This window comes from Halalkalibacter kiskunsagensis (assembly GCF_037027555.1).
Lineage (GTDB): Bacteria > Bacillota > Bacilli > Bacillales > Bacillaceae_D > Halalkalibacter > Halalkalibacter kiskunsagensis.
In genome coordinates this window covers 1-43,641 of the sequence record NZ_JAXBLX010000038.1, presented here as the reverse complement: position 1 = coordinate 43,641, position 43,641 = coordinate 1, and the positions used below count along the sequence as shown (strand labels likewise).

Genomic DNA, 43,641 nt, shown 5'->3' with positions numbered 1-43,641 from the left:
AGCTAATCGAGCTTCTTCAAGATGTCCTAAAAGAAAGTAACAAAAAGATTCAAAAGTTAATTCAATGTCAACTACAATAATGGATTGCAGGCTTACCTAACTACATCAAGGTCTACCTGCCTATTTCAGTGTGCGAAAGTTGAGTTAGTAATTATAACAAAAATCTAAAAAAGTTATTGACGAAGAATGTTACGAAACTGTAATATAATAAATGTAAGCGTTAACATAAATACAGGGGAATATTCCGCTTGATAAAGGACAGTGAAGTCAAATGTCAACGATGAAAGATGTCGCAAAAATAGCAGGGGTATCCATTATTACAGTTTCTAGGGTTATTAATAGTCCTGAGAAAGTGAAAGAATCAACTAGAAAAAGAATTCAACAAGTGATGACAGAGTTAGGTTTTCAGCCTAATCATACAGCAAAAGCATTAGTAACAAATAAAACAAGAACGATTCATCTTCTTCATCCAGATGTATTTGACACTTCTGACCCATACATAACGAAGCTAATTGGTGGAATTAGTTGTGAATTAAGTGAGAATCATTATTCATTTTTATTTAGAAAAGATTGGGAATTCCCTTATAAATGTGATGGTGTTATTGCGATGGGGCTTGGAAGAGAGGAGGATCAGCTTTTAAAGGATAAGATTGATGTGCCTTGTGTATTATTCGGTAGGACAACTGATATCGATTGGGTTAATGTCGACGATGTAAGTGGCGCTTATAAAATGGTCACATACATGATCAGTCAAGGTCATAAAGAAATAGGGATGTTAGTTCTTGATTCAAAAGAGCCGTTTGCTTCTGAACGACTTGAAGGTTATAGGGGGGCTTTAGAAGAAAACGGAATACCGTTTGATCCAAATCTTATTCAATATGTATCTGCTTTAGAGAAAGATGGATATAAAAAAACGTTGGAATTGTTAGAGTGCACTGATATTTCAGCATTATTTTGCTCAACAGACCTCCTAGCACTTGGAGCGATTCGAGCAGCTAGAGAATTAAACAAGAAAGTACCCGATGAACTTTCAATTGGGGGTTATGATGGGGTTTGGCTTGACCAAATAGCAGAACCGCAACTAACAACGATCAAGCAACCTGTATTTGAAATTGGCAAAAATCTTGCTAGATTACTAATTGCTAAAATTGAAAATCCTAATAAGTCAGTTGAGAATATTTTATACGATCCTGAATTAATTATTCGTAAATCAATTAGTAATAAAAATATAAGTAAGCATCATCAAAATTAGTAACGTTACCAACACTTAAAGATAGGATGTAATCGGCTCTGTCATTCTTTCTTACACAATGATGTTAACGTTATCACTGAACTGTAGGTGAAAATGTTAACGTTAACATAAAATTATTGTTGAGTAATGTTAACGTTAACATGAAACTAAATTTTTTGATCTACATCAGTAAATGATTTATGGCAAATTCGGTAGATAAAATAAGAGACTAAACTAAAACTGATTAAAATCGTAAGAGGATAGAAGAAAAACAACAGCATAGCAGCTCCGACAAACAGTACACATAACAGACTTACTTGGAGCTTACTTACTGAAAGCAAAAATGCATTTCTTAAAACCCCTGTTAAGGGTAACTTGTAATGAACAAGAACGGGAAATAAAAATAAGCTAGTTAAAACAAAAAAGATACAAAAAATAAGTAATAGAGGAAACATCATAGATTTTAAAGCTGTCGATTCGATCGTTGGTAGCATTCTAATATTCAGAATAATCAAATAGGACAAAATGACCCATATAACTCCAATCACAAAACTTTGTTTGAAATTTTCTTTGAAGTAGAGAAAGAAAGGCTTAAACACATTTGATGAATCTTCCTTCCTTATCCACTGGCGGACAACAGCAAACATAGCAGCTGTAGCAGGGAAAATTGTAATAATTGGAATGCACATGATCAACCAAAGGATGTTTAAGAGAAAAAAACTTGTAAGCTTTTCCAAAACTAAAATAAAACGACTTTGAAAGAGGTTCATGTTGTTATCACCTAAATTTCTAAATTTTTATTATAGAAAACTATCATATCATGATTGGGCTTAATTGATAATTGATTTCTTTGAAAGGGGTGATGCCTACCTAATAGTGCTTCAATTTATTATGTAGGGAGTTTGTGAGGTTTGTGAGAGTTTTACACTAAAAACGGAAGCGTTTACAAGGGGGATTTTTAACATGGGTAGAAACGTAAAAAAGTTATTATTTACAACATTTACATTTGTCTTAATTCTTGCTTTAACTGCGTGTAGTGGATCTAATTCTTCGTCATCATCATCTTCAGATGGGGAAACTAGTGGGGACGTTGAACTAACCGTTTGGATATGGCCAGGAATGGGTGTTGAAGAGTTAATTGAACAATATCAAGAAGAAAATGATGTAAAAATTAACATTCAACTTGCAGATTTTAATGATACTCACACAAACTTAACAACAGCTCTAGCAGCTGGTAGTGGTGCTCCTGACGTTGCGGCTATTGAGGTTAAAGGTATCGATAAAATGAAAGCAACACCTCAACATTTTTATAATTTGTATGAGCTAGGTGCTGAGGAAGTTCAAGGAGACTATTTAGATTGGAAGTGGCAACAAGCAGAAACAATTGATGGTGAGACGTTATTAGGATTACCAACAGACATTGGTCCACAAGCGATGGTTTATCGCCGTGACATTTTTGAAGAAGCTGGTTTACCAACTGAGCGTGAAGAAGTGGAGAAATTAATTCAAACGTGGGATGACTACGTTAAAGTCGGAGAGCAAGTGAAAGTAAATACAGGGAAATATATGCTCGATGCTGCAACTGGAATGTTTGCTGTCATCAAAGGTCAAGGTCAAGAAAAATACTTTGATGCTGATGGAAATGTGATTGTTGCAGATAACCCGCAAATTGAAAAAGGTTGGAATTATGCAATTGAAATGATTGAAAAAGATCTTGTTACACCATTTGATCAATGGTCAACTGAGTGGGGAACAGGAATCACTAATGGTGACTTCGCTACAATGTTAGCTCCAGCATGGATGATGAACAGAATTCAAGAATCAGCTCCAGATTCTGCAGGAGATTGGGATATCGCAGCTCTTCCTGAAGGTTCAGGTAACTGGGGTGGATCCTTCTTTACGATTCCAAAAGAATCAAAACATCCAGAAGAAGCTTATGCATTTATTAAGTGGTTATTAGCTCCAGAACAACAATTGAAAACATTTGAAATTTATGGTAACTTCCCGTCAACGCCTGGAATCTATGATTCTGAGGCAATGCAAAATTATACAAACGACTATTTTAATGGTGCACCTGTTGGAAAAATTTATGCTGAGGCAGCACAACAAGTACAACATGTAATTGAAGGTCCGGATTCAATTCAAATTGAGGAAATTTTAAATAATGCAGTTAACCGTGTTAGAGATGGTCAGGAGGAACCTACGTCAAGCTGGCAGACAGCAATGGGTCAACTTGAAAGAGAGTTAGGACGTTAATAAAACAACTGAGGGTGACTCAGAACAAAGTGATACTTTTGCTTTGAGTCATCCCTTATTTACTAAGTTGTAGGAGGGTAGCTTCATGGAGCCAAATGTTAAGATTGAAAATCAGAAAAGTCCGATAGAAGTTCCAAAGCCTAAAAAAACATTAAAACAAAGTACAAAAGATCATATATCTGGATACCTATATATTTCTCCGTTCTTTGTACTATTTGGGATTTTTGGTGTATTTCCAATTATCTTCACTGCCTACATTTCATTTCACAAATGGAATATTTTAGGTACTAGAGAGTTTGTGGGCTTATCAAACTACCAAAATCTATTGAGTGATCCTCTTTTTTGGAAGGCATTAGGAAACACGATGAGCATTTGGATATTATCTACAATCCCTCAACTAGCGATGGCTCTCATTTTAGCGTTTGTTTTAAATCAAGCTTTCTTAAAAGGGAAGCAATTCTTCCGATTAGCAATCTTTTTACCTAATATCACATCTGTAGTAGCAGTTTCAATCGTATTCGGAGCGATTTTTGGCCAACATTATGGGATTATTAACTATTTACTTTCCTTTTTAGGAGTAGATCCTATTAACTGGAGGACTTCTTATCTTGGTGCGCATGTTGCCATAGCGTCGATGGTTATTTGGAGATGGGTTGGTTACAATGCCATTATCTATTTAGCGGCACTTCAAAGTATTCCAAATGATTTATATGAAGCGGCAACGATAGATGGGGCAAATAAGGCACAACAATTCCTTTACATTACCATCCCAATGATTCGCCCTATGATTATTTTTACGATTATTCTATCAACAATTGGCGGAATGCAAATCTTTGCAGAACCACAAACGTTTTTAGGTAATGGCGGTGGAGCGATGAACCAGGGTCTCACCTTAACGCTTTATTTATATGAAGAGGCATTTGTCAGAAACTCATTTGGTTATGCGTCTTCTGTTGCGTGGTTATTATTTATCATTATCGTTATCTTTTCTTTAATCAACCTTTACTTCTCTAATAAAATTAAATCGGCATAGTAAGGAGTGAATAGAATGAAAGAGGTAGGAACCAAGCCATTGAATCTAAGTCGAATACTAATATATTTTACTCTCGTACTGTTTACATTCCTTGCGGTTTTTCCGTTTTATTGGATGTATGTAATTGGATCAAACACGACAGCGGCGATTAACCAGTTCCCACCAGCTATGCTTCCAGGGACTAACTTTATTGAGAATATGAATAAAGTATTCTCGAATATTCAGTTCTTTCAAGCACTATTGAACTCGTTTATTGTAGCATCAGCGATTACAGTTTCTGTTTTATTTTTCTGTTCATTGGCAGGTTTTGCCTTTGCCAAGTTGCATTTTAAAGGCAAGAATGCACTTTTTATCTTTGTTATTGCAACAATGATGGTTCCGGTTCAATTAGGCTTAATCCCATCCTATATGATTATTGCTAAGTTGGGATGGATTAATAGTTTGAATGCCATTATTGTTCCGGCAGCGGTTAACGCTTTTGGGGTGTTTTGGATGAGGCAATATATTTCCTCGACAATTCCGAATGAATTGATTGATGCGGGGCGAATTGACGGGTGTTCCAATTTTCGTCTGTATTGGACCGTAGTTCTCCCGGTCGTAAAACCAGCACTAGCAACTCTTGGTTTAATCACGTTTATGAATGTTTGGAATGATTATTTATGGCCATTAGTTGTATTAAAAGATAGTAGTGTTCATACAATTCAAGTAGCTTTAAGAACATTAAATGGAGCATATACTCAAGATTTTGGAATGATTTTAAATGGGACATTCCTAGCAACATTACCACTACTTGTTGTTTTCTTACTTTTCAGTAAACAAGTAATTGCAGGATTAACAGAAGGATCTGTTAAACACTAGGAGGTTCATATGGAAAAAATAAGGGTTGGAATCATTGGCTGCGGAAACATAAGTGATATTTATTTTGAAAACTGTCGTTCATATGAAAATATCGAAGTCGTTGCGTGTAGTGACCTTGATATTGGAAAAGCTCAAGAAAAGGCGAACACCTATAACACGATGGTATTAACATTAGAAGAATTGTATGAAAGTAACGAGGTTGACCTAGTGCTCAATTTAACGATTCCTAGTGCACATACTGAAGTTTCTTTAAAAGCTCTTCAAGCTGGGAAGCATGTTTATCTTGAAAAACCATTATCAATCTCTCTTAAAGATGGTCAGAAAATATTAGATCTTGCAAACGAAAAGGGATTGTTAGTTGGAACGGCACCTGATACCTTTTTAGGTGGAGGAATCCAAACGTGTAAAACGCTGATTGACTCAGGAGAAATTGGAAAGCCAATTGCAGCAACAGCTTTTATGATGTCTCATGGACCTGAAAGTTGGCATCCAAACCCTGGATTTTTTTACCAAGAGGGAGCTGGACCGTTATTTGATATGGGACCTTATTATTTAACAGTTTTAATTAATTTAATTGGTCCTGTTCGTCGCGTGACTGGTTCGGCACAAGTGACGTTTCCTGAGCGAACTGCTACAAGTGAAGCAAGAAATGGTGAAACAATTAAAGTTAATACACCGACTCATGTAACAGGAATTTTCGATTTTGTGAATGGGGCGGTTGGAACGTTAATTACTAGTTTTGATGTTTGGGGATCCTCCTTGTCATGGATTGAAATTTACGGAACTGAGGGTTCATTACGGGTGCCAGATCCAAACACGTTTGGAGGCCCGGTTTTTGTTAAGAAGCAAGGAGATCAAGTTTGGCGTGAAGTGAGCTTAACTCATGGTAACACTGAAAATAGTCGAGGCATTGGATTACATGACATGGCAGCTGCAATCATAACGGGAGAAGCTCATCGGGCATCTGGTGAAATGGCCTATCATGTTTTAGAAATCATGCATGGAATTTTAACTTCTTCAAAGACTGATCAGCATTATCATTTGACAAGTACTTGTCACGTTCCAAAGATAATGCCTGTTACAAATGAAATAGGAAGACTATAAAGGGGCGAAGGGGGTTTACTCAAATGATAACGTTGCCATTAGGTGTTCAGCTTTACACAGTACGTGAAGAAACAGAGAAAGATTTTATAGGGACGTTGAAAAAGGTAAAAGAAATTGGATATGAGGGCGTTGAGTTTGCTGGATTTGGAGGATATTCTGCTGAAGCATTGAAAGCAACGCTAGAGGAATTAGGGTTAAAAGGTTTCTCGAGTCATGTTCCATTAGACCAATTGGAAGACGATCTAGCCAATGTGATTGAATACCATGTAGTCTTAGGTGTAAAAAATATTGTCTGTCCTTTCATACCTGAAGAATATTGGGACTCTAAAGATAAATATCTACAACTAGCAACTCTATTTAATAAAGTAGGAGAGCAGTGCAAGGAAGCCGGGATTCAATTCAGTTATCATCATCATGCTTTTGAATTCAAACAATTTGAAGGTGAATATGCGTTAGACATTCTTTTAGCGAATACAGATCCTGAGCTTGTTCAGTTGGAATGTGATGTGTTCTGGGTTCAATATGCTGATATTACTCCAACAGAATATTTGAAAAAATATGAAGGACGTTGTCCAATGGTTCATGTAAAGGATATGAAGTTAAAACCAGAGAAGACATTTGCTGAAGTAGGAACTGGAGTAATTGATATTGATGCTGTTGTAAAAACAGCTGAAGAGATTGGTGCGAAATGGCTTATCGTTGAACAAGACAAATGTGAAGGTTCAGCAATTGAAAGTATCGAGCTAAGCTATAACAATTTAATGAAGTAAAAATATCTATCTAGAAGGGAATCTTTACATAGCATCTCTTTTGTTTAAGAGTTGTTGAGTAAGTACATCACATCTTATGATTATTGATTTCTTGTACAAAATTGAAGGACTAACTTGAGAAGAAGGTAACTCGTTAAGATTAAAATTTGACGAGTACCTTCTTCTTATTATTTGTAGGAGGATTCGCTGATAAATGTTAAGCCATGGCATTTCAATCGGTGCACCATTACTTAAAACTACAATAATATTGCTTTGTACTTCGGCAACCGCTTCGATTAATTGGCGATGATTTTCTGGGATTTTCAGGTGCTCACGGTCATACCCTTCTGATTCCATAGGTGGTAGCTTATACATTAAACCTCTTCGGTCACATAACGTGACTATTATTACATCAGGTGGTAAGATTATTAATATTCTGAATAAATCATGGGGAGATTTATGTGACTAATTATAAGAAAGATATTCTTTTCTTGAAAGGGCTTACCTTTCTTCATTTCGGTGGCAAAGCAATCATCCTTCCATTTTTACCTTTGTTTTTACTTGCAAGAGGATTTAGTATGGTAGAAATAGGAACGATTATGGGGGTAGCGCCACTTGTTAGTATTGTAGCACAACCAGTAGTGGGCTTTATAAGTGATAAATATAAAACAGTGAAAAAAATATTAATTATTTTATATTTTGGTGTAGCTGCTACCAGTTTTGGGGTCTTTTTTCATGAATCTTTTTGGGTGGTGTTTATTTCCTTTTTGTTATTGCATTTTGCTTTGTCTCCAGCGACTCCACTAATTGATAGTATGACATTGAAGACGTTAGGTTCTCATAAACATGAATACGGCAAAATTCGTTTATGGGGATCCATTGGTTTTTTCTGTCTTGCCTTACTATCCGGTCCTATTCTCGAGTGGATTGGTATTGAACAATTATACCTTCCTTTTTTAGGAATGACTGCTTTAACTATTTTTGCATTAGCATTTCTTAAAGATGGTACAGCTTCAACGACTCCGGTAAATATAAGGTCAGTAGGTGAGGTTTTAAAGAACCGTGTATTTATCACTTTTTTATTATTATGCTTAATGGTCATTATCCCACATCGCATTAATGATATGATGATCGTTATCCATTTAGAGAGTCTTGGGGCAACAACATTTTGGGTGGGCCTTGCATGGGCATTAGCTGCAGTAAGTGAGGTTCCAGTATTTTATTACCTTGCTAGAAAAATAAAAAATTACAATGAAGTGTTTTTATTAGCTATAGTTGCATTATTGTATACGTTACGATGGATGTTGTACGGTATTATCAGTTCACCATACATACTATCACTTTTACAAATTTCTCAAGGTGTTACATTTGGACTTTTCTGGTTAATTGCTATGCAGATGGCTGTTAGATCTGTTCCAGAGCACCTGCGAAGTACAGGCCAAGCACTATTAACCTCTGTATGCTTTGGAATAGGTGGTGCAATAGGGGGGACAGGTGGTGGTTGGGTGTTAGAGCATTTAGGATCACAGTCTCTGTATCAGATGATGGCTGGAATGACGTTTATTGCTACTTTGCTAATTTTTCTCTTTTATCGATATTCTCAAGGGAAAAGTGTAGTTCACCATGAACAAAAAAAGGATAAAGTTAATCATTGAATTATCATCGTTAGTTCTAGCAGAAAGAATAAAAAGAAGATTGACTCTTTAACATATAGAGTTGGATAGATTTTAATAATTTGTTTTCGGATCAGGACTATTAAAAAGAGAAAATAAATATATTAAAATGAAATAGAACTTGTATATGTTATGATAGGTTGCAAGTAGGTAGTAGGTTGATATAAAAATGATACCGCTTTAAATGGCGGAGGAGGAACCTTGCTATGTCATTACAGATTGGAATAGTGGGTACAGGAAATTTTAGTAAACTTCATGCAGGGATTTTAGAAAAAATGGAAGATGTAAGAATCCAGGCGGTATGTGGAACAAGCAAAGAAAAAGCGGAAAAATTTGCTTCTCAGTTTAATCATGCACATGCCTATGAAGATGTGCAAATAATGCTTGATTCAGAGAAATTAGATGCTGTATATATATGTGTTCCGCCTATGACACATGGGAAAATTGAAATGGAAGTAATTGAAAGATATATTCCACTTTTTGTGGAGAAGCCTCTTGGGATAAACCTAGATCTTCCGACTGAGATTGTACGTGCGATAGAAGATAAATCGTTAATTACTTCTGTTGGATACCATTTTAGGTACAAGAAGTCTTCCCAACAGTTAAAAGAAATGTTAGAGAATCAAAAAATAGGAATGGCGATAGGACAATGGATGGGAGGTATGCCAATGGTTCCTTGGTGGCGAAACCAACAAGGGTCTGGAGGACAATTTAATGAACAAACAACTCACCTTGTAGATTTACTACGTTTTACAGCGGGTGAAGTGGAAGAAGTGTTTGCGATGTTTGGGAATCAAGTGATGCATGAAAAAGTTGATTCTGTAACTGTTGCTGATATTGGAACGGTCAGTTTGAAATTAAGAAATGGATCTATTGCTACTTTATCTAACACTTGTATTATGCCAAAGGATACGTATCGATGCGGGTTAACGTTCTATACTGATCAATCTATTATCGATTGGCAATTTGATGGATTACAAGTGAAGATGAATGGCGAACAATCGGAAATAAAAGATCAAACAAACCCTTACGAGGTTGAAAATGAAGCATTTATTCATGCAATTCGTACAAAAGATACATCACGGATCCTTTCAAATTACGAAAATGCATATAAGACGCAAGAAGTTACAAGTGCAGCGTTTCAATCAGCAGCAACCGGCAAGCCTATTAAACTAAATGCCTAAAAATTTTTCTTGTTTAGTTACACCATATTTAAAAAGTAAGACTTCTAACGCTTTTCGTAAAAAGGTATATCCCATAAGTATTAACTATCCACCTCTGCACTTACATGATGATATTTGTTGTATAATTGAAAAAAGATGCCAAGTAAGGTACATGTTGGAGGTAAAACAATGGACTATCTCATGTTTTGTGATTATTGTGGAATGCCAAAGCCGATAGGGGAGCATATCATGAGGGAGTACTTTTGGATTGCAAGCCATGTATATTGTAATAACTGTGACAAGCCAAATGAGATTCCAAAAGAGTTGCAGGAAATAGCTCGACAAATGAGTCGAGATTACTATGAAAAGAACGAGTAAATGGATACGCTAGCTTAATAATTTAGTATCTTCCATGATGGTAATGCTTCCAGTTATTATTGCTTTTCGTGCTTGTTAAATGAAAAGTCTGCCATGGGCGGTAAAAAGGTGATGGAAGTGCAAGATGTCAAAAATAATAATTGACGAATTTATTCTGATCACTTATGATTAAGTAATAAAAGTGAATATGAATATTTCTCCTAAAGGGGAGTAGCTTTTACAGCAAAGTCGTCATCCCAGAGTGTCAAAACTCTCGGCTTTGTTGGCAACGTTATGTTGTTAGCAAGACCTTTACTATTTTGGTAAAGGTCTTTATTTGTGTAAAAAAACCTTTGCCGAATTCGGTAAAGGTTTTTTTGTTTAGAAAAGAGGAATATATAACAATATGTTGGTGAAGTAAGTCAATTAGAGGGTACTTTATCACATCGTCAGTAGCTGTTTACCGAAACGGTTTGCCAGATGTTCTGAATGGAAAATCACATTCTATGTTGTTCTTAATTTATGTGCATTTGGTCATAATTTATGTGAAGGAAGGAAGATGAACATATGAGTTGGGAATTCGTAGCAGGTAAAATAAAGACAATAGAAGTCGTATCAAACAACGAAAATGAACTTGTTACAGTAAAGGGAATTCCTGATCGTTTCCAGTGTATTGGTGTGGGGACAGATGCTGCGGTAGTTCGTTCAGTTGACGCTCCTGATTATGCTTTTAAAGTATACAGCAATGACAAATTAGAAAAATTAGAAGTGGAAAAGCAAGTATATGAAAAGCTTGGTCAGTCGGATTTTTTTCCTAATTATTATGGGAGCGGTTCTACTAATCTTGTTTTAAGCTTTGAAAAGGGACTCACTTTATATGATTGTTTATTAAAAGGAATTCATATACCAAAACAAGCCATAGAAGACGTTGATAAAGCAATAGTCTACGCGCTCAGTAGGGGACTAAACCCACGAGATATACATTTAAAAAATATCCTTCTCCATGAAGGAAGAGCGAAATTACTTGATGTCTCTGAATATTTGAAACAAGGAAATGATTGTAGATGGGATTATTTGAAACAAGGCTATCAGGAAAATTATCACGTAATAGATGGAAAAGTGGTCCCCTTTTGGATAGTTGAAACTGTAAGGAAATGGTATAACCAAACACAGCCTGATACATTTAACTTTCCAGACTTTGTACGAAAACTCACGAAATTGTTTCGAGTGGGAGCTTAGTAGATAAGTGTAGGTTAGTAAGAAACAACAACTAGCTTGAGCGATTCAAGCTAGTTGTTATATCTGATATTACAAATTTTTACCTCATTGAATCAAGATTTATTTTTGATTCCTTTTTCTACTATATAATCAGCCGTACGCATGGCGACAGCAATCGTCGTTAGCGTTGGGTTTGCCCCTCCCATAAATGGTAAGATACTGTTATCAGCGACAAACAGATTAGACATACCATGCACTTGACCATATTCGTTTGTTACGGATGTCGCTGGATTATTCCCCATGCGGCAAGTGCCTGCAGCATGATAGTCGCTCCCAGGGGGGAGAAGACAAGGACTCGTTTCAATTGTTAACTCCAAGGTATTAATTGCATGAAACATATCATTTACCATTTGTTGAATGATAGATAAATCTTGTTCACTGTAAGAAAAATGAACATTCAGTTTTGGAACACCGTACCAATCCACGTTATCTCGTTCAAGGACGACGCGGTTATCGCGGTTAGGCTCAACAATTCCAAAGCCCCAAAAACCGATATCCAATTCTTTCATGAAAGGCTTCGTTTCATAGGAGTAAAATTCATAAGGAAAGGGTCCTTGAACGCTTATTTGATATGGCCGTTTTTCTGTGCTAGGGATCTGAATGTTTGCAAGCCCCAAAACCTCACCGAATTCTTCGCGCGAGACAAGACATCTAGAGGTAACAAAAGAATGACTAATTAAATATTTGCCGATTGCCTCTCCAGGAATGTTAGAATGAAGCAGAAGACGAGGAGTTTCAAATGTACTCCCAGAAACGACAACGTTTTTCCCGTGAATTGTATATGACTTTCGGTCCGGAGTCATCACCTTTATGCCAGTGACTTTGTTGTTTTCGTGTAGAAGCTTCACAACATTGGCATTAACGGCAAAGTCAACCCCGTTCCAGTTAAGCGCCCAAGCCATAAATTCAAGAGAACTAAAAAAGACATTTGAATGTATATGTCCATAATAACTAGAGCTTAAGTCAATTGCTCGAGGAAGGTTTGTCGCATCATGGTACCCTCCCTCTCTCAGTCTTTTTAAAAGGGTTTCTTGAAGGTTAGAGCCCTTCGTAAACTCAGTAGTTACATTCATAACCCGTTCAGCGATATTGTAGTATTCGATGAGATCATCAAAAGTAATCGGCCATTCCTTAAAATCACTCGGGTGAAAACGAGGGCTTACCGTTCCCCAACGCAGAGTCTGGCCTCCTAAACCGAAAAGCTGTTTAGCACCGGGAAATTCAGGCCATTCCGTTTCTTTTTGAACATTGAATGCAGGGTTTTGTAAAAATCGCCCGGCTGTTTTGGCAGTCGGTAAATTAGCGACATGAGTAGGAATAATTAAATCACCTCTTTCCAAAACAGCAATTCGTTTCCCTTGATTTCGCCACTGTTCAGCCAGCCTCCAGAGACTCGATCCTCCACCTGCTCCGCTTCCAACGATAATAACATCATAGTTTGTTTCTTCCATTTCTTCTAAAGAAGTAAGAGGGAACCAGTGGTCTGAATAATCTATTTCTGGACTAGGAGGGCAATCTTCATAAGTTGGAACAATTTCCTCATTGTCATTTGTTATTTGACGGGTTTTTTTTAATATTACCTGTTTAGGAGAAGAGGGAACTTTTACTTTCTGACCGGAAATATCTGCATCTGGATGAGAAAGGTGTGGATTATGGATTCTTAGCTTATTCAAATCGACGTTTTGATTATAGGCCAAATTCCGTAATGTTGTTCCTTTTTCAGCGATTATTATCTTCAGTGCTACCACCTCATTCGTTGAACGTTTATGTAAGTATATGATGACAACACGATGAATTTGACAACAATTTCATATCGTAGGACATTATCTGTTATTAATGAGTGTATAAAAAGGTGATAATCTTCTTTTGGAAAAACTTCAATTACGCATAATTCATATGCCAATCCTAATTCCTTCTAAATTTTGTAAACGTTCATATAATTGGCTATAGATTAAAAGTTAGAGTTGAGAAAAATCTTCTAAAGATGAAAAGGGAGGACGATATGTTTAAAATAACAATTGGATCAAAAACGTTCGAAATGAAGACAATCAATGTGACGGTGTGGAATGAATATATCCACGAACAAACAGATCCAGCTGTAGCGGAAAGATACCCTAAAGGGATCCATAATACCATTGCTGAAGGTTTGCAGCCGTATAACTTCAATATCCGAACAGCAACACTTGAACAACCAGAGCATGGTTTGACAAAAGAAGTACTAGATCAAACTGATGTACTAATCTGGTGGGGGCACTTAGCTCACGAAGAAGTGGCTGATGAGATTGTTGAAAGAATGTATGAAAGAGTACTTAATGGCATGGGGTTAATCGTGTTACACTCTGGCCATTTCTCGAAAATTTTTAAAAAGTTAATGGGCACAACCTGTGACTTAAAATGGAGAATAGCAGATGAGAAGTCTAGGTTATGGGTAGTTGATCCCGCTCATCCGATAACAGAAGGCATTGGAGAATACATCGAACTTGAGGAAGAAGAAATGTACGGAGAATTTTTTGATATTCCTGCTCCTGAACAGCTTATCTTTATTAGTTGGTTCAAAGGTGGTGAAGTGTTTCGCAGCGGCTGTGCCTATCATCGTAGGCAAGGGAAAATCTTTTACTTCCAACCCGGCGATGAGAGGTATCCTACTTATCACAATCATGAGATTATAAAAGTGATCGCGAATGCCGTGATATGGGCTGCATCACCGCATGGGGCAGCACCGACTTTTGGAAATGCAGAGCCTCTAGAAGATATAAACTAAAAATTCAAATAGGATGACAACGGAATAGCAGCTTCCTTTGTCATCCTATTTCTAATCTAATGTTGAATCTTAAGGCACTTTCATTCTTTTCTAGTAGGGAAATTTGTACTCAATTTTTTATACATTCTCATTTTTTATAATATAATCAGCAGTTCGCATAGCTACAGCTACGGTCGTTAGTGTAGGATTGGCCCCACCCATGAATGGTAAGATACTGTTATCAGCGACAAACAGATTTGACATCCCGTGCACTTGACCAAACTCATTTGTAACAGATGTAGCTGGATCAATGCCCATGCGGCAAGTACCCGCAGCGTGATAATCGGTCCCCGGAGGCAAGAGACATGGACTCGTTTCGAAAGTTAATTGCATACTATTAATGGCGTAAAGCATATCACCCACCATTTGTTGAATAATAGCATAGTCTTGTTCGCTGTAAGAGAAACGAACATTCAGAGTTGGAACCCCATACCAATCCACGTTAGCGGGATCAAGGATGACACGGTTATCACGATTTGGCTCCACAGTTCCGAACCCTAACAGGCTAACCTCTAGTTCTTTCATCAAAGGCTTCGTTTCATAGGCATAAAATTCATAAGGATGAGGTCCTGTAACTGCTATTTGGTATGGCCGCTTATCAGTACTAGGAAGCAGAATGTTCACGAGCCCTAATACCTCTTCAAATTCCTCTCGTGAGACAAGATTAGAGGAAGAAACAAAAGAATGAGTAATTAAATATCGACCGATCGCCTCTCCTGCAATCCCAGAATGAAGCAGTAGGCGGGGGGTTTCAAATGTACTCCCAGAAACGACAACGATTTTTCCATGAATTATATATGATTGTCGGTCCGGAGTCATTACCTGCACTCCAGTTACTTTGTTGTTTTCATGTAGAAGCTTCACCGCATTGGCATTAACGGCAAAATCAACCCCATTCCAGTTAAGCGCCCAAGCCATAAATTCAAGGGAGCTAAAAAAGACATTTGATTGTATATGTCCGAAATAGCTAACGCTTAAGTCAAACGTTCGAGGAATGTTTGTCGCATCATGATAACCGCTCTTTCTCAGCCTTTTTAAGAGAGATTCTTGAAGGTTAGAGCCCTTCGTGTATGCTGTATTCACTTTCATGACCTGTTCAGCAATGTTGTAGTATTCAATGAGATCATCAAGTGTAAAAGGCCATTCGTTGAAATCACTACGATGAAAACGTGGACTCATGCCTCCCCAAAGCAGCGTTTGGCCTCCTAAACCGAAAAGTTGTTTAGCTCCTGGAAATTCAGGCCATTCCGTGTCTCTTCGAATATTGAATGCAGGGTTTCGCAGAAATCTCGCTGCGGTTTTAGCAGTCGGTAAATTGGCTACATGAGTCGGTACGAGTAAATCACCTCTTTCTAAAACAGCAATTCGTTTCCCTTGATTTCGCCACTGTTCACTCAATCTCCAAAGAGTGGCTCCTCCGCCTGCTCCGCTTCCAACGATGATCACATCATAGTTTATTTTTTCCATATCTTCTAAAGAAGTTAGTGGGAACCAGTGATCTGAATAATCGATTTCTGGACTAGGAGGGCAATCTTCATAAGTTGGAACAATTTCCTCATTGTCATTTGTTATTTGACGGTTTCTCTTTAAGATTACCTGTCTAGGAGAAGAAGGAATTTTTACTTTCTGACCAGAAATGTCTTCATCTGGATGGGAAAGATGTGGATTATGAATTCTAAGTTTATTCAAATTGATATTATGATGATGGGCCATTTGTCGCAATGTTGTTCCTTTTTCGGAGATTACGATCTTCATTGTTACCACCTCATTCGTTGATCATTTAAGTAAGTATATGGTGATAACACGAAGAATTTGACAACTATTTCATACCATAACGTGCTTCAGTTATTAGTGAGTATGCAAAAAGGTGATTCCTCTATTGGGAAACGTTTGATCTTATTATTATTTGGGGAATTTCACCTGTGCAGAAAGGACTATTATCCATCAGTTGGTTTATTATTCTGATTTTTAAAAGTTGCGCAGTTCTTTCATTTTGGTTAGCAATAGTAGCTTGTCATTGCTCTTTTTCGTCAGTTAACTGGGCAATAATATTGTCCTTTTGTACAATTGCATCCTCTAATTTTGAGATTCTCATGCTTAGTTCAGTAATCTGTATATCCCGTAGAGTGATTTCATTTGCTAGTCCAGTTAATTGGGTATCGCGCAATGTAATTAAATTGTTTCGTTCTACAAGCTGCTGATCTCGTAAAATAATTGTGTTGTTTCGCTCAGTTATTTGGTTATCCCGTAAAGCAAGTAAATTGTTTCGTTCAGTAAGTTGTATTTCCCGTAAAGCAAGTAAAATATTACGTTCAGTTATTTGCATATCCCGTAAAGCAAGTAAATTGTTCCGTTCAGCAAGTTGTATATCCCGTAAAGCAAGTAAATTATTCCGTTCAGCGATTTCTAAATCACGTAATGCAATAATTATATCTTTTTCTTTTATTTGCAAATCACGTAATGCAATAGTTATATTTTTTTCTCTTATTTCCAAATCACGCAATGCAATAGTTATATTTTTTTCTCTTATTTCTAAATCACGGATAGCTATCTGGATTTCAAGTTCTCGTATTTGAGCCTCAAGCTCGCGTATTCGAATCTCGAGTTCCTTGTTTTGGGATTCAAGTTCCGTATTCCGATCTCCAAGCTCTGTATTTTGAGATTCAAGTTCCGCATTCTGTTCTTCGAGATCCTGTATTCGAGCTTCTTTTTCTTCAAGTTTCTTTTTCGTTTCAAAATATTTTCTTCTACATAAGTTTAGAATTTTGTTGCATTCGGTAAGTTCATTCTCAATATTCTCTTTACTCTCTTTACTCTCTTTACTCTCTTTACTTTTGCTCAGATAGCGCTTTAATTTCTTTTCAATTTTTATAGTAAAGAGAGGGGATGAACCATGTTTCTTTAAAGGTAGAAAGTAACCACCATTATTTTTTTTATTTCTTTTGAATTTATCCATACCACATAACCCAATCCCTTTTAAAATAGTAGTAGTTTTATTACGGTTCCTGTCCCCAAAAGGTAAAAGGTGATTTCTAGAATTCCTTCCTAGGCTTCACTTCGTATAGATTTAAATTCTAGCTCATTTAATGAGCCCACTCGTTAAATGGGATAGTCTCTTCTTATTAGGAGGTATATGTTCTATTTAATAATTATATACGACGGGCCTTATTTAGATGTTATCTATATTCTAACTGATAAATATGAGAAATTGAGCATTAATTTGTAATATTACTTATAGAATGTTAGGCACTGAAAAAGTCCATCGAGGAAGTGGCAATGGCTTCGCACGTTGCGCGCCCGCGATCCACTCATAGCGAACTTTAAAAGAAGGCAACGGATAGCTCATAGAATGTTAGGGTCATTTTTTCCTAGCATTCTTTTTTTTTGCTTTTTATGTACAGTTGGATGGAAACGCATTATCTTTATGAAACAAAATAAAACAAAATATATACAAACATAAACGGACATGTTATATTATTTTCAGAAGAAAATAAAGGTTGCTTCGGAGGTAATTATGGTACAGAATCTATGGAATGAAGAAAAAGCAAATACATTAACTGCAGGACTTAGTGAACTTGTCTATCGTTCTAATTTAATAGGAACAGATCGCGCTGTTTGTAACTGGGGTGGCGGTAACACATCTATGAAAACGGTTGAAAAAAATTTCCGTGGCCGTGATATTGAAGTAATGTGGGTAAAAGGAAGTGGATCTGATTTAGCAACAATGCAAGCAAAGAACTTCACAGGCTTAAATCTTGAAGATATTCGTCCACTTATTGAGCGTGATGAAATGCCAGATGAAGAAATGGTTGAATACTTGTCTCATTGTATGATTGATAGCAAACATCCTCGTGCTTCGATTGAGACATTGCTTCATGCATTCTTACCTTTTAAACATGTTGATCATACGCATCCAGATGCAATTATTAGCATTTGTTGTGCGGATAATGGAAAAGAAGTTGCAAAAGAAATCTTTGGAGATCGTTTTGTTTGGGTCCCTTATGTTCGTCCAGGATTCACTCTTTCAAAAATGATCGCAGATGGAGTTCAGAATAATCCAAATGCTGATCTTGTTTTAATGGAGAAACATGGTTTAGTTGTTTGGGGAGAAACAGCAAAGGAAAGCTATGACAAAACCATTTCTGTTATTAATGAGGCAGAAGAATACATCAATACACGAATTGATGTAAACGCTACATTCGGTGGTAAGAAATATGACTCACTTTCTGAAGAAGATCAAAAGAAAACTTTAGCGAAAGTAATGCCGGTCATCCGCGGTGCTGTAAGTGATGAAAAGAAAATGCTTTTAACATACGATAACGCAGAGGATGTATTAGAATTTGTGAATAGCCTTGATGCAGCTGAGCTTTCTCAAGTTGGTGCAGCTTGTCCAGATCACTTAGTTCACACAAAGATGAAACCTTTATACATTGATTGGGATCCTTCTACAAAAAATACTGATCAATTAGTTGAAGCAATTAAAACAGGTGTTGAAAGCTTTAAAGAAGAGTACAAAGCTTATTTCGAACGTAACAAAAATGAAGGTGACGTTATGTTTGAACCAGCACCACGTGTCATTTTAATTCCTGGTATCGGAATGGTGAATTCAGGGAAAAACGTAACAATGGCAAATGTGAGTGGGGCTCTATATCACCGTGCGATTGCGGTAATGAAAGGTTCAACAGCTCTTGGAAGCTTCGTTTCATTAAATGAAAATGAATCTTACAATATTGAGTACTGGCCACTTGAGCTTTACAAACTATCTCTAGCACCACCTGAAGCTGAGTTTTCTAGAAAGGTAGCTTTCGTAACAGGTGGAGCTGGTGGGATTGGTAGCGAAACGTGCCGTCAATTTGTAGCGGAAGGTGCGCATGTTGTCCTTGCTGATCTTAACCTTGAAAGAGCAGAAAAAGTAGCTGCTGAAATTAACGAACAGTACGGTGAGAATCGTGCGATTGCAGTGAAGATGGACGTTACAAGTGAAGAGCAAGTTCAAGCAGCTTTTGAGCAAACTGCTCTAGCTTATGGCGGCGTTGACATCATTGTTAATAATGCTGGTCTAGCAACTTCAAGTCCATTTGATGAAACAACATTAAAAGAATGGAATCTAAACATGAATGTACTTGGAACAGGTTATTTCCTCGTTGCCCGCGCGGCCTTTAAACAAATGAAAGATCAAGCGATTGGTGGAAGTATGGTCTTTATCGGGTCTAAAAACTCCATCTATGCAGGAAAGAATGCATCTGCCTACAGTTCGGTCAAAGCACTTGAAACGCACTTGGCAAGATGTATTGCAGCAGAAGGTGGCGAATTTGGAATTCGTGTGAACTCAGTTCTTCCTGATGCGGTTCTTCAAGGTTCAGCAATTTGGGGTTCAAGCTGGAGAGAAGAGCGTGCGGCAGCTTATGGAATTGAGCCAGATCAATTGGAAGAGCACTATCGTAAGCGTACGACGCTTTTAGCAAATATCTATCCAAAAGATATCGCTGAGTCCATTTTATTCTTCTCATCGTCAAAAGCGGAGAAGACAACAGGTTGTATGATTACAGTTGACGGCGGTGTACCTGCTGCCTTTACTAGGTAATTTCTAAATATTAAGTAGGCTTTTGACCCCCGTGCTTATAATTTAGTTAGGGGTCAATGCTTTCATTATGGTAGCAAACGCTTACGTTCATGGAGGTGCCGTATGAAGAAGAAGTATTGTCTTTCTGTTGATATTGGAGCTTCAAGTGGAAGGCTTATTCTTGGAGATTTGCATGAAGATCAATTAAATTTAGAGGAAATTCATCGTTTTGATAACAGCATCATCGAGAAAAACGGTTACTTTTGCTGGGACATCGATGCGTTGTTTTTTGAGATAAAAACAGGTATTCAAAAGTGTAATCAAATTGGAATTCAACCTGTAAGCATAGGGATTGATACATGGGCTGTTGATTTTGTCTTACTCGATGAACGTGACCAACCTTTAACAGATTCAGTTAGTTACCGCGATCCTCGTACGGATGGGATTATGGAAGAGGTATTGGAAATCTTTATGAAGGAACGGTTGTATTTAGAAACAGGCATTCAGTTTCAAAAGTTCAATACGATCTATCAACTTTATGCATTAAAGAAGCAGAATCCGGAAGTGTTAGAAAAAGCAAAGTCATTTCTTATGATTCCTGATTATCTACATTTTTTATTAACTGGCAGAAAAGCAAACGAATATACGAATGCTACATCAACGCAACTAATCAATGCTTTTACAAAAAAATGGGATAAAGAAATCATCAACACATTAGGTTTGAATGTTGAGATGTTTGAAGAAATCAAAATGCCAAAGGAAACGCTCGGTAGCTTGAGGGAAGAATTAGTTGAAGAGTTTGGCTTTGATATGGACGTCATCTTACCAGCTACTCATGATACGGGTTCGGCAGTACTTGCAGTTCCTGAATTAGAAGATACGATTTACATTAGTTCAGGAACATGGTCATTAATTGGTGTCGAAAACCACTTTCCAATCTGTGTAACGAAAGCTCTTGATTATAATTTTACAAATGAAGGCGGGATGGATTATCAGTTTCGTTTCTTAAAAAACATCATGGGTCTTTGGATGATTCAAGAGGTAAGGCGAAATTATGATAATCAGTATTCGTTTGCAGAACTTGTGGATCTGTCTCGAGCAGTGTCTGGTTTTGAGTCAACTGTGAACGTGGATGATCAACGTTTTTTAAAACCAGATAATATGATCGAAGAAATTCAAAACTATTGCAAAGAAACTAGTCAAACAGTACCTGAACAGCCTGGTGAAATCGCAAAATGTGTGTTTGAATCTCTTGCGAATAGTTACAAGAAAGCCGTTGCTGAAATAGAAAATATTTTCGAAAAAGAATTTAGTACGGTCAATGTGATTGGTGGCGGTTGTCAAAATGAGTTGTTGAATCAATTAATTGCTGATGTCACGAAAAAAGAGGTGTATGCAGGTCCGGTTGAGGCAACCGCTATTGGAAATCTCGTTGTGCAATTTATTGCAATAGGTGAAATTGAGAATATTGATAAGGCAAGAGGCATTATCAAAAAATCTTTTGAAGTGAAAAAATACACTTATTCCTGAAATGGAATTTAGTTAGGAGTAACATTTAATCCAGTTTTGTTATAGATTTAAGGAGAAATGCTGTGTTGAAACATATAAAAATGCAGTTAACTTACATGTCAGTCAAGACTTTATTATTCTGTTAGAGAAAGAGATTTATTCACGAGTCGATCAAGGTTTACTAAATGATATCGATGAACAAGATGATGTAATTATAAATAGTATCTGATTAGGAGGCGTAATATGAGTGTGAAAAGTCAGTTTGACCTAGCAAAAAAAGAATATGAGCAGTGGGGTATCAATGTAGAAGAAGTTTTTGAAATATTAAAAAATGTTCCCATCTCTGTGCATTGTTGGCAAGGGGATGATATAGGTGGATTTGAAGTGAATAAAGTTGAATTATCTGGTGGCATTGATGTAACAGGGAACTATCCTGGGAAAGCAACAACACCTGAGGAATTACGCATGGATCTTGAAAAGGCTCTTTCGCTTATTCCTGGAAAGCATCGTATTAATTTACATGCCATTTATGCTGAAACGGACGGAGAAGTGGTAGAAAGGGATCAGTTAGAGCCGAAACACTTTGAAAAGTGGGTAGCATGGGCAAAAGAACATGGCCTTGGTTTAGATTTTAATCCAACGTTATTTTCCCACGAAAAATCGGCAGATGGACTGACATTATCGCATCCTGACCCTGAGATTCGTAAATTCTGGATTGATCACTGTATTGCGAGTAGAAGAATTGGTGAATACTTTGGTAGAGAACTCGGAACTCCTTGTTTAACAAACATTTGGATTCCAGATGGCTACAAAGATGTTCCAAGTGACAGGTTGACACCAAGAAAGCGTTTAAAAGAATCGCTTGATGAGATCTTTGCAGTAGAAGTTGATGAAGCATTAAATATTGATGCAGTAGAAAGCAAACTGTTTGGGATCGGTTCAGAATCATTCGTAGTTGGTTCGCATGAGTTTTACTTAAGCTACGCATTAAAAAATAACAAGCTTTGCTTGCTTGATACAGGACATTACCATCCTACTGAAATGGTTTCTAATAAAATTTCAGCGATGCTACTCTTTAGTGAAAAGGTAGCTTTACATGTTTCAAGACCTGTTCGTTGGGATAGTGATCATGTTGTTACATTCGATGACGAGTTAAAAGAAATTGCCCTAGAGATCGTTCGTAATAATGCACTCGATCAAGTGATGATCGGTCTTGATTTCTTTGATGCGAGTATTAATCGAATTGCCGCTTGGACAATTGGTACACGTAATATGGTTAAGGCATTACTATTTGCAATGCTCATGCCAAATGAGCAACTAAAAGAATTGCAAGAAAAGGGTGATTTTACAAAGAGACTTGCGCTAATTGAAGAATTTAAAACGTATCCATTTGGTGCGATCTGGAATTATTACTGTGAACAAATGAATGTACCAGTAAAAGAGCAATGGATAGAAGATGTGGAACAATATGAAGAAACTGTACTTTCAAGAAGAAAATAAGTAATTTGCACAGTCAGGCTTAGAATGAATCAAACAGCCTGGCTGTCTTTTTACAATTATCACTATCAATACTACATTTATTTATCAGAGAGTGTTAAAATGACAGATAAACAAAAAGAAACAAAAATACAATTACTTTTAATAGGTTTATTACAAGAGGTGACGAAATGCTTGTAGCGGAACGACATGAAAAAATTACATCGCTCGTCAATGAGAAAGGAAGCATTCGTGTTTCTGAATTAAGTCAAATTTTCAAAGTAACGGAGGAGACCATTCGTCGTGATTTAGAGAAGCTAGAGAATGAAGGGAAACTCCAGAGAAGTCATGGCGGTGCTGTTAGCATAAAGGAAAATGAAATCGAATCTCCCTATTTCGAAAGAGAAATCAGAAATGTAAAAGAAAAGATGGCAGTAGCAGATGAAGCCGTGAAGTATGTAGCGATAAATGATCGAATTATTTTAGATGCAAGTACAACGGCTTGGTATATGGCAAAGAGATTACCAGATATTCCTTTAACGGTGTTAACCAATTCCATGAAAGTGGCAATGGAATTAGCGAATAGAGAAAAAGTGACTGTTATTACGGTTGGAGGAACAATGTTACAAAAATCGTTATCTTTTGTTGGTCCTCAAACAAACAATGCCTTGGAATATTATCATGTGAATAAAGCATTTATTTCATGCCAAGGTATTCATGCAGAACGAGGAATTAGTGATTCGAATGAAATGCAGGCTCTGGTGAAAAAGAAAATGGTTGAGATTTCTGATAACATTTATTTGCTTGCTGATTATTCAAAGTTTGGTGTCCAGGCATTTTCACGAATAGCCTCAATTCAAACGATTAACTACATTATTACCGACTCAAAAACGAAACAGGAACAAATTCAGGCATTTCAAGACTTGCCAATTAAAGTTATTCGCTCTTAAAGAGGTAGTTCAAAAAGTTAAAAGTCGATCTTTTAAAACTACCTCTCCAAAACTAGCAAATTTTTTGAAATGAGGGAATGAAATGAAAGTATCCTTATTTATCACGTGTTTAGCGGACGTGTTTTACCCAGGGGTTGGCAAAGACGTCGTTGATATTCTTGAGCGAAATGGCTGTGAAGTCGTTTTTCCAAATAATCAGACTTGCTGTGGTCAGCCAGCATATAATAGCGGTTATCACAAAGAAACAAAAGACGTTGCGAAACATATGATCAAAACATTTGAAGATGCTGATTATGTTGTTACTCCATCTGGTTCATGTGGTGCCATGATTCATGAATACAGTCATTTATTTGATGACGATCAAGTATGGAAAGAAAAAGCTAATACACTCGCGAAAAAGACGTTTGAATTCACGCAATTCCTCGTAGACGTTCTTAAGGTTGAAGATGTTGGGGCGATTTTTAATAAAAAAGTAACGTACCACACATCATGTCATATGACTCGTTTATTAGGAGTTAAAGATGCACCAATGAAACTATTAGAAAATGTAGGTGGATTAGAATTTACAAGTCTTCCAAATAAAGAAACATGCTGTGGCTTCGGAGGAACGTTTTCTGTAAAAATGGTGCCGATTTCAGAGCAAATGGTCAATGAGAAAATTGAACATATTGAAGAAACAGAAGCCGAAGTGTTAATTGGTGCTGATTGTGGTTGCTTGATGAATATCGGAGGTAGAATTGAACGCCAAGGGAAACCAATTAAAGTGATGCATATTGCACAAGTATTAAACAGCAAAGAGTAAAAGGTGGTGACTAACGATGTCAATGAAGATCAGTGAAGATAAGTTTTTTGACCGAGTTGATAAAGGAATCAACAATGATTTTATGAGAAGTGCCATGGTTTCGGCACAAGATCGATTGAAAGGAAGAAAGCTAGATGCACAGGAAGAGCTAGGAAACTGGGAAGAGTGGCGTTCTTTATCAGAAGAAATTCGGCAGCATACGTTAGAAAATCTCGACTATTATCTAGATCAACTTGCCGAAAATGTAATCAAAAAAGGTGGCCATGTGTTCTTTGCCCAAACTGCAGAAGAAGCAAATGAATACATTACAAAGATCGCAAAAGAAAAAGAAGCAAAAAAGATTATTAAATCAAAATCGATGGTAACAGAAGAGATTAGCATGAACGAAGCCCTTGAGGCGGCAGGTTGTGAAGTGATTGAGTCTGATTTAGGTGAATACATCCTTCAAATTGATGACCATGATCCACCATCTCATATTGTTGCCCCGGCATTGCATAAAAATAAGGAGCAAATTCGTGATACCTTTTCAGAGAAGAAAGGGTATTCGAAATCATCGAAGCCTGAAGAACTTGCGTTATTTGCTAGAGAACAGTTACGAAAAGAATTTATATCAGCTGATATTGGAATAACAGGTTGTAACTTTGCAGTAGCAGAGTCAGGTGCGATTTCACTTGTGACAAATGAAGGAAATGCAAGGCTTGCGACTACTCTACCGAAAACACAAATTACGGTAATGGGAATGGAGCGGATCGTACCGACGTGGGAAGAATTAGATATTTTAGTGAGCATGCTTTGTCGGAGTGCGGTTGGACAAAAGTTGACTAGCTATATAACGGGCTTAACCGGACCAAAAGAAGAGGGGGATGTCGATGGGCCTGAGGAATTCCACCTTGTTATTGTTGATAACGGTCGTTCGAATATACTAGGTACTGAATTTCAGTCTGTACTTCAATGCATTCGTTGTGCTGCTTGTATTAATGTATGTCCGATCTACCGTCATGTAGGTGGACATTCCTATGGTTCGATTTATCCAGGACCAATTGGCGCCGTTTTGTCACCGTTGCTAGGAGGATATGATGATTACAAAGAATTGCCTTATGCGTCAAGTTTATGTGGGGCATGTACAGAAGCCTGTCCTGTGAAAATTCCACTTCATGATTTACTCATTAAGCACCGCAGGAAGATTGTCGAAGAGCAAGGAAAAGCTGGTTTTGGTGAAAAACTTGCCATGAAAGGATTTTCGTTAGCAGCAAGTTCACCGAAACTATTTACCTTTGGCTCGAAAGCTGCTCCAACGATGATGGGTCCTTTTGCAAAAGAAGGGAAAATCAAAAAGGGGCCGGGTCCAATCAAGCCATGGACAGATATAAGAGATTTCCCTGAGCCAAGTAAACAAAGTTTTCGAGAGTGGTTTAAACAGCGTGAGAAAGGAGGCGACAAGTAATGACAACGGGAAGTATCCAAAATAAAGAGCGTTTTCTTAATCAAGTAGCAAAAAGCTTAGGTCGAGAACGAAAATCAACTCCTGTCGTCAAACCGATTTGGAAGCATCAACCACAGCATGAAGTGTTCAAAGGGTTTAGTCAGGATCAATTAGTTGATGTCTTAAAAGAACAATGTACAAACATTCACACGCACGTAAAAGAAGTGACAACTGCGTCTCTTCAAGCGGTTTTAGATAAAGTAGTAGTGGAATTGAACGGAAAATCGATTGTAAGTTGGGATGATCCACGATTTGAAGAGTACGGGGTAGATGACTATTTTAAAAAAGCTGCTTCAAAAGGAGTAAATATTCATAAATGGAATCCTAGTATTGAGGAAGAAAATGTGAAAATTGCTGAAAAAGCTGATATCGGGATCACGTTTTCTGATATGACATTAGCTGAGTCAGGGACCGTTGTTTTGTTAAGTGATAAAGGTAAGGGGAGGTCTGTCAGTTTGCTCCCTACCTATTATATTGCCATCATTCCTAAGAGTACGATTGTTCCTCGAATGACTCAAGCAACTAGCGTTATACACAAAATGCAAAAGGAACGAGGAAAAATTCCTTCCTGTATTAACTTTATTTCAGGACCTAGTAACAGTGCTGATATAGAAATGAATCTAGTAGTTGGGGTTCATGGACCAGTCAAAGCATACTATTTAATTGTGGAAGATAAGTAATTTTTTAGTACATGAGACGTATTTTTAAAGGCGAATGATATTAAGCTTCTTGTATTGAAAATAGACCGTGATTATATTATGGAGGCCACTGAAAAAGTCCATCGAGGAAGCGGCAGTGGCTCCGCACGCTGCGAGCCCGTGGATTGAGAAACACACTCTCATAGCGGGCTTTAAAACAAGGTAACGGCTACGCTCAGTGCCCTCTGAATATGAAATTCTATTATGATTGATTCCGAAGAATTTACTCTGACTGAAGAAGTGGATTCGAAAAAGTATGAAAGTAGCTATCATTCCTAAGCAAAATGATATCCCTTATTAAAATGCTGTAGAATAGGAGACAAAAGAGTCTATTGACGATTTAGGAATTGAATTTACTTTTCAAAGGCTAACATTAGCTGATTAAGCCTTATATGTTGGAGGACACAAGCCCCTCCGTTTTAACCCACTCGAGAAACCTCGTCAGACTTAACTTAGGGTTTTCAAGTGGAAAATATTCTAGTCCAATATAACCGTTAAATCCAGTTTCCTTAATGGCTTTAAAAATATTTATATAATAGAGCTCACCAGTATATGGCTCGTGTCTACCAGGGACACCAGCAATATGAAAATACCCGATATTATCAATATGATTTGTAATAGTAGAAATGATGTTTCCCTCCATAATTTGCATATGGTAAATGTCATATAAAACTTTGACATAAGGGCTGTTTACTTCATCAATAATTTCAAATCCTTCCTTAGCAGAATCCAAGTAGTATCCTTCATGGTCTACTAGCGTATTAAGCGGTTCAATGACAAGCATGATGCCAGCTTCCTCTAAGAATGGTACACATGCTTTTAGTCCTTCGACGATACTACGGTGTTGCTCTCTTCTAGGAACGGTAGGTATTTCTTGCCCAACTTGAGAAATAATTGTTTTGCACTCAAGCCTTTTAGCCACTTCAATCGTTTGCCTGAGGCCATCTATATACTCTTGCCTTTGTGAAGGGTCAGTCAAACTGATAAATTTCGTGACTATCCCGGCTATTGTTAATTGAAGCCTCTGACTCGCTACATAAATCTCATGCAAATTTTTATCCCACCAACTCCAAAATTCAATAGCATGAAAACCTATTTGTTTCGCTTCTTCCATTCCTTTGATAAAATCTTGAGTTGAATAGACCGATTCAATGTTGACAGCAAATATCATGCTCGCAACCTCCTAATTTGTTGCCTGCTTATGTGGAATCAAGTCAGGTATGAATGAGAGGGTAACCGAATCGCCTTACCTGATTAATAATAGTCAGAATAAGAAATGCTTGCACTTAATGAAAGAAGAGTGTCAAAAGGTAGGTTATTTTTGCTCAATTGTCCAAAGAGTTTCAACATGTTCAGCAGCATATAATCGCAATTGTTTCATGTAACTACAATTAACATTTAAAAGGTTAGTTCGTCTTTATAGTTATTCAATGATAAACAGTTCTATGCGATTTATGTCTATAATCGCATATTAATTCAAGGAGGTGGTCTTTAGGAAAAAAACGATCGCAATAATTAAAGGGATTGTTCTAAAGATGGAGTTATGGCCTTGAACAATCTCGAGTGGAGCACTTATAGTAAAGAATAAGTTGTTTCATTGATAAATTGACGTTTCTAACCAAAAGAATTGCTAGTGGAAAAGTACTTGAAGTCTTTACCCCTTATATAGCAAGATTGAAGTCTCGTTTATCAAGTTGGTTTCTTTTTAATAAAAGCAACCAACGTAACAAAAAGGAATGGGAGAACGACCACCGTAATCATAAATAACGGCCAAGTCACAAATACAGCATCCACAAATTCTGTTTGGTGATCAAAAATCGTTAGTGAAAGCAACAGAATGAAAAAGGAAATAGGAAAGGTGATAATCTGTTTATCCTGTAATTTCAAAACGTTGGATAAAAATTCTTTAAGAATAAACAGCATAATGCTTGCTTTCATATAAGAGCCTACGATTAAAGCGAGTCCAATTCCAGATTCAATTCGTTCAATGGCATCTCTAATATTAACCAATCGAGAAAGGTTAAAAATAGAATATTGAACTGTTCCAGCAATCGGACCATAAGCCATTGTGACAAGAACAATAGGAATAATCATTAGAATCCCATGTACGAGTAGAGTTAAAAACATTATTTTTTTTAAAGGCTTTCTGTCTCCTTTGCTAATGAAGGGAAGCAGCAAAGAAAAAAGAATAAGCTCCGAATAGGGGAAACTAAAAGCACGATAGCTTCCGAGAAGAACGGGCTTTATCCCATCCGGCATGACCGGAAGAAGGTGCTCCACTTGATAATGAGGCAAAGCTAATGCTAACACACCCAGTGGTAGAACAATCATAATGATTAAAAGCCACACGAACATTCTTGCCATTGGTTCAATTCCACTTCTTGCCGTCATAGCAGCAACTAGCAAAATAAGCGTATGGAAAACATAGGTAGGTGTCTCTCTCATTAAGGCATTGGCGAAAAAACCTCCAATATCAATGACAATAAACGTAATAATTAAAATAAGCAAAATAATGAGCGGTATGGAAATACATAAGGTGATCCACTTCCCTAAGACTTTTTCACTGTAATCGATAAAGGAATGTCCGGGGGCCTGATGATCGATGTAGAAAACACAGGCTAAGAGCACCATTCCAAGAGCATTCGCCATTAAAAGAGATAGCCACGCCCCATTTGAAGCGGCTTCAACCATAGGTGTTGGGATATTAATAATCGCGGACCCGGTCATAAAAGCGAGAAATAGACTCGAAAGTTGCCAAGAACTAATCGTTTCTACTTGTCTCATCACATTCCCCTATAGGTCACAAGAAACATAATAAAATCGACTTCTAGTGATTTTACAATTTGTTGACCTGGTTCATGAAAGATGAAATCTACAAACGTATAAAGGGTTGGCCAAGGCAGATCAAAAATGTACATAACACTATGATAGAAGACTGGTACCATGGTTATTCCATAAACGATGCGAATTTGCTTATTTTTTATTAACTCCGCCCCATCATATAGAAATATGGCGATGTATAAAATAACGAGTAAGATGATTTTCTCTAACATAATTATCCCTCCGTCAGGTCTGCCCCAGTTGTCATGCCTGTACTTTTAATGATGACTTCAACATCAATTTCGAATTTGATTTCAGAAAAGATTTGCTCCCAATTCTCTTTTTGCTTTTCCCATAATTTTGGGTCTTTTCTGTAAAGAGTATTTCCAATTCCGATAACATCGAGTTTTTCATCCTGTAGGTATGTAATAAAAGCTTCTAATTGTGTTTTTAATGCGTTTTCAATATGCACTTGAAGTTCTTGTCTCTCTTCATCAGTGGTCATCGTTGAGCATTGGAATTCACCGATATGCCCCTCTACCTTTGTTGAAAAATGAATGGTAGGTGGGCTCTCAGAAAAATTTGGAGAAAGCTTTGTTTTTAGTTGCGAAACCTCCAGAGTATCACTTCTATTTTTCTGCTGATTTTCTTTATCTTGACAAGGGTATTCTATTGTGCCGCTGTTGTAGTCATCTGTTAAGATAAGCAAATTGTGAACGTCAGCAGTTGAGATACGGTCGTGCATCTTTCCATCAGAAACAATCGCCAAACCTGTGCTTACGACACTTTCTGGAGTTTGACTTGTTCGTTCGATATACGGAACCGTTGCTAGTTTCACCGGGTAATTTAGTTGTAGGGCTAAATCAAGTAATCTTGTTTCTTTTGATTTTGATGAATTGGCCGTTCCACTTTCTTGAATCGTCCGTAGTTGTTGGGCTGTTGTCCTCTCAATAAACGGTTTAATATTCCAATAGTCACTTGTTCTTCCTTTTGTAATAAGCACATGTGATAAGAAGCGAGGTTCATGGTCGCGATAGAAAAAGTCTAGAACATCTGATATGTCATTTTCACGAGCAAACTCTTCTCCGATAAGAATAATCCGCATATGGCTCCATTGCGCTTTACGGCCGACATGAAGTGGGATATCTCGAATTGCCTCATAGACGCTCTCATCTTTCGTTATAACAGAGAAGTAAGGGCGCCCCTCAGTGGTACTCCCACCTTGGGCTCCTATCGTTTGTGTTGGTGAATACATTTGTGTTGTTAATTCAATTTGGCCGTCTTCTGTTTGGTCGATTCCTACCCCCATCACGTAAGCTAGATCAGTCAATTCCAAACTGTTCCAACATCCGGATAGAAAAATGAGAAAACTTCCTGCAATGAGTATTTTAATTGGAAATGTAATTGCTTTGATAGGCATAATTGATCAAGCTTTCTTTTTGAATTTTTTTATGACTAATGGGTACGTAAATATTTTTACTTTTGGTTTGAAGATGACATCCATTTCTGTGGTCTCCGAATGAAAACATCAAGTAGTTGCTTCGGTCTTAGTGGAGATAATGGACTTAAATATGGTTGTCCTAATGATCGTAAATTTACTAAATGTAAAAAAAGGATAAGAAAGAATATCATTATTCCAAATCCACCTAACATGGCAGCCAAGATCATCATCGGCAGTTGGAGAATTCGAATGGCTATCGCAATGTCATATTGCGGAAGCGAAAAAGAAGCAATTCCTGTAAGTGCTACGATAATGACCATCATCGGAGAGGTAATATTGGCTGTTATTGCGGCATCACCAATAATCAACCCTCCAACGATGGCAATCGCTGATCCAATTGGCTGCGGCAAGCGAATCCCAGCTTCTCGAAGCAGCTCGAAGAAAAAGACCATGATGAGGGCTTCCAAAAAGGCTGGTAAAGGCAGCCCTTCACGAGTATCAATAATTGCCATTAAAAGGTTGGTTGGAATTAACTCAGTATGAAACGTTGTTAAGGCAATATAAAAGCTAGGTAATGTAAAGGCAATATAAAATGAGATAATTCTAATGATTTTAATGAGAGATGAAAACAACGAGCGTTGATAATAATCCTCGCTTGATTGAAAGAACTCAGTAAAAAGGCCCGGACAAATTAAGATTGATCCCGTCCCTTGAACAAGTACGACAATTTTTCCCTGCAATATAGCGGCAACAGCAACATCTGGTCTTTCTGTATAGCGATATTGTGGAAAGGGAGAAGCGCTGGAGTCTTCGATCAACTGTTCAATGTACCCCGTTTCTAAAATTTCCGATTCTTTGACGTAATCTAAACGCCTTTTGAACTCAGCGAGTGTTTCTTGATCAACCTTTCCGTCAAGGTAACCAAACGCAATCTCTGTTTTCGTTTCTCCGCCAGTTTTTAATTTCTCCATTTTAAAACGAGGATTTTGTAAGCGAACGCGTAACAATCCAATATTTAGATCTAACTGTTCAATTGTACTTTCACGGGGTCCTTTAACAACCGATTCAGTTGCGGGTTCCGTTACTTGTCTTTTATTAACACTTAAATCATTATAGGCTAAAGCTTTCTCCCATTCGTCAAAAAAGATTACAATGTGACCACTCAAAATTTTCGTCACAGCATCATCAAAACGTTCAACTAGAAGGGCATTTTGATCAGAAACGCCATGATGACTAAAAAAATTTATAACATCTTTAACCGTAATTTCAGTTGCTGGACCTACCTCGTGCGAGACTAAATCTTGCATGGACTCTTTCATGTAATTTGTTTGTTTATTTTGAACAAGTGTCCCAAGATAAACAGAGAAAGCACGATATTTAAGCTCTGGCCCGTACTGCCATGAATAGATTAATAAATCATGGCAGTTGGAAAAAGTTTCTTCTATTTTCTTTTGATTATCAGTTATATTGTTAGAAATCTTTGTATTTTCAGCCATGAGTATACCTCTATTTCATTTATTAGGAATAGTATTTTTAAGAAAGCAGGTTTTTATTCACGTAGGCAATTAAACGAAACGGAACTGTTAAGAACATGTTAAAAATATGAAAAACATAGCAATGATAAGAAAGATAGAGATATTAAAAGAAAATGCAAGTAAATATCTAAAAATATGAATATTTTGAATATTTACAAAGGTGTTAAAGTGCGTTATTCTTAATTTACATTAAACAAAGGAGGTATTGAGAGAAGCAACCTTTTATTAATTGCCTACATAATTGGCTCAAAGAAAGGGTGTGAATCCAATGATTTGAGTAAGCGAAGTGTACCTTAATTGAATGTGGAGGTACACGGGGTACTGAAAAAGAAACAGTAATAATTCTCTTACCGAGTAGAAAGGTTTTGCAAAATGATAGACGACATAATTTGAGCGGCCTTATTTATCTGCAATGGATAATAAGGTCGCTTTTGATTTAAGTAAAATCTAGTCTTGGAACTGAAACACCATTCACTTCGTAATTAAATCTTCTGCATACTCCTTATAAATACAAATAAAATCCTCCAGAACTATTGTAATCATAATATCTGGAGAAAGAGCTCATTACCTTAGTGGTGGACAATCAGTTCATTTACTAAGTGTAAGGAGTTTTTTTGTTTTTCTCAATGGTTGGAATATGGCTCTTAGAAGTTGTTGAAGAAATCTCTAAAAAGGAAAATAAGTATTTCTTTATAAATATAAGCTATGGTTGCATGTTATTTCTAATACAGGATAATGCTATAAATGAAATGTACCATTATTCTTAGCATCCTTTGTTGGAGGAGCAGCTTCTATGTTGAAATCTAAAAAGACTAGCTTGAAAAAAATAAAAAAAAGAACGCCGGAGGGAATATTTAAAGAAACTCTTCCTACCCCTGCAGAAACGATTTTTAGAGATATTTCAGAAAATAAAAAGCAAATGGAAGAACTCTTTTTAAATTGTGATGATATTGATACCAAAGAGTATCGATTTGGACCTGACTTATCAAATGAGGCTTTGACAGTTTACTGTAATACACTTGTTCAAGATGAAAAGCTAAATTATTTAAAATCATTGTTACAAGATATAGTCACGCATGAAGTTGGCCCAGCGACAGAGATAACTGTTGAACAACTAAAAGATTTTATTTTTCAAAAAGGGGTATCTGCTCAAACATTAGAAACTCTTGAGGATTTTGAACAAGTTTCAGAGAAGGTTTTACAAGGATATGTAGTCATTTTTTTTGACACATGGAATAAGGCACTTAGCTTTAGTGCTATTTCTTTAGAAAGCAGAACCGTAGCAGAACCGACTAGTGAAGGAGTAGTCCAAGGTCCTCATGAAGGAACCGTTGAAAATCTTAAAAAAAATATTGGTCTCATTCGCTCAAGGTTGCAATCACGTAAATTTAAAGTGATTACATTTCATGCTGGAAAAGAAACGAAAACAGAAATCGCTTATGGTTATCTTGAAGGATCAGTGGATCCAGAGGTGTTGAAAGAATTTGAAAAAAGAATTTCGAAACTGAAAGATATGGATATATTAGAAACTTCTTATGTAGAGGAACTTCTTGAGGATTCAACGTATTCGCCATTCCCACAATATCGGCATACAGAACGGCCTGATGTTGCGGTGCCTGCTCTATTAGACGGGAAAATCATTGTAATGGTACATGGAACAGGCTCGATCTTAATATGTCCCGCTTTGTATTTGGAGTTATTTCAGTCCGTTGAAGATTATTACCAAAGAACAATCATTTCGACAATGATTCGACTGATGAGGTTTATTGCCGTTATCATTTCTCTTACGTTACCAAGTGTTTATATTGCACTATCAACGTTCCACCCTGAAATGATTCCTACTGTATTGTTATTAGCGGTCCTTAACACAAGAGAAGGGATTCCTTTTCCAGCTTTACTTGAAGCACTTATAATGGTTTTCTTTTTTGAACTAATGCGTGAAGCTGGGGTTCGTATGCCAAGACCAGTTGGACAAGCGGTTAGTATTGTTGGCGCACTTATCATTGGCGAAGCTGCTATTCAAGCTGGAATTGCTTCACCTATTATGGTTGTCGTCGTAGCGTTAACGGGTATTTCATCATTTGCTATTCCTCAATATAACCTTGCTATTTCTTATCGAATCTTACAGTATCCCCTAATGATTCTAGCAGCAACATTAGGGGGATTTGGTGTCATGGTCGGATTGTTGTTAATTCTCTTGCACCTTGCTTCTTTACGGTCTTTAGGCGTACCGTACTTAGCACCTTTCGCTCCATTGAGACCACGGCGATTGGGTGATGCGTTCATTCGTCGTCCATTAAAAGAGCTTATCAAGTCACCACGTAATCACCATATGCACCGCCTTCCTAAAAATTAAATACGTTTACATTTAAGAAGGAAGTGGAACAATTGAAAAGATTTGTTGTTTATATTTTAACAGGGCTACTATTAACTTTATCGGGTTGCTGGGACCAACGTGAACTAACTGAAAGCGGTTTTGTGTTAGGCACTGCCATTGATCAACATGAAGATCAGATGGAATTATCCGTTCAATTTTATCACCCTAGTCCTAAAGAGGAGGGCGGTGAAGATCCATTTAATTTTAATATATATAGTGAAACCATTTCTGAAGGTGCCCGCAATTTAGTTAATCATATCGGTCGAAGAGCAAATTGGAGCCACATGCAGACGATTGTCATTGGGGAAGATACGGCAAGAACGAAAAATCTCAGTGAAGTACTTGATTTTTTTTACCGAGAACAAGAACCTCGTGCAACAACTCAAATTGCAATAGGACAAGGAAAGGGAGGGGACTATTTAGGGGTAAGCCCCCTTTTTGAGGGTTCCTCTGGAAGACAATTTCGTGAAATTCAAAAGTTCTCTAAAGAAGTCACAAGTCATTCTATAGAAACAACCTTACTTGATTTAGCCTTGCAAATGAAAAGTGAGCTAGGTACGGCGGTTATACCTTACATGACTAAAAGCAAAAGAATGACTGAAACCGCTCCTGTGATAGGAGTTGCTATTATTAAAGATGATAAAATGATTGATCAACTATCTGGAATAGAGACACAGAGCCTATTGATGTTACGTGAACAATTTCAGCGGGGAAATATAAAAATACCATGTGAAAACGGCCCCAATAACCAATTTGATAATATCGAGGTTTTCTTAGCACATTCTGATATATCACCTAAAGTAAACGGCGATTCAGTTGCTGTGAATGTTTCCCTTCAAATACAAGCCACCTTGCGTGAACTAGTGTGTAACGAGTTTGAAACAGTTCAGGAAATAGAGGAATTTGCAACATATATAGAGCAAATAATAGAAGGAAATTTAATGAATACGATAAAAAAATTGCAGGGAAACAAAGTTGATGTCATTAACCTAGGTAATAAAGTATACCGAGATAACCCAAAGACTTGGGAAACAGTAAAAGGGAATTGGGATGAACTTTTTGCAAAAGGCCAATTTGTCTTTGACATTTCTGTAGAGGTCGAGGGTTCTGGAATAACAAATCCCAAGCCTTTTTTAAAAAAGGTTGAATAGTATTTAAGGGGGATAAAGATGATTGGTAAAGTCATTGTTCTTTTGGTCTTGTACACGGTCCTACTCCTTTTCGACTTTTCAAGATTAAAAAAAAACGAAAAGCAGGTAATTTATATTTATTCAATTATTATCGGAATATCTTTTTATTTAAGTGTAGATTTTATTTTGCAAGTTGACTGGCCAAATTTGAAAGATCTGATCAATGCAGTATTTTTAGGACCTGCACAACGTATCGTTGACTATTTTATGGGGAAGTAGAGGAGGATGTTGATGAAGGATCAAGAGACAGTCAGCGACGGACAAATGGCTTACATTTTTTTAAGTTTTTTACTTGGATCAGCGATTGTGAATATTCCAGCACCATTGATTAATAGTGCAGGAAATGCAGCATGGGTCTCACTATTGATCGCAAATGGCCTTGGCATTTTTCTTTTAGCTTGTATTCTTTATTTAAATCGTCAATATGAAGGGCTAACGTTTGTTGACTACACTCGAAAAACGTTTGGAAAATGGGTTATGGTCCTTTTTGTAATCCCTTTTGTTATCATGCTTTTTTTGATGCTGTCTAACATTGTATTTGATGTCGGTCTTTTTTTACATAACACGATGATGAGAACTACCCCATTGTATATTTTTCATTTGTTTATGATACTTCTTGCCACACTTACAGTATATACAGGGATTGAAGTTATGGGAAGAATGTTCACGATGCTTATCGTGTTTGTACTAGGAACATTTTTTGTTTTTCTTGTGTTGATTATTCCTCTGCTTCAACCTGAACATCTTTTGCCTTTATTTCCTGACGGACTGAAACCAGTTTTTCATGGGACCTACTTAGCTTGGGGTTTTCCGTATGCTGAAGTGATTCTTTTTGCTGTACTTCTTCCTTTTGCTCGTAATAAAAAAGGAGGAACTCTAGAAAAAGGGATGTATATTGCTATAGTACTGAATTGTTTTCTTTTATTAATTGCCGTTGTTGTATCCATTATGGTTTTAGGACCAGCAGGTGCTGATATTAAATACTCTTTGTTCTATGTATCCACGTTAATTGATATTCAAGATATATTAACTAGGGTAGAGGCTGTCATTGTAATGAGTTGGATTATTGGTTCTTATATGAAGGCAACCGTTGTGTTGTTCGTAATTAATTTTATGGTTTCGCAACTACTTAATCTGAAAGATGACCGAATCCTAATATTTCCAATCTCACTAGTAGCTTTTCTCTTATCAGTCTCTCTATATAAACATGAACAGGAGTTTATCGAAGTTGTATCGACTGTATGGCCTTTACTAATAACGATGATAGGTGTGCTGCCAATTCTATTTATAACGTTTTTTACTTTTTTTAAAAAGAAATTTAAAAAACAAAATCAATTAGACTCATAAGGAAAAGATGTTGAAGTTACCTTTTTCCACCAGTAGTTGAGTCATGACATATATTTAAAAGCAAACAACTTTTATCTATAGTGTAACGAATCGATCAATCCCTTCGTTCTTATAAAAAGGATATTGGCACATTTGTGTTCTTTAATACTAGGAAGAGGAATAATAAATAGTATCGAAAGTGAGGTGAGGCGATGGTTTTCTTTTCTTTGGCAATGTTCTTTTTTTTGTTTTTTATTGTGGTGCTATTTATTGGTGCTAAGAGGTCTACTAATACGTTGAGCGAAGAGGAGAGAGAAGATATGGTGAAGCAAGTATACCAATATGCAGTTGCATTTATTACACTTGTTATGGTTATTGGAGGGGGTGTATTTGCCTTCATGTCAATTGCTGACTATGTATCTCCTAATACGTATGTTGAATCATTTGAAGATTATAAGAATATGAGAGGGTACAAAGGAGAAGGGGCAGTAGAAAAAGAGGAAATCAGTGAGGAAGAGCTTCGCGCCTTATATGACGCAATGATTGTGCAACAAAGAGAGCAGAGTAAACAGTATGCCTTAAATAGCTTTATAAAAAGCTTAGGATGGATCATTATTCCACTTCCGATATTTCTATTTTTTCAGCGACGGATTAACAGAGAAAAAAAGAATCGATCATAATGTTTAGTCGCTCGTAGTTTAGATTTGAGTGTTTATCGATGTTTGTTGTTTTATCGGCGTATTTGCAAGTATGAAAGAAGTTTAAGCAGGAATAAATAGTGGGCAAGAGGTGAGGACGATAGCTCTCACCTCTTGCCCTTTTGTATTAACATACGTACGCAGAGCCCACAATAATTAGTAGGATGAAAAGAACAACGATTAATGTGAAACTGTTACCTGAAACGTGACCCATGATAAATTCCTCCTTAAAAGTGAGTACAACATAGCCTATGTCACAAGAAGGAGTATGGATGGGCGTTTGTCTTGTTTTTTATGAAATTGGGCGCCTGCTTACTAAGTAATGATGAATTCAAGTAGCTTTGATTAGAAGTTGGTCCAGCTTCTTATTTTGCCCAACGGTCGATTAGGACATTTATGGCACCATCACCGGTAACATTTGTTGCCGTGCCAAAGCTATCTTGTGCCATATAAAGAGCAATCATCAGTCCGATTGCGGCTTCCGTAAATCCAAGCATTGACGTTAGTACTCCTAATGCTGCCATAATTGCTCCTCCTGGGACACCAGGGGCTGCAACCATAATTAATCCGAGCATAAAAATAACAGGTAGCATTGTGATAAAAGACGGCTGACTAAGTTCTGGAGACAAAATCATCACAGCAATTGCACACATGACAATCGTAATAACGCTCCCAGATAAATGAATGGTTGCGCAAAGAGGGACGCCAAAATTAGCGAGGTCTTCTTTTACGTTATTACGTTTGACTGATTTTAACGTGACAGGAATGGTCGCAGCACTACTCATTGTCCCAATCGCTGTAAAATATGCAGGTAACATATTCTTTAATAATGCAAATGGGTTTTTCTTTGCAACAATACCAGCAACCATATATTGGATGAACAACCAAAGCCAATGAGTCGCAATCGCAAGAAGCAACACAACTCCGAATACTTTCAGTGTTCCAAATACTTCCCCACTATAAGCTAGTTCGGCGAAGATTCCAGCTATATAAAATGGTAAAAATGGAATAATAATCTTTGCAATAACTAATTCAATAATGGATTTTCCTTCATCAAATACTTTTTTCAACCATTCACCTTCTGTTTTTGCAATACCAATTCCAAAAACAAACGCTGTTACTAATGCAGTAACAACACCCATTAGCGGGGCGATTTCTATTGTAAGGAATGGCTCTAATGTTGCACCCTCTACGACTTCACTTGTTTCTGTTGATAAGAAAGGAATAACGGTAAAGGCAATAACTAAAGATAAAATTCCAGCAACGATTGTAGATATATAAGCTGTTCCAACAGTCATCCCGACAAGACGCCCAGAGCTTTTTCCGAGTCCTGCTACGCCACTAGCAATAAAAAATAAAATGATGAAGGGAATAATAAAGCCAATAAAACTCCCAAAAAGTACTTTAATTGTAATAAGAATTCGAATCACAAATTCAGGTCCAATTAACCCTAAGATAATTCCCAGAATAATTCCAATTAGTAATTTGAATAATAATTTCATATATAAATCCCCTTTTAATGATTTGTACTCCTCATATAAACAAATGTATATTCACATTTTACATAATTTTCGTTTTAAAACAATGAATTTTCTTATATTCAGAATAATAAATTTATTATTTCAGAAAAATTTATGAAGAGGTTTTAATGTTGATAGAGGAACATCCATTACCGTTTCAATAATGCATCGGTCATTAATTGAGCTCATGCAATTGATCATGTAAAATAACATGAAAGAAAATTTACTTTGAAAAAGGTGTTTGACATGGATACTTACATTGTAGTTGGAGGAGGAATTCTCGGAGCAACTACTGCTTATCGACTTTCAAAAGCAGGAGCGAAGGTAACATTAGTCGATCGCTGTGATGAAGGAAAAGCATCAATTGCTGCTGCGGGAATTGTCTGTCCCTGGTTATCACAGCGTCGGAATCAAGCTTGGTATCAGTTAGCAAAAGGAGGAGCGAAGTATTATCCGTCTCTAATAAAAGAATTAGAAGCTGACGGTGAGACAAACACTGGTTATGTACAAATTGGAGCAATTGCCCTTCATTCAGACGAACAAAAACTAGATAAGATGGAGGAACGCGTCAGAAAGCGCTGTGTGGACGCTCCAGAAATTGGACAGCTTACAAGGCTGACTCAAGCGGAAACGAAAGAGCTTTTTCCACCATTGTCAGATGAGTATGGTGCTGTTCATGTTAGTGGGGCTGCCCGGGTAAATGGAAAAGCATTATGTGAAGCATTGATTCGTGCAGCAAAAAGATATGGAACGAGATTCATTCAAGGAGACGCAGAGTTACGGTTTTCCAAAAACAAAGTATCAGGAGTTAGTATAGGAGAGGAAGTAAACTTAGCTGATCAGGTCATTGTGACAGCAGGTGCTTGGGCAAAAGAAATATTGCAGCCTTTAGGTATTGAATTTCAAATAAAGCCACAAAAAGCACAAATCGTCCATCTTGAACTGCCAGAAACAAAGACAGATTTATGGCCAGTTGTCATGCCCCCTACAAATCAATATTTACTCGCATTCGAGGGGGGAAATGTTGTTGTGGGGGCAACACATGAAGATGAGGTCGGTTTTGATAACCGAGTCACGGCAGGTGGTCTTCATGAAATCTTAACAAAAGCACTAATGATTGCACCAGGATTAGAGTCAAGCACGGTCGTTGAAACAAAAGTAGGGTTTAGACCAGTTGCCCCAGGGTTCCTTCCAATTATTGGGCCTATCCCGAACTATCAAGGTATTCTAGTTGCTAATGGTCTAGGATCTTCAGGATTAACAGTCGGTCCATATCTTGGTGCTGAATTAGCTAAACTCGCGCTAGGAGAAAAAACAGAAATTGACCTTAGTCTTTATGATGTGGCAGCGGCAATGAAATAAAGCGTCTAATAAAGAGGGGTTTCCCCCTAGATTTAAATATGAGGTAATGATTTTTCCGTACGAATTTTAATCCCTTAACATTGTCTGACTAGTCGAGTGTTTTTTACCAAGGGAATTAAGAGAAAAACCGTTAAAAAATATAAAACTCTCAAGAAAGTTATCAATTGATATCGCAAAAGTTGTAAAATCCTCCTATTGAAATGGTAAAGTCGTGGATTGACTATATTTTTTTGGGTAAGGGGAATACCATGTCAATGTAACAGAAAAACAAAAAATGTTTTTAGGAGGAATTTACAATGAAAAAGAAAATGTTATTAACAGCAGCAACAGCGATTCTTACTGTAGGAGTTCTTGCAGCATGTGGAGATAGTGACTTAGATGACCCAACTTTAAATGAAGATGCAGACTTTGAAACTGAAGTTGAGATGGATGGCGGAAATGAAAGTGTAGAAGAGTTCCCAGAAGAAGATGGAACAGATTCAGAAGAATTCGATACGGATTTTGGAACTGAAGAAGATGAAACAGAAGAATTTGATTCAGAGTTAGATGTAGAAACTGATGATGCAGAAGATGATGCACTGTAGTATAAACGTCGCATCATTTATAAGAAAGTAAAAAATACCTACATCTCTATTTAGGAGTCTCATCTTCTTTGTAGAGATTCAATATAGATTAGGTCGGGAAATTGAATCTTGAATTGAATACCTTGCTTATGTCCATCATCAAGAAGTAGAAATTGATGTTGTGGAATAACTATCAATAGATTAATTGTCGCAGTTATTTCCCACCAGATCAGCAACAAGAGAAGAGCTTAATCCGATAGATAATTTTAGTACGCTCCCCATCACCACAAGTAATTACTTCTTGTATGTGGTGGGGTTTTCGTTTAGATCATCTATCATATGACCTCTAGCATATTTAATTGTTAGAGAATCTACTATATAATGAAAGTAGATTTTTATAAGATGGAGGAACTATGAAAAAATTTGGATACATGTTTATTGGAGCAATTTTCACTCTTATTCTCTCAGTAGGATATATGGTATTTGCGGATACTTTTAATTCTAGTGATGCATATCTAGAAAATGAAGAATCGTTTACTACTGTAAGCTATGAAAGTAGTGAGAAATTGGTCATGAATGAACCAGAGCCTGAACAAGTTGAAAGGGTTGAAGAAACGCCCTTTTTAGTGTCAACAAGTAATATGTCAAATGAAAGTGTACACAAGGAGCAGCAGAACAATGAGGTGGTCACTCCTGAACCCGTAAAGGAAACTGTAGAAGTTGAGTCAGAGCCAGAAAAGAATGGCGATTTCTTTCAACAAATGGAAAAGCTTGAAATTGAAATTGAAGCAGACAAAGTGAAAATTGAAATCAAGCAAGAGAGAAAGAAGAATAGGGTTAAATCAGAGGTGGAAATTGAGGGGGAAAATGAAAATATAAAATTGAAAAATAAAAAGGCAGACGAGTTCTTAGATAAACTTTTCTCCTCTTATGAAATTCACTCCGCCGAGGATCTACAGCTGTTGACAAAAATATTGCTTGAAGATTATAACCTTGACCTGAATTCGGCAGAAATAGAAATTAAAGTAAGCCAAAAAAACGGAAAAAAATACGAGTATAAACATGATTGAGAGGGTGCACCAGGCTATTGTATATGGCTGTATGGTGCATCCTCTTAGCGTATTATTTATCGTTACGAACAATCATTACATCACATTTAGCACGTCTAGCAATATGTTCAGAGACGCTTCCGATAAGAATTCGTTCAACAGCATTTATTCCTGTTGCACCGGCAACAATTAAGTCAATTTTGTATTTTGATGCAACATCCTTTGGTATTTTTACTTTTGGTGAACCATACTCAAGTTCTGTTGCGACGTGTGTTACCCCTGCTTCCATTGCTTCTGATTTATATTGTTCAAGGAGGTCGGTGCCGTAATCATTTGCTCGCTGGGCAAAAGTTCGGTCGTAATGTTCAACGGTTCCAGTTGTTCGATTGTCAATGATATAGGAAATCACTAGCTTTGCCTCATCTTTTTTTGCAAGGTCAATTGCCTTTTGTAAGGCACGTTTTGCTTCCATAGATCCATCTACTGCAACAAGAATCGTTTCGTAGTTTAAGTTCATTTGTTTCACTCTCCCTATATCTTTTAAGTTGTACTTATGTATATAGAATAGCTGATTATGAGTTATTAAAAAGTGATGATATTCACAGTAGAGTCATTTACTGAATGAGAAAACCTTCAAGCCCATGTAAACTACATCACTAGAAAGGAACCTGAGACATTAATTAAATGTGCTGATAACGCTTTTGGTATGTCAACACTAAATCAAACAATCTTTTTAAGGGCTAAGTTTCGATAACTTACCGGACTTTGGTACCCTAG

At 37.0% G+C, this 43,641-nt stretch carries 39 protein-coding genes and 2 pseudogenes; 28 read left to right on the top strand and 13 right to left on the bottom strand.

The window, feature by feature from the left end; all coding sequences use genetic code 11:
* Both SLH51_RS18680 and SLH51_RS18675 read left to right on the top strand, forming a co-directional pair.
* Window positions 1-143: pseudogene (locus SLH51_RS18680) on the top strand (IS4 family transposase); the annotation flags it as partial.
* Window positions 144-271: 128 nt separating this feature from the next.
* Complete coding sequence (locus SLH51_RS18675; RefSeq protein ID WP_335962979.1) at window positions 272-1,252, top strand: LacI family DNA-binding transcriptional regulator; 981 nt, start codon at window positions 272-274, stop codon at window positions 1,250-1,252.
* Between the two features lie 146 nt (window positions 1,253-1,398).
* Here SLH51_RS18675 and SLH51_RS18670 read toward each other — a convergent pair whose 3' ends face one another.
* Window positions 1,399-2,001 carry a YesL family protein gene (locus tag SLH51_RS18670; RefSeq protein ID WP_335962977.1) on the bottom strand — a complete coding sequence of 201 codons (603 nt, stop codon included), beginning with the start codon at window positions 1,999-2,001 and terminating at the stop codon, window positions 1,399-1,401.
* Between the two features lie 193 nt (window positions 2,002-2,194).
* On the opposite strand from SLH51_RS18670, the gene SLH51_RS18665 reads away from it, so the two are divergent.
* From SLH51_RS18665 to SLH51_RS18645, 5 genes are all read left to right on the top strand, one after another.
* Window positions 2,195-3,487, top strand: a complete 1,293-nt coding sequence (locus SLH51_RS18665) for an ABC transporter substrate-binding protein (RefSeq protein ID WP_335962976.1) — start codon at window positions 2,195-2,197, stop codon at window positions 3,485-3,487.
* An 85-nt stretch (window positions 3,488-3,572) separates the two neighbouring features.
* On the top strand, window positions 3,573-4,520 hold the full coding sequence (locus tag SLH51_RS18660; protein WP_335962975.1) for a carbohydrate ABC transporter permease: 948 nt from the start codon (window positions 3,573-3,575) through the stop codon (window positions 4,518-4,520).
* A gap of 15 nt (window positions 4,521-4,535) precedes the next feature.
* On the top strand, window positions 4,536-5,378 hold the full coding sequence (locus tag SLH51_RS18655) for a carbohydrate ABC transporter permease (RefSeq protein ID WP_335962974.1): 843 nt from the start codon (window positions 4,536-4,538) through the stop codon (window positions 5,376-5,378).
* A gap of 9 nt (window positions 5,379-5,387) precedes the next feature.
* A complete protein-coding gene (locus SLH51_RS18650) occupies window positions 5,388-6,482 on the top strand; it encodes a Gfo/Idh/MocA family protein (protein ID WP_335962973.1) in 1,095 nt (364 codons plus the stop codon).
* A 23-nt stretch (window positions 6,483-6,505) separates the two neighbouring features.
* The gene (locus tag SLH51_RS18645) at window positions 6,506-7,252 is read left to right on the top strand and encodes a sugar phosphate isomerase/epimerase family protein (protein ID WP_335962971.1); all 747 of its coding nucleotides are present in this window, start codon (window positions 6,506-6,508) and stop codon (window positions 7,250-7,252) included.
* A gap of 177 nt (window positions 7,253-7,429) precedes the next feature.
* Here the strand turns inward: SLH51_RS18645 and SLH51_RS18640 are convergent.
* Window positions 7,430-7,657, bottom strand: a pseudogene (locus tag SLH51_RS18640) (glycoside hydrolase family 3 C-terminal domain-containing protein); the annotation flags it as partial.
* Between the two features lie 35 nt (window positions 7,658-7,692).
* Here SLH51_RS18640 and SLH51_RS18635 point away from each other — a divergent pair.
* The 4 genes from SLH51_RS18635 to SLH51_RS18620 all read left to right on the top strand — a co-directional run bounded on the left by SLH51_RS18635 (window position 7,693) and on the right by SLH51_RS18620 (window position 11,663).
* Window positions 7,693-8,886: an MFS transporter gene (locus SLH51_RS18635; RefSeq protein ID WP_335962969.1), complete on the top strand. Its 1,194-nt coding sequence runs from the start codon at window positions 7,693-7,695 to the stop codon at window positions 8,884-8,886.
* A gap of 224 nt (window positions 8,887-9,110) precedes the next feature.
* On the top strand, window positions 9,111-10,088 hold the full coding sequence (locus tag SLH51_RS18630; RefSeq protein WP_335962968.1) for a Gfo/Idh/MocA family protein: 978 nt from the start codon (window positions 9,111-9,113) through the stop codon (window positions 10,086-10,088).
* A gap of 168 nt (window positions 10,089-10,256) precedes the next feature.
* Entirely contained in the window at window positions 10,257-10,445 is a 189-nt protein-coding gene (locus SLH51_RS18625; RefSeq protein WP_335962967.1) for a hypothetical protein, read from the top strand.
* A gap of 546 nt (window positions 10,446-10,991) precedes the next feature.
* Window positions 10,992-11,663, top strand: coding sequence for a protein kinase family protein (locus SLH51_RS18620; protein WP_335962965.1), 672 nt, complete (start codon window positions 10,992-10,994; stop codon window positions 11,661-11,663).
* Window positions 11,664-11,755: 92 nt separating this feature from the next.
* Here the strand turns inward: SLH51_RS18620 and SLH51_RS18615 are convergent, their stop codons facing one another.
* Window positions 11,756-13,450 carry a GMC family oxidoreductase gene (locus tag SLH51_RS18615; RefSeq protein ID WP_335962964.1) on the bottom strand — a complete coding sequence of 565 codons (1,695 nt, stop codon included), beginning with the start codon at window positions 13,448-13,450 and terminating at the stop codon, window positions 11,756-11,758.
* A 254-nt stretch (window positions 13,451-13,704) separates the two neighbouring features.
* Between SLH51_RS18615 and SLH51_RS18610 the strand changes: the two genes are divergently transcribed.
* Window positions 13,705-14,463 (top strand): ThuA domain-containing protein, encoded by a 759-nt coding sequence (locus tag SLH51_RS18610; protein WP_335962963.1) that lies wholly within the window; start codon window positions 13,705-13,707, stop codon window positions 14,461-14,463.
* 117 nt (window positions 14,464-14,580) lie between these two features.
* Here the strand turns inward: SLH51_RS18610 and SLH51_RS18605 are convergent, their stop codons facing one another.
* On the bottom strand, window positions 14,581-16,257 hold the full coding sequence (locus SLH51_RS18605; protein WP_335962962.1) for a GMC family oxidoreductase: 1,677 nt from the start codon (window positions 16,255-16,257) through the stop codon (window positions 14,581-14,583).
* 259 nt (window positions 16,258-16,516) lie between these two features.
* The gene (locus SLH51_RS18600; protein ID WP_335962961.1) at window positions 16,517-17,458 is read right to left on the bottom strand and encodes a coiled-coil domain-containing protein; all 942 of its coding nucleotides are present in this window, start codon (window positions 17,456-17,458) and stop codon (window positions 16,517-16,519) included.
* Window positions 17,459-18,016: 558 nt separating this feature from the next.
* Here SLH51_RS18600 and SLH51_RS18595 point away from each other — a divergent pair.
* The 8 genes from SLH51_RS18595 (at window position 18,017) to SLH51_RS18565 (ending at window position 26,965) form a co-directional block, all read left to right on the top strand.
* On the top strand, window positions 18,017-20,086 hold the full coding sequence (locus SLH51_RS18595; protein ID WP_335962960.1) for a bifunctional aldolase/short-chain dehydrogenase: 2,070 nt from the start codon (window positions 18,017-18,019) through the stop codon (window positions 20,084-20,086).
* A gap of 102 nt (window positions 20,087-20,188) precedes the next feature.
* Window positions 20,189-21,595 carry a rhamnulokinase gene (rhaB, locus tag SLH51_RS18590; RefSeq protein WP_335962959.1) on the top strand — a complete coding sequence of 469 codons (1,407 nt, stop codon included), beginning with the start codon at window positions 20,189-20,191 and terminating at the stop codon, window positions 21,593-21,595.
* Window positions 21,596-21,623: 28 nt separating this feature from the next.
* Window positions 21,624-21,803, top strand: a complete 180-nt coding sequence (gene sda / locus SLH51_RS24515; protein ID WP_390184035.1) for a sporulation histidine kinase inhibitor Sda — start codon at window positions 21,624-21,626, stop codon at window positions 21,801-21,803.
* A gap of 14 nt (window positions 21,804-21,817) precedes the next feature.
* Window positions 21,818-23,074, top strand: a complete 1,257-nt coding sequence (rhaA, locus tag SLH51_RS18585; protein WP_335962958.1) for an L-rhamnose isomerase — start codon at window positions 21,818-21,820, stop codon at window positions 23,072-23,074.
* A 167-nt stretch (window positions 23,075-23,241) separates the two neighbouring features.
* Complete coding sequence (locus SLH51_RS18580; RefSeq protein ID WP_335962957.1) at window positions 23,242-24,000, top strand: DeoR/GlpR family DNA-binding transcription regulator; 759 nt, start codon at window positions 23,242-23,244, stop codon at window positions 23,998-24,000.
* Between the two features lie 82 nt (window positions 24,001-24,082).
* Window positions 24,083-24,802 (top strand): (Fe-S)-binding protein, encoded by a 720-nt coding sequence (locus SLH51_RS18575; protein WP_335962956.1) that lies wholly within the window; start codon window positions 24,083-24,085, stop codon window positions 24,800-24,802.
* 16 nt (window positions 24,803-24,818) lie between these two features.
* Window positions 24,819-26,246 (top strand): LutB/LldF family L-lactate oxidation iron-sulfur protein, encoded by a 1,428-nt coding sequence (locus SLH51_RS18570; protein ID WP_335962955.1) that lies wholly within the window; start codon window positions 24,819-24,821, stop codon window positions 26,244-26,246.
* Complete coding sequence (locus tag SLH51_RS18565) at window positions 26,246-26,965, top strand: LutC/YkgG family protein (protein WP_335962954.1); 720 nt, start codon at window positions 26,246-26,248, stop codon at window positions 26,963-26,965. The genes SLH51_RS18570 and SLH51_RS18565 overlap by 1 nt, the downstream gene beginning before the upstream one ends.
* 406 nt (window positions 26,966-27,371) lie before the next feature.
* On the opposite strand, the gene SLH51_RS18560 is transcribed toward SLH51_RS18565, so the two are convergent.
* The 5 genes from SLH51_RS18560 to SLH51_RS18540 all read right to left on the bottom strand — a co-directional run bounded on the left by SLH51_RS18560 (window position 27,372) and on the right by SLH51_RS18540 (window position 32,740).
* Window positions 27,372-28,154, bottom strand: a complete 783-nt coding sequence (locus SLH51_RS18560; RefSeq protein ID WP_335962953.1) for a hydroxypyruvate isomerase family protein — start codon at window positions 28,152-28,154, stop codon at window positions 27,372-27,374.
* Between the two features lie 518 nt (window positions 28,155-28,672).
* On the bottom strand, window positions 28,673-29,767 hold the full coding sequence (locus SLH51_RS18555; RefSeq protein WP_335962952.1) for a GerAB/ArcD/ProY family transporter: 1,095 nt from the start codon (window positions 29,765-29,767) through the stop codon (window positions 28,673-28,675).
* A complete protein-coding gene (locus SLH51_RS18550) occupies window positions 29,767-30,036 on the bottom strand; it encodes a hypothetical protein (RefSeq protein ID WP_335962951.1) in 270 nt (89 codons plus the stop codon). The genes SLH51_RS18555 and SLH51_RS18550 overlap by 1 nt, the downstream gene beginning before the upstream one ends.
* Window positions 30,037-30,038: 2 nt before the next feature.
* Window positions 30,039-31,223: a Ger(x)C family spore germination protein gene (locus SLH51_RS18545; RefSeq protein WP_335962950.1), complete on the bottom strand. Its 1,185-nt coding sequence runs from the start codon at window positions 31,221-31,223 to the stop codon at window positions 30,039-30,041.
* 56 nt (window positions 31,224-31,279) lie between these two features.
* On the bottom strand, window positions 31,280-32,740 hold the full coding sequence (locus tag SLH51_RS18540) for a spore germination protein (RefSeq protein ID WP_335962949.1): 1,461 nt from the start codon (window positions 32,738-32,740) through the stop codon (window positions 31,280-31,282).
* 832 nt (window positions 32,741-33,572) lie between these two features.
* Between SLH51_RS18540 and SLH51_RS18535 the strand changes: the two genes are divergently transcribed.
* The 5 genes from SLH51_RS18535 to SLH51_RS18515 all read left to right on the top strand — a co-directional run bounded on the left by SLH51_RS18535 (window position 33,573) and on the right by SLH51_RS18515 (window position 38,352).
* On the top strand, window positions 33,573-35,135 hold the full coding sequence (locus SLH51_RS18535; RefSeq protein ID WP_335962947.1) for a spore germination protein: 1,563 nt from the start codon (window positions 33,573-33,575) through the stop codon (window positions 35,133-35,135).
* Between the two features lie 32 nt (window positions 35,136-35,167).
* Entirely contained in the window at window positions 35,168-36,307 is a 1,140-nt protein-coding gene (locus SLH51_RS18530; protein ID WP_335962946.1) for a Ger(x)C family spore germination protein, read from the top strand.
* 18 nt (window positions 36,308-36,325) lie between these two features.
* The gene (locus SLH51_RS18525; protein ID WP_335962945.1) at window positions 36,326-36,565 is read left to right on the top strand and encodes a hypothetical protein; all 240 of its coding nucleotides are present in this window, start codon (window positions 36,326-36,328) and stop codon (window positions 36,563-36,565) included.
* A 12-nt stretch (window positions 36,566-36,577) separates the two neighbouring features.
* A complete protein-coding gene (locus tag SLH51_RS18520) occupies window positions 36,578-37,693 on the top strand; it encodes a GerAB/ArcD/ProY family transporter (protein WP_335962944.1) in 1,116 nt (371 codons plus the stop codon).
* Between the two features lie 299 nt (window positions 37,694-37,992).
* Window positions 37,993-38,352 carry a hypothetical protein gene (locus SLH51_RS18515; RefSeq protein ID WP_335962943.1) on the top strand — a complete coding sequence of 120 codons (360 nt, stop codon included), beginning with the start codon at window positions 37,993-37,995 and terminating at the stop codon, window positions 38,350-38,352.
* A gap of 145 nt (window positions 38,353-38,497) precedes the next feature.
* Here the strand turns inward: SLH51_RS18515 and SLH51_RS18510 are convergent, their stop codons facing one another.
* Window positions 38,498-38,584 carry a YjcZ family sporulation protein gene (locus SLH51_RS18510; protein WP_335962982.1) on the bottom strand — a complete coding sequence of 29 codons (87 nt, stop codon included), beginning with the start codon at window positions 38,582-38,584 and terminating at the stop codon, window positions 38,498-38,500.
* 151 nt (window positions 38,585-38,735) lie between these two features.
* Window positions 38,736-39,872 (bottom strand): dicarboxylate/amino acid:cation symporter, encoded by a 1,137-nt coding sequence (locus SLH51_RS18505; protein ID WP_335962942.1) that lies wholly within the window; start codon window positions 39,870-39,872, stop codon window positions 38,736-38,738.
* Window positions 39,873-40,127: 255 nt separating this feature from the next.
* Here SLH51_RS18505 and SLH51_RS18500 point away from each other — a divergent pair, with 255 nt between their 5' ends.
* The 3 genes from SLH51_RS18500 to SLH51_RS18490 all read left to right on the top strand — a co-directional run bounded on the left by SLH51_RS18500 (window position 40,128) and on the right by SLH51_RS18490 (window position 42,885).
* The gene (locus SLH51_RS18500; protein WP_335962981.1) at window positions 40,128-41,252 is read left to right on the top strand and encodes an NAD(P)/FAD-dependent oxidoreductase; all 1,125 of its coding nucleotides are present in this window, start codon (window positions 40,128-40,130) and stop codon (window positions 41,250-41,252) included.
* A 296-nt stretch (window positions 41,253-41,548) separates the two neighbouring features.
* Window positions 41,549-41,836 carry a hypothetical protein gene (locus SLH51_RS18495; RefSeq protein WP_335962941.1) on the top strand — a complete coding sequence of 96 codons (288 nt, stop codon included), beginning with the start codon at window positions 41,549-41,551 and terminating at the stop codon, window positions 41,834-41,836.
* 392 nt (window positions 41,837-42,228) lie between these two features.
* Complete coding sequence (locus SLH51_RS18490; RefSeq protein WP_335962940.1) at window positions 42,229-42,885, top strand: hypothetical protein; 657 nt, start codon at window positions 42,229-42,231, stop codon at window positions 42,883-42,885.
* A gap of 52 nt (window positions 42,886-42,937) precedes the next feature.
* Here SLH51_RS18490 and SLH51_RS18485 read toward each other — a convergent pair whose 3' ends face one another.
* Window positions 42,938-43,381, bottom strand: coding sequence for a universal stress protein (locus tag SLH51_RS18485; protein ID WP_335962939.1), 444 nt, complete (start codon window positions 43,379-43,381; stop codon window positions 42,938-42,940).
* Between the last annotated feature and the right edge of the window lie 260 nt (window positions 43,382-43,641).

Bases quoted from the DNA above. Each gene is read 5' to 3' on its own strand.
- SLH51_RS18675 (WP_335962979.1), top strand. From the start codon at position 272: ATGTCAACGATGAAAGATGTCGCAAAAATAGCAGGGGTATCCATTATT.
- SLH51_RS18670 (WP_335962977.1), bottom strand. From the start codon at position 2,001: ATGAACCTCTTTCAAAGTCGTTTTATTTTAGTTTTGGAAAAGCTTACA.
- SLH51_RS18665 (WP_335962976.1), top strand. From the start codon at position 2,195: ATGGGTAGAAACGTAAAAAAGTTATTATTTACAACATTTACATTTGTC.
- SLH51_RS18660 (WP_335962975.1), top strand. From the start codon at position 3,573: ATGGAGCCAAATGTTAAGATTGAAAATCAGAAAAGTCCGATAGAAGTT.
- SLH51_RS18655 (WP_335962974.1), top strand. From the start codon at position 4,536: ATGAAAGAGGTAGGAACCAAGCCATTGAATCTAAGTCGAATACTAATA.
- SLH51_RS18650 (WP_335962973.1), top strand. From the start codon at position 5,388: ATGGAAAAAATAAGGGTTGGAATCATTGGCTGCGGAAACATAAGTGAT.
- SLH51_RS18645 (WP_335962971.1), top strand. From the start codon at position 6,506: ATGATAACGTTGCCATTAGGTGTTCAGCTTTACACAGTACGTGAAGAA.
- SLH51_RS18630 (WP_335962968.1), top strand. From the start codon at position 9,111: ATGTCATTACAGATTGGAATAGTGGGTACAGGAAATTTTAGTAAACTT.
- SLH51_RS18625 (WP_335962967.1), top strand. From the start codon at position 10,257: ATGGACTATCTCATGTTTTGTGATTATTGTGGAATGCCAAAGCCGATA.
- SLH51_RS18620 (WP_335962965.1), top strand. From the start codon at position 10,992: ATGAGTTGGGAATTCGTAGCAGGTAAAATAAAGACAATAGAAGTCGTA.
- SLH51_RS18610 (WP_335962963.1), top strand. From the start codon at position 13,705: ATGTTTAAAATAACAATTGGATCAAAAACGTTCGAAATGAAGACAATC.
- SLH51_RS18605 (WP_335962962.1), bottom strand. From the start codon at position 16,257: ATGAAGATCGTAATCTCCGAAAAAGGAACAACATTGCGACAAATGGCC.
- SLH51_RS18600 (WP_335962961.1), bottom strand. From the start codon at position 17,458: ATGGATAAATTCAAAAGAAATAAAAAAAATAATGGTGGTTACTTTCTA.
- SLH51_RS18595 (WP_335962960.1), top strand. From the start codon at position 18,017: ATGGTACAGAATCTATGGAATGAAGAAAAAGCAAATACATTAACTGCA.
- rhaB (WP_335962959.1), top strand. From the start codon at position 20,189: ATGAAGAAGAAGTATTGTCTTTCTGTTGATATTGGAGCTTCAAGTGGA.
- rhaA (WP_335962958.1), top strand. From the start codon at position 21,818: ATGAGTGTGAAAAGTCAGTTTGACCTAGCAAAAAAAGAATATGAGCAG.
- SLH51_RS18580 (WP_335962957.1), top strand. From the start codon at position 23,242: ATGCTTGTAGCGGAACGACATGAAAAAATTACATCGCTCGTCAATGAG.
- SLH51_RS18575 (WP_335962956.1), top strand. From the start codon at position 24,083: ATGAAAGTATCCTTATTTATCACGTGTTTAGCGGACGTGTTTTACCCA.
- SLH51_RS18570 (WP_335962955.1), top strand. From the start codon at position 24,819: ATGTCAATGAAGATCAGTGAAGATAAGTTTTTTGACCGAGTTGATAAA.
- SLH51_RS18565 (WP_335962954.1), top strand. From the start codon at position 26,246: ATGACAACGGGAAGTATCCAAAATAAAGAGCGTTTTCTTAATCAAGTA.
- SLH51_RS18560 (WP_335962953.1), bottom strand. From the start codon at position 28,154: ATGATATTTGCTGTCAACATTGAATCGGTCTATTCAACTCAAGATTTT.
- SLH51_RS18555 (WP_335962952.1), bottom strand. From the start codon at position 29,767: ATGAGACAAGTAGAAACGATTAGTTCTTGGCAACTTTCGAGTCTATTT.
- SLH51_RS18550 (WP_335962951.1), bottom strand. From the start codon at position 30,036: ATGTTAGAGAAAATCATCTTACTCGTTATTTTATACATCGCCATATTT.
- SLH51_RS18545 (WP_335962950.1), bottom strand. From the start codon at position 31,223: ATGCCTATCAAAGCAATTACATTTCCAATTAAAATACTCATTGCAGGA.
- SLH51_RS18540 (WP_335962949.1), bottom strand. From the start codon at position 32,740: ATGGCTGAAAATACAAAGATTTCTAACAATATAACTGATAATCAAAAG.
- SLH51_RS18535 (WP_335962947.1), top strand. From the start codon at position 33,573: ATGTTGAAATCTAAAAAGACTAGCTTGAAAAAAATAAAAAAAAGAACG.
- SLH51_RS18525 (WP_335962945.1), top strand. From the start codon at position 36,326: ATGATTGGTAAAGTCATTGTTCTTTTGGTCTTGTACACGGTCCTACTC.
- SLH51_RS18520 (WP_335962944.1), top strand. From the start codon at position 36,578: ATGAAGGATCAAGAGACAGTCAGCGACGGACAAATGGCTTACATTTTT.
- SLH51_RS18515 (WP_335962943.1), top strand. From the start codon at position 37,993: ATGGTGAAGCAAGTATACCAATATGCAGTTGCATTTATTACACTTGTT.
- SLH51_RS18510 (WP_335962982.1), bottom strand. From the start codon at position 38,584: ATGGGTCACGTTTCAGGTAACAGTTTCACATTAATCGTTGTTCTTTTC.
- SLH51_RS18505 (WP_335962942.1), bottom strand. From the start codon at position 39,872: ATGAAATTATTATTCAAATTACTAATTGGAATTATTCTGGGAATTATC.
- SLH51_RS18495 (WP_335962941.1), top strand. From the start codon at position 41,549: ATGAAAAAGAAAATGTTATTAACAGCAGCAACAGCGATTCTTACTGTA.
- SLH51_RS18490 (WP_335962940.1), top strand. From the start codon at position 42,229: ATGAAAAAATTTGGATACATGTTTATTGGAGCAATTTTCACTCTTATT.
- SLH51_RS18485 (WP_335962939.1), bottom strand. From the start codon at position 43,381: ATGAACTTAAACTACGAAACGATTCTTGTTGCAGTAGATGGATCTATG.